This is a genomic window from Lacrimispora indolis DSM 755 (assembly GCF_000526995.1).
Taxonomy (GTDB): domain Bacteria; phylum Bacillota; class Clostridia; order Lachnospirales; family Lachnospiraceae; genus Lacrimispora; species Lacrimispora indolis.
This window is the reverse complement of record NZ_AZUI01000001.1, coordinates 4,291,101-4,348,771: the sequence shown is the minus strand read 5'-3', so window position 1 is coordinate 4,348,771 and position 57,671 is coordinate 4,291,101. Positions and strand designations below refer to the sequence as shown.

The following is a 57,671-nucleotide window of genomic DNA, read 5'->3' as shown; positions in this document are numbered from 1 at the left end:
ATCAAGTGCAATATACCCCTTTTTCTTTCCAGCCGGAAAGACAGCCGTTTCAACCGCTTTTTTTGCATTTTTTAACGCCGCAGTCACCACCTCTTCCAGATCAAATTCTGCTCCTTTGTGGAATTTCAGACCATTGGCCCCAAAGGTATTTGTCTTTATGATGTCTGCCCCCGCTTCCAGATAATCACGATGAAGCTTTGTAATAATATCCGGGTGCTTTACATTCCATGTCTCCGGCAGTTCTCCCGGTTCTAAGCCGCTGGCCTGCAAAAGACTTCCTGTTCCGCCGTCAAAAAATACGATCCGTTTCTTTATCTCTTCTAAAATTCCTGCCATAGGTTCCTCCATCTGCATTTGTATCATTCATTTCTCCGGTATGCACAGTCCGTCTTTACACAGGATTCGCATCCCTTTATCTCACAGCGGTAAGGTTTCCCGCTAACTCCCATGACCGCAGTGACAGACTTGGAAGGCGTCATGAGAAGGCTGTCCGTAAGCATAATCCCGATCCTTTTAGGTGTTTCCAGAACCGCAGTAATATTCCTCTGGCACTCTAAGGGAAAGTCTCCGTAGCCAGGGCTGAATCTGGGCCTTAAATACAGCTTCCTGTCCTCATACTCCTGCTTCAGCTTCCGGTTCTCTTCGTCACAATATTCCTCAATCATGGCAGCTGCAGCAGCCTGCATGATAACAGCTTTGCTCATCTGCAGCTTTGTATATTTATGCAGGAGCACATCAACCCCCGCGCCTAAAGTGGCGGCAAATAAGATCACCTGTTCACAATCGGCTAAGTTCCTGCTTAAATTCCGGCTTCTGGTCTTAAATACGGTGAAATCGATTGTGTCATGGTCAAGCAGTTCCAGGGGATATACCCGGCTTATGCTTTTTGGGGATGCAGCTGCCGTAAGCTCTCTGACGCATTCTTCAATCAAAGCATTTACGGTTTCATCCCCTTCATTTTTCCCGTATCCCAGATACCGCCGGATCTCCTTTCGGCTGATTTCCATTGATATTCCTCCGTTTTTCATTTTAAAACGGGCCCGACTCTTTTAAAAGGAGCCGGACCCAGATTGAAAGGAATCACAGTATCTCAGAAAGGTTCTCCTTGATTTTTAACGCCACATCCGGCTTATTCATGGAATAAACGTGAATGGCATTTACTCCGTTGGCGATAAGGTCAATGATCTGTTCTGTGGCATAGGCGATTCCTGCCTGTTTCATAGCTGCCGGATTCTCTCCGAACCTGTCTACAATAGCCTTAAAACGGGAAGGCAGATAGGTTCCTGACAGCTGGCAGCTTCGGATGATCTGCCTCACATTGGTCACAGGCATGATCCCTGCAACCACCGGAACGGTAACACCCTTTTCCCGGATTCGGTACAGGTAATTGTATAAAATATTATTGTCAAAAAACATCTGGGTGGTAACAAAATCACATCCTGCTTCCACCTTCTGTTTTAAGTAATCCATATCAATGGTCTTGCTGGCGGATTCTACATGGCCTTCCGGATAACAGGCAGCGCCAATGCAAAAATCCCCTGCCTCTTTTATTTCCCTGATCAGCTCAGAGGCGTAATTGTATTCTCTCTTAACAGGAGCATCAGCAGGCATATCTCCCCGGAGAGCCAGCACATTTTCTATTCCGGCCTTTTTCAGTTCACCAAGGACCTGGTGCACCTTATCCTTGGTGGAAGAAACACAGGTCAGATGAGCCAGAGCCGTCACATGGTACTCATGGTGCAAGGCAGAAGCGATATCAACGGTATACCGGCTGGTTCCCCCGCCTGCCCCGTATGTGACACTCATGAAAGCCGGATTCAGCTTTGCGATCTCCGCCGCCGCCCGTTCCACTGATTCATATTTATCCTCGGTTTTAGGAGGAAATACTTCAAAGGACAAGGTAGGCTTCCCCTGGCTCAATATGTCTTTAATTTTCATGCTGTCTGTCTCCTGTCTTTGGTCTCATTATTACTGCCATGCACTTTGGGCACAGCGCACCCCGCTTCATTGGGCGTAAGGGTATACCCACAAAATGTTGCATTTATCTTTTAACACTTTACCACAAAAAACTGAATTCCGCAATATATCCTGTTTACGTTTCCTGGCTTTCCATCACCTGAGGATTGCTGTAAGAAACGTAGATCCTGATCCCATCATTGGTAAGATAAGCGTTGATATCAAACAGCCCTTCCATAATGTATATTCCATCTTCCTGCCATTCCTTTGTCCTGGCCTGTTCCATAATGGCCGGGATGCTGCTTTCTTCCTGGGGGATTCCGGCGCCTGTTTCCGTAAGCCTTAAAAACTCCTCTAAAAAGACAAGGGAAACCTCCCTGTCCTTTAAGGAAGAGATATAGTCATGAAGCTCCCCTGTAGCCGTATCATAATTGATATCAACATACTGGAATACGTATTCTTCATCGCTTGGATCCAGCTGGCTGGTCACCTCATCCTCAAAAGAGAAGCTTTCTACTGTCTCATAATAGGATATAGGACCGTCTTCTTCTTCAAAAATATAATTGTCAGAATAAACCGCTCCATCTTCCACCTGATAGCCATAGTCTGTCTCTTTAAAAAACTGCCCCATGGCTGCCGCGATCTGCCTGCCGTCAGCAGGAAAATGAATATAGCCGGTACAAGGTTCTCCGGAAGCTTTTACTTCCTCTTCTTCAAGCTCTGTAAAACCGGAATCATCGTAGGGAACCGCTGTTTCATAAGTGCTGTAATTGCTTTTATCTTCCATCAACTGGCCTACGGTTCCAATGACCTTTGGAACGGCATTTAAAACAACCATCAGGGTAAGAAACCCTGCCAGAGGCGCCAGAGGCTTCCTCCCCTTTTTTGCCTGCCCTGGCTGGGAAGGTCTGGAAGGATTATGGCCGGCAGCAGGCCTGACAGGCGTTCTCGTCTCCTGAGGTCTGGGGGATACCGGTCTCTGAAGCACACTCTTCTGCCTGGCCGGACTCTGGGTATTCCCTTTTTGCTGATTCCCCTGAGCATTCCCTCTCTGTTGGTTTCCCTGCCTGTCCGTCTTGGGAATATTACGTTCTTCATCATAAGAGGGTCGTCTTTCATTTAAATAATAATCTGTTTTCCACAGAATGGGCCGTCGGACCATCCTCCTGCACCGGGGACAGTAATTCATTTCGTTTACCGGAAGATCACAAACCGGACAAATCTTTTTCATCATCCTTAATCCCTCCTTCTAACCCAGCACCAGATGAGCCACTGCAATCTCGTCATCCTCCCTGAAGCCCTGGGCACAAACCTGTATATCATAAACGTATTTCTCTTGAAAGCCTGTAATGGAAGCAATCTCCGGAATGCTCTTTCCTTCCTGAGCCAAGACCAGCACCTGATGGACATCCCCAATTGTCTTTTTTAACAGTTCATCGTTTTGGCCGGAAGGTTCAAAGCCAGCGGTCTCCTTGTCAGATTCCGTGATAAAATCTTCCAAAGACAGATTCTTTTCATTTTCCTTGCTGTTATAATAATCCTCTGAAATCTCCCAATCCTGTTCTTTCTCTGACATTCTGCCACTCCTTTCCTCGGGTGTTTCAAAAACAGGCAGGTTCATCGGAACCTGCCTGATTATGTAGCTTCATAAGTTTTATCTTTTATTTCTTAAAAAATCCGGAATGTTGATCTGAACTTCCTTGTTCACGGTTGGACGATAGGGCTGTCCGCCTCCCTGAGGAGGAGTACCCTGGGCATTATTCTGTCCCTGATAATTGGGCTTAGTATAGTTTCCGGCTCCGTAGTTCTGGTTTCCATAATTCTGGTTATTATAGTTGCTGTTGTTATTTGGATAATTCTGATTATTATAAGCCGGGTTGGAATAATTGGCATTTCCGTAGTTAGGATTATAGTTCTGGTTATATCCGGGAGTTGCTGCAGTAGCGGCTGCCTCCTGATTCACGGCCTGGTTCTGAGCTGCTGCTTTTGGCTGTTTATAGTTAGGATTGGAAAAATTCGTCATGACCTTGGACACCGGAGTCTCAGACTGGAGGTCCAGACCGGTTGCGATCACGGTAATGCTGGCTTCGTCATGAGCATTCTCATCATACATTGCTCCAAAAATAATGTTTGCTTCATCTCCTGCCATCTCCTGGACATAGCTGGCAGCCTCATTTGCTTCCACCAGGCTGATATCACCGGAAATGTTAATGATGACATGAGAAGCGCCCTCAATGGTAGTCTCAAGCAACGGACTGGATACCGCCTGCTTTACGGCTTCCAATGCCTTTTCATCACCCTTTGCCCTGCCGATACCGATATGGGCAATGCCCTTGTCTGTCATTACTGTCTGAACATCTGCAAAGTCCAGGTTAATGAGTCCCGGCACATTGATTAAATCTGTAATGCCCTGTACGGCCTGCTGAAGGACTTCATCTGCTTTTTTTAAGGCATCCGGCATGGTGGTGCGCCTGTCCACGATTTCCAGAAGACGGTCATTAGGGATTACGATTAATGTATCTACACTCTCTTTTAAACGTTCAATACCGTTATTTGCATTGCTCATACGGGTCCTTGCTTCAAAACGGAAAGGTTTTGTCACAACGCCCACAGTAAGAATTCCCATATCCTTTGCGATCTTGGCCACAACAGGAGCTGCTCCGGTACCAGTACCGCCGCCCATTCCGCAGGTAACGAATACCATATCCGCACCCTTCATGGCCTGGGCCAGATCGTCCGCATTCTCCTCTGCCGCTTTTTCACCGATCTCCGGCTTGGCGCCTGCACCAAGACCTTTTGTCAGTTTCTCTCCGATCTGCATGGCTGTAGGAGCCTTGCAAAACTGCAGAGCCTGCTTGTCCGTATTGATTCCAAGAAATTCAACACCAGCTATATTCTCATCGATCATGCGGTTCACCGCATTGTTACCTGCACCGCCTACTCCGATTACCAGAATTCTTGCCGCATTATCCGCCTCATTTATCTTAATCTCTAACAAGATTATATCCTCCTTTAACCATAAACAGCTTACTCTATAAACCTAATTAATATAATATTTGATTTTCACGAAAATATCAACCATTTTTTAAACAAAATTCCAAGCAAATTATGTAAATTCATTTATTCTTCACAAACCTGTAAGAAGTGACAGTATCCGCCTCATCATATGTATCAAGATAAAGGGTCCCTGATAATCCTCCCAAAACAGGAAGCTGGTTCTTTAACTCGGAGATTTTTCCATTCATCTGGTCATTGCTTCCAAGAAAAACCTTAATATCTCCCATGAAAAGAGTCGCATCTCCCCGGGAATCATACCGGATCTGGTCAACCGGAATTTCCTTGGTTGATAAAAGCTGGGTCAGGTTCAGGATCTCACTGAAGATCTTCCCTTTTTCCACCGGCAGGGGCTGGTGCAGAGCGATATGTCCGAACTGCAGCCCCGTAACCCACGGAATACCGTCAAGCTTTCCGCTGGAGCTTTCCACAACGATGCCATCCTTGTCAAAATACATATAGCTGCCCATATAGGAGACATAACCTACCACGGACTTCTCATAGACGATCACTTCAACCTTTACCGGGCTTTGGAATACGATTTTGTAGTCCTCCACAAAAGGGATCTGTTCATGCTTTCTAAAACGATCCTTATAGAGACAAAAAACCGCATTCCGGTCCCAGCCGTCCTTAAATATAAAATCAACAATCTGCTCCGATGTGTACTTTTTATTGCCGCTCACCGTAATATCCCTGATCTGCAGTGACAAAAAAATGACTGTTCCCAGAAATATCACGGCGGCTGCAATTCCAAATTTAATTCTTCTTCTGCTTTTTCTTAAATCTTTCATTCCATCCCTCTGATCGCTGCACCAAGACTGCTTAAGTCGCTGCAGATGTCTACATATCCCCGTTCAATATGGTGGCACTCATGGATCTCAGTCACGCCTTCACAGGCAAGACCTGCAACCACAAGGGCCGCGCCTCCCCGCAGATCTGTGGCAGTTACCCGGTTTCCCTTTAAAGGATAAAGCCCGCGCACCACAGCCCTTTTTCCTTCTATTATAATATCTGCCCCAAGCTTCTGCAACTCCTTTGCTGTCCCAAAACGTCCTTCAAAAATGGTTTCTTTCAGCCTGCCGGTGCCTTTTGATGAGGCCATGACAGCCATTAACTGCGACTGAAGATCCGTGGGAAATCCCGGATAAGGTTCTGTCATAACATCTATGCAGTCAGGACGCCCTCTCATGGATACCTCCAACTGGTTTTCATACTGTTTTATATCAGCACCCATTTTTTCAGTAAGAGTAAGAACAGAGGTTAAATGCCCGGGTTGGATTCCCTGGAGCACAATATTTCCTTCAGCAGCCATAACAGCCATTAAATAAGTTCCTGCAACAATCCTGTCACCTGCCACAGTAAATTCAGAATCACAAAGCTCTTTTACGCCCGTGACCGCCAGCCTGGAAGTACCGGTCCCATGGATTTTGGCGCCCATATTGTTTAAGAATTCACAAAGAGTAATGATCTCCGGTTCCTTTGCAGCTCCATGGATGACAGTTACCCCCTGGGCATATACAGCAGCCATCAGGGCGTTTTCCGTAGCTCCCACGCTTGGAAAGGGAAAATAAATATCGGCGCCCATCAGCCGATCCGCGGACGCCAGAAGCTTATCACCCTTTTCCTCAATGACCGCCCCAAGTTTCCGAAAGGCAGACAAGTGCAGGCCAATGGGTCGTTCCCCTATGGAACACCCTCCGGGAAAGCTGGTGACCGCATTCCCGGTCCTTCCAAGGAGCGGACCAGACAGCATAATAGAGGAGCGCATGCTCTTTATATACGCTTCCGGTATTTCCGCCTGTGTCAGAGTCGATGCATTAATTGTCAAGGAATGGCCGTCAAAGCCGCATATACAGCCAATATGCTCAAGTATCCCCAGCATACAGAACACATCCTGTATCCTGGGGACATTATGAATCACTGTTGTACCTTTATGGAGAACCGCTGCTGCCATCATGGGCAGAACAGCATTTTTGGAACCCTGAATTTTTATCTCACCTTTTAAGGATCGTAACCCCTGGACCTGTATGACTGACAATCCGGTACCTCCCATGGCTTCTTATATACTATCCTATGTTAAGAGTGAGAGAATGGTTTCACATCCTATTATTTTTCCAGCTTTATCTGGTTGGAAACGCTTAAAACCATGCCCATTTCCATCATTAGAAAAAGGACTGAAGTACCTCCATAGCTGATAAAGGGAAGGGTGATGCCCGTATTTGGTATGGTGTTGGTAACAACCGCAATATTCAAAATAACCTGTATGGCAATATGCCCCATGACGCCTACAACCAGCAAAGCTCCGAACAGATCCGGCGCATTATCCGCAATGAGCATGAAACGGTAAATCATAAAAAGGAATATCAGAATCACGGAAACAGCTCCGAAAAGACCAAGCTCCTCACAGATAATGGAAAAAATCATGTCGTTTTGTGCCTCCGGCACAAACCCCATCTTCTGTATGCTCTCTCCTAAGCCTCTGCCTACCAGACCGCCGGAACCTATGGCATAAAGCCCCTGAAGCACCTGATAGCCTCCTGTGGAGGGATAAGCCTCCGGTTCCAGCCATACCAGGATACGGCCCAGCTGGTAGTCATGAAGGATATTAAGCTTTTCCAGGACAGTGGCCATTGGCCCGGCAAAAGCCAGTAAGCCTACCCCCCCTAAACCGCAGGCAAAAAACGGCCATTTCTTTTTACAGGACACAAACAGCATGACAAAAGCAATCCCGGCAATGATGATTCCGGAGCTTAAGTTATTTGCCGCTACGATCCCTGCAATCGGAAGAGTCGTCACAATTACCAGAATCACGCCGTTTCTTGAGTTAATATTCCTTCCCATCTGAACGATCAGAACCGCCAGCATGACAATTAGTGCAATTTTTACAAATTCTGTAGGCTGGAAAGATAGACTTCCCACTCCCAGCCACCTTCTCTTTCCATTTACTTTACGCCCCACCAGGGATACGGTGATCATAAGAACATATGATAGGACGTAAGCAAATACGGCAAACTTGGCGTACCAGTGGTAATCCATTTTAGATATTACAATCATGATAACAAAGCCTGCCAAAGCGATCTTAGCCTGCCTCATCATGAAATAAGCGGCGTTGTTGAATTTAAGCTGGGCTGCATATGAGCTGGAGCTGTAAATCATGACTAAGCCGAAAACAGACAGAAATATCACAGTAAATAAGAGACTGTAATCATAAAAACGGCGCGGTTTATTCTTTTTCTTCACTGGCCTTTTTTCTGCCATATCATTCCTCCTCGCCAACTGCTATTTTATTCAACCAGGCCGGCGGGCATGAACTGCGGCCTGGTGGGCCGCCACGACACCGCCATGGCATTCATAATTTGACGGGCTCATTGCTTCTACAAAGCCCGGACGCAATCCTTGAAAATTTGGCCACGTTCTTCATAGCATTTAAACATCCCCCAGCTGGCACAGGCCGGGGACAGGAGGACGTGGTCTCCTCTGTTGGCATATGAAGCGCAGACCTTTACCGCCTCCTGCATATCCTCCGCATACATTACATTGGTAAAACCATGTCTGGCTGCACATTCGGCAATTTTTTCCCTGGTCTGACCCAGAAGCACCATGTATTTCACTTTTCCGTCAAAGGATCCGATCCATTCGTCATACTCTGAGTTCTTATCATACCCTCCTGCAATGAGCAGAGTCGGCCCCGGCATGGCCTTTATCGCCTGGATGGCCGCATCCGGATTGGTTCCCTTGGAATCGTTGTAATACTTTACTCCCGCCTTTTCCGCAACAAATTCGATCCGGTGCTCCACCGCCTTAAACTCGCGGATCACCTTCTGAATGATTTCCATGGGCACTCCCATTTGGGCGGATATGGCGGCTGCTGCCATGATGTTTTCATGGTTATGGCGGCCAAGAAGCTGGATCTCATGGATATTTACGATCTCCATCCTCTCTCCGTCATGGTTCCAAATGATCCTGTCGCCGTCCATACAGTAACCTTCTTCCAAAAGCTGGCTGCTGCTGAAATAGACTGCCTTAGGCTTCATGGTTTTACCAAACTCCCGCAATACAGGATCATCATAATTTAAAACGCAAAAATCCTGAGGCCTCTGGTTTGATGTAATCCGTTCTTTTACTTCTATGTAACATTCCATGGTTTTATGACGATCTAAGTGGTCTGGCGTTATGTTTAAAATGGCGCTCACATCCGGACGGAAATCCGTGATGGTCTCCAGCTGGAAGCTGCTGATCTCCGCTATTGTTACCGAATCATGATCAGTCTTTAAGGCTTCCTCCGTATAAGGAACTCCAATATTTCCTACTACAAATACGTGGTCATAATATGCCTTCATGATCTCACCGGTAAGGGCCGTAGTGGTTGTCTTACCATTGGTTCCCGTGATCGCTGCCAGCTTTCCTTTTGCATGGTGGTAAGCCAGCTGGATCTCACTCCAGACCGGAATATCCGCCTCTTTCAGAACAGGGACAAAAGGGGCATCCAAGGAAATGCCGGGGCTTATGACGCATAAGCTCACACCTGCAAGGTCTTCCTTATGAAGCTCCCCCAATAAAACTGAAATCCTTTCTCCTTCTCCAAACTGGAGAAGCAGGTCCTCCTTATGAAGGGCCGCATTGCTGTCATAAAGAATCACTTCACCGCCTGTTTTAAGGATCAGCCTGGATGCGGCAATACCGCTTTTTCCGCTGCCGGCGACTAATATTTTCTGACTCATATGGTTTCTCTCTCCTATAATCCAAGGTATGCAAGCAGGCAAAGAACCGCTGTCACGATTGCAAACACAGCTACCACCCGTGTTTCCGACCAGCCGCTAAGTTCAAAGTGGTGGTGGATGGGAGCCATCTTAAAAATCCTCTTTCCGCCTGTTCTCTTAAAATATGTCACCTGAATGATGACGGATAATACTTCGATCAAATAAATGAAGCCGATAATAGCAATGAAAATAGGGATCTGCATCATAAAGGCACTGGACGCAACAAAGCCTCCAAGCCCAAGGGAACCGGTATCCCCCATGAACACCCTGGCAGGGTACACGTTAAAGAGCAGAAATCCCAAAAGGCTTCCAACCACCGCACCGGTAATGGGACTGATGCCGGTATTCTCTCCGATGGACACCACAGTCAGGAAGGTGGCCACCAGAATGGTCACGCTGGTGCAGAGCCCATCCAGTCCATCGGTGAAATTCACCCCATTGTCAGTCCCTATTACGATAAAAAATACTGCCGGTACAAAGAGTATGCCTAAATTCAGAAACAGCCCTTTTTCAAAGCCTCCGGTAAAGGGAATCAGCATTTCGGTCCCCACATCTTTTGAATGAAGCAGATAATAGGCAAAAATGCCTGTAATGATTAACTGCCCTGCCATCTTTTGAACAGGCGTAAGCCCCTCTGACCGCTTCATCACGATCTTGATGTAATCATCAAGGAACCCAACGATACCAAATCCCACAGTCACAAAAAGCACAGGAATGATCTTCGGGTATTCCCTCACATAGAACAGCGATGTAATAATAATGCTGGTCAATATGATAAGCCCTCCCATGGTGGGAGTACCCTGTTTTTTCATATGGCTTTCAGGCCCTTCCTTGCGGACCTCCTGGCCGAATTTCAGCCTGTGGAGAAATGGGATTACAATGGGACACAGCATGGCGCTGATGGCAAATGCTATGATGATTGCCAGAATCGTTTCGTTAATCATGTCACACCTCAATATTTTATGTATTTGTATTTCAAAAGTACACAGTTAGTAGTATACGTCTTTTTGCCTGAATAATCAACCATAGATTCGAAACGCCGAAGCAGTTTTTTCCTCTGTTGGCTCGATTCCCAGGTATGGAAGAATATTCTTGAAAATGTCTGCAATGACCGGTGCAGCAATGGTTCCGCCGTAATAAATCCCCTCAGGTTCATCGATGGTAATCAGGGCAATCACCTGTGGATTATCAGCCGGGGCAAAGCCCACAAAAGACGAAATGTACTTTTTCAGACTTCTTGGAAGTTTTTCGGAGGTGGCTGTTTTTCCGCCCACCCGATAGCCGTCGACCTGTGCCTTTTTTCCGCTTCCTTCTGCAACAACCTGTTCCAGGATAAAACGCATGGTTTCGCTTGTTTGCGGAGATATAATCCCTTCTTTCACAGGATAGGTAAAGTCATGGACAGATTCTCCATCCGTGCTCACAGACTTCACTCCAAAATGGGGAGTAACACGGTTTCCGCCGTTAATAATTGCGGAAGCTGTGGTGATTAACTGCATGGGAGTGATCTGAAAAGACTGGCCAAAAGAAACGGTTGCCAGCTCCACAAGCCCCATATCATCTTTTTTATGCATGATGGTAGATGCCTCGCCGGGAAGGTCGATCCCGGTTTTTCCCTTTAAACCAAACTGCTCAAAATATTTATAGTAATTATCCACTCCAAGCCTCTGCCCTACGTCGATCAAAACAGGGTTGCAGGAATTCATCATCCCCTGGAGAAAGGTCTCCGAACCGTGGCCTCCCACCTTGTGGCATCTGATTTTTCTGTCCTCCACCACCCGGAAACCGGGGCATGAAAAATGGTCATCAAGCTTTACCACTCCTGATTCCAGCCCTGCGGCCGCAGTGACGATCTTAAAGGTGGAACCTGGTTCATAGGTGTCGTTAATACAGGGATTTCTCCACATCTTGTTTAACAAATCCTGTTTTTCCTTGTCAGTTGCCGGCACTTCTGCATCTACACTTAGTGTAAACGGATCATTTAAATTAAATTCAGGTGCATTTACCATTGCCATAATCTCCCCATTCTGAGGATTCATGACAATGATCGACACTCTTTTTGCGCCCTTTTTCTCCATCACCCGATAAGCCGCCTGCTCACAATACCGCTGGATATTGACATCCAGGCTGATATATAAGTCCTGTCCCGCCACAGGCTCGATCCTGTCTTCTGCCGCATTTTCAATCTCAATTCCGGCCGCATCGGACATGGTCAGGATTTTTCCGTTAAGTCCTTTTAAATATTGTTCGTATTTTACTTCCAGGCCAATGATTCCCTGGTTATCTCCTCCCGTAAAGCCAAGAACCGTAGAAGCAAGGGTATCATAAGGATAATACCGCTTATAATCCTCATCCACCTTCACACCTTCTAAATGATAGCTTCGGATCTGATCTCCCAGAGCCTTGTCTACATTGGTCTTAATAATTTCCCTTGAACTGTACTTTTCTACCTTTTTCCGAACTTCTTCCTCTTGCAGGCCCAGCTCCTTTGAAAGGACCGCCACAACCTCATCTGCCTTTCTGATCTGGTTATGTATGACCGATATGGTGCATACCGTCCGGTTGGTGGCAATGACCACCCCATTGGCATCAACAATGTTTCCTCTGGCCGCTTTTATGGTCCTTTCCCGTTCATGAAGGTCTAATGCCATGGCACCGTAATGTTCAGAACGGAAAATCATTAGAAAAATAAGCCGCCCCATAAGTCCTGTCATGGCAAGAAATAACAGGAAAAACAGGATGGCTATTTTCTCTCTGTGATGTGTCTTATTCGAACTCATGCACTGCTCCATCACCATTATTTCTACAGTATATGAATTTCCGGAGTTTTTATGAGTTCTTTGAAAAAAGTTCCTTATTGTGCTGTAGTCTCTTCGGAGGGCAGCGCTGCCGGGAGATTGGAATCATCATCTCCTTCTTCCCTGTTAACGTATTCTTCAGAAGGATTTAAATACTCATCCGGAACCGGAGTTCCGTCTTCCATGGTAGGAACTTCACTGGTAGTTTCTTCTGTGCCTGATTCTTCTGATGGGGTATCTCCCTGGGAAGCGCTTTCCGTCTCACTGGTTATGCCTTCCTGATCCGGAAGCTTTGCCGCCTCATCCGGCAGCGGTGAGGATTCCGTATCTGTATCCGGAAATACATTTAAATAAGGAAGGATTTCAGTCATGATCTTTTCAAAAATCTCACTGGCATAGGTACTGTGAGGCTGATCCTCCACATGAGGTTCGTCAACTACAACGTAAACCAGAACCTGAGGATTATCCGATGGAGCGTATCCGCAGAAGGATACCACGTAATTGGTCTTATCACGGGGAATCTTCTCTGCAGTGCCAGTTTTCCCGGCAACTTTATATCCCACCACCTTTGCGGCTCCTCCGGTTCCTCCCGGCGCATTGACGGTCTTAAACAGTGCTTCATTGATGAACTTGGTAGTGGATTCGGATACTGTTTCCCTGACCAGGACCGGTTCGACCTTCTTTATGACGGAACCCTGCTCATTAAGGATCTGCTTCACCACATGAGGCTCATAATAGGAGCCTCCGTTAATTACGGAACAATAGGCGGCAGCCATCTGGATCATGGTAGAACTGAAATTTTGTCCAAAGGCGTTGGTCGCAAGATCTGTAGGTCCTGCGGTATTCTGGGTATAGACCAAAGTCTTGTTGTCCGCCTCTCCCGGCAGATCGATCCCGGTCTTGGAACCGAAACCAAAGATCTGCTGATACTTGTAGAATTTTTCTTTTCCCATCTGCTGGGCGATCCGCATCATGACCACGTTGCAGGATTTCATCAGGCCTTCTTCCACAGTGATAAGGCCATGTCCATACCTGCTGACGCAGTTGATCTTATGTCCTCCCACCTCAAGGAATTTGTTGCACTCATAAGTTTCCTTTCCGGTAATAGCCCCCTCTTCCAGGGCAGCTGACACGGTAAATATCTTTTCCGTTGACCCCGGCTCGAATCCGTCGCTGATGCAGAAATTACGCCAGGTCTGGTTCCAGGCCACCTGGGTCCCCAGGGACATGATTTCCTCATTGCTGTAATGCTGGGAAACATTTGCTTCTGTCAAAGGCTGGGCATCTTTATTCTTTCTCTTGTAATCATCCATGGCTTCCTTGATCCCAAGCTGGCGCAGCACCTCATCGGTGTACTCCGGCCTTAATGTCCTGGGATTGTTTAAATCAAAAGCCTTGTCATTTGCCATAGCCAGGACCTCACCGTTATTAGGATCCATAACGATTACACCAACACGTTTGCTTCCTGTCGTCTGCTCCCATTCACTGATGTATTTCTCAACGATCTTCTGAATGTTGGCATCCATGGTAGAAACCACGGTATTGCCGTTGGAAGCAGGCTTTATGACTCTCTCCAAATTGGAGTCGTCATTTAAATAGCCGTATTCTCTTCCGTTGGTTCCCATAAGGGTCGTATTATAGAACTGTTCGATCCCTCCTGTTCCATCCATGCCATCCCCATTGGCAAAGCCAATGACGTTGCAGCCCATGGAGTTATAGGGATACACTCGTTTGTACTCATCCTCAAACCAGATTCCCTTAATGGCCTTCCCGCCTTTTTTCAGTGTTTCTGACTGATCCTTCTTGTACTTTTCATATTTTTCTTTATCGTCATAAGTAAGCTGCTTTGCATAGCGCACATACTGTTTATCTTTCTTTTCCTGAATCAGATTCATGATCTCTGTCCGGTCATAGCCAAAGCAATCGGTTAAGGCTGTTATGGTCGGCTCCAGAAAAGCTTCCTGGTCTGACATGATCTGTTTTGGATCCAGGATCAAGTTATATACCTTTTCACTGGTTGCCAGATAGGTCCCATTCCTGTCCATGATGTCCCCGCGCTTAAAGGGAATGGTACGGCTGTCATATTCCTGCTGAGACAGCACGATCTGGTTGTAATCTTCCTTTTTATTTGTCATCAGATTATACAGGGTCATAACTAATGCAAACAAAGCCAGCGTAATTACCAGAACAGTAATCGCCAGCTTTTCCTGCATATAACGGGGAAATACCTTACTCTTTTTATTTCTGATTTTGTTAGTGTTTCGGGATATCCTCATTCTGTCTTACATACTCACTTTCCGTCTTATCATAGTGAAGGATCTGATCTTTATTCGCATAGACCATACCAAGTTCCTCAGTAGCCACTTTGTACACATGATCTAAATCGACGGAAGTGTTGATGTTCATTTCCAATGCATCATTTTCAGTTTTCAAATGTTCCAGTTTTGCTTCTAAAAGCTCAATGCCATGAATATTGGCTGTAATAGAGGACTGCAAATGCAGATAATTTACGCACAGACAGAGGGTGCAGACCGCAGCAACGGTCAGCATGACCACATAAGGCAAATCCATCTGCAAGGCTTTTTCACGGTTTCTTCTGACCTGATGGTTAACTGATGGACGACGTTTTTCTTCCGGTGTATGGACCGGCAATTCAACCGGCATGGATTTACGAACAGTGTTTCCCTGTACGTAAGTGGAATTCCCATAGGAACGCATATTTTTTCTTGCAGCCACTCTCTCTTCCTCCCTTTGTTTATCGGATATTCGCAATCCGCTTTGCTACTTGCTCACAGTGTGCCCAGCTTCACCGGGCATAATCTCATAGCTGCAATTGCTGCTTGTCAGTTGGGGCTTGCCCCTATTCTGACACAAGTAAGTTCCTGCCCGCCATTTATGCCTTTCCTACTTGGAAATGAGGGTCTTACTTAATGAGGTTAAATCCGTTCAAATACACGAAGCTTTGAACTCTTTGAACGTTTGTTTTCTTCTATCTCTTCTTCTGACGGTATAATAGGCTTTCTTGTAATGACCTTGCCTTTGCTCTTCCTTCCGCAGACACAGACAGGAAAATTCCTTGGGCAAATGCATGGGTCTTCATTGGTCTTAAAGCTCGTCTTCACCATCCTGTCTTCCAGGGAATGAAAGGTGATAATGGACAGCCGTCCTCCCGGATTTAACAAATCAATCATAGTATCAAGGGACTTGCTTAAAACCTCCAGTTCCTTATTCAGCTCGATCCGTATAGCCTGAAATGTCCGTTTGGAGGGGTGTCCCCCCACTGCTCTTATCTTGGCAGGGATCGCTCCCTTGATGATTTCCGTTAATTCTCCTGTTGTCTCAATGGGCTTTACCTGCCTGGCCCTTACAATGTGCTTTGCAATATTCTTTGCAAACTTATCCTCACCATAATCCCGTATGATCCGGTATAAGTCAAATTCACTGTAGGTATTGATGATATCAGCCGCCGTCTGTTCATTCCTCTGATCCATCCGCATGTCCAAAGGCGCATCATCTTCCCTGTAGGTAAATCCTCTTTCCCGCATGTCAAGCTGAAAAGAGGATACCCCAAGGTCTAGGTAAATTCCGTCCACCCTTTCTATTTCCAAATCCTTTAATACCGTTTGTATATTTTCGTAATTGCTTCTTACGACTGTCACCTTATCTTCATAAGCCTTCAACCGTTCTGTGGCTGCTGAAATAGCATCCCCATCCTGATCAATTCCGATTAATCTTCCGTAAGTTCCCAGGCGCTTACACACTTCCAAAGCATGTCCGCCGCCTCCCAGCGTTCCATCTACATAGATTCCGTCTGGCTTTACATTCAGGCTGTCAATGGTCTCATAAAGCAGCACTGACTTGTGTTCAAACATCATATACCAAGTCCTTCCATAGCTTCCGCGATTTCTTCCATATCTTCATAGGTATTGGCTGCTATCCATGCATCCTTGCTCCAGATTTCAATACGGCTTCCCACTCCCACGAGAACTGCATCCTTGTCAATCCCCGCATGCTCTCTTAAGACTGACGGAAGTAGAATCCTTCCCTGCTTGTCCACTTCACAGGTGGTTGCTCCGGCCAGAAAGAACCTGGAAAACTTTCTGGCATTGGTGTTGGTCAGGGGCAGGCTTTTCAGCTTATTTTCCAGGGTGATCCACTCATTGTTATCATACACAAATAAACAGCCATCTAGTCCCTTCGTCACAACGAATTCTTCTCCCAGCTGCTCTCTGAACTTCGACGGGACAATAAGACGTCCCTTTGCATCGACCGTATGATTGTATTCACCCATGAACATACCAATCACCTGCTTGTACATTGGTAGGGTTTTGGACCACTATCCCACCATTTTCTACCACTTTGCACCACTTTCCTCCACTTATGGTTTAATTCTAGTACATTTACGTGGAAATAGCAAGAACAATTTCGTAGAAATTTCAATTTCGTCCAGATATCATGTAACTGCTGACAGACAGCCTTTTATTTCTTCCAGAAAATGGAAAAAAGGCACCTCCTGAGGCAGTATGGGTGGAACACACTGGTCAGGAAATGCCTGTTTTTTTCATATTTTTATACTATAAGATGTCTTTCTTTCAGCCTTAGTTTTCTTTGCTGTATGCGACTCCCAGTTTTGCCGGCACATTAAAATTCCTTCTGGACACGGTCAGCACAATGGTCAGGAGATAAGGCATGGCAATGAATAATTCGTTGGGGAAATAGCTTCCGCCTCCCACGGACTGCATATAAATGGCGATGGCTTCTGTCAGCCCGAATACCACGGTTCCTGCAACAGCTCCTTTTGGATTCCAGTTGCCTAAAAAGCATATGGCAAATGCGATCCAGCCCCTGCCGCCGATAATATTAGTGGTGAACATTCCCAAATATCCCACAGAGTAAAATGCGCCTGCAATTCCTCCCATAACTCCGGCCAAAAGAACGGTAAAGAACCGGACCGCATTCACATTGATACCGGCCACATCCACTGCTTCCGGATTTTCCCCGGTAGAACGGATGGTCAGCCCAAAGGACGTCTTAAATAAAAGGAAATAGGAAGCAGGAATGAGGAGATACACCACATAGGTCAACACATTCTGCCGGAAAAACACCGGTCCCATGACAGGGATCTGACTGAGAAAGGGGATTGCAATCTCAGGCAGAGGGCTGATTTTAAGAGGAGTGGTGGGAACGCCGAACAATACCCTCTGCAAATAGGTGCAGATTCCCGCTGCCAGCACATTAATGGCGGTACCTGTTACAACCTGATGCTGCTTCAAATAAATACATACTACGCCATAAACAGCTGCAGCCACAAGCCCTGAAAGAATCGCAGCAAGGATACCGATAAATGCACTGCCAGTCAAATAGGTTCCCACAAATCCACCCCAGGCTCCCATGAGGAATATCCCTTCAATGGCAGTAACCATCATGCCCGAACGCTCCGCGATCACTTCCGCAATGGAGCCAAACAGCAGGGGTGTACTCATCATCAATGCACGTTTTAATAAGCTTATGATCATAACCTGTCTCACGCTCCTTTCTGAAGCCTGCGCTTCTCTCTCCTGTTTTCCAGATAATGCCGGAAGAAATAGGATATGATAACGAACAGCATGACAAATCCCTGCATCAGATCAACAATGCTTGCAGGAACATTGACCCCTGGCATTCGCCCCATGAGATTTCCCATGACGCCCAGCGCCCCGAATAATACAGAGGCTAAAATGATTCCAATGGGATTGGCATTGGCCAGTATGGCGATCCCTAAGCCGGCGGAACCCACTCCGCTGTTAAAATCCTGGATCAGCATATGCTGAACGCCGTTTACCTCTGTAAATCCGGCAGCTCCTGCCAGGGCGCCGCTGATAAAAAATGCGGTCACAAAGATTTTGTTTGAATCAATTCCTGACATCCTGGCTGCGGAAGCATTGCTTCCCACTGCCCGGATCCGGTATCCAAGAGGAGTCTTATAAAGCAGCACCCAGATTCCGATGGCAGCCAGAACCGCCAATACAAATCCGATATGCAGCCTGGTTCCCTTTACAATGACCGGAAGCCATGCTGCCCTTGATATGGCATCTGTCTGGGGGTATTCCCCCTTGGATTCCTTTAAAAATGTACGCAGCAAATAATTCATCACCGCCAAAGCAACATAAGTGGACATCATGCTGACCAGAAATTCATTGGCTTTATAGCGCGCCTTTAAAAACCCGATCAAAGCTCCCATAAGACCTCCTGCCAGTGCTGTTGTAAGGCATACAAGGATCAAAAGAAGGGCTGTGGGGACCTTGCCGTCAAGCTGCAGGGACAGGGCAATGGCCGCAACAGAACCCATATAAAATTGGCCCTGGGCACCGATGTTAAATAAGTTGGCCTTAAAGGTAAACGCAAAGGCCAATGCAGTAAATATAAGAGGCGTTGCCTTTAAAAACACTTCTCCCATGGTGTACTTATCCGTAAACATGGTCTTAATGGAATATACAAATACTTCTCCCGGATTGATATGCAGCAGCATAAGCATGAGGCCGCTTAAGAGCAGGCCGGCAATGATGGCAGCAGCATTTGTCACGATCATGTCCCTGATTTTTGTATTCATGCTTTACGCCTCCTTCTCCTCTTTGTAGCCGGCCATTAACAGACCGATCCGTTCTGTGCTAAGCTGGTCATGGTCATAGATTCCCATAAATGATCCTTTGTAGATCACGGCAATCCTGTCGCAAAGCTGGAAAATCTCCGACAATTCTGTGGATACCAGAAGAATCCCTTTTCCGTTTTTCCGCTCTGCCAGGATATTATTATGAATGTTATTGATGGCACCTAAATCCAGACCTCTGGTGGGCTGGTCCATGATCAGCACCTTTCCTGCGTTTCTCACTTCCCTGGCAAGGATGACTTTTTGCTGATTGCCTCCTGATAAGCCCTTGATCTGTGCATCAGGTCCCGGTGCCTTGATATCAAATTCGTCGATGGTTTTCTGCGTGTCATTTTGCAGTTTCTTCTTATTTAAAAAGCCATGGACGGTCCATGTTTTATCAAAGCTGGTTTTTAACATCATGTTTTCAGCAAGAGTCATCTCTCCTACCATGGCATCCCGGTAACGGTCTACAGGAACGTATCCGATTCCCAGATCAATCCGGTCCCTTACAGAAGCAGAGGTAATGTCCCGTCCGTTTAAAAGCACTTTTCCGGAAGTGGCTGGTAAGCTTCCGCAGATTACTTCGCAAAGCTCCTCCTGGCCGTTTCCGCTCACCCCCGCCACTCCGAAGATCTCACCTTCCATGATCTGGAATGACAGATCACTTAAAAGAGGGGGTTCCCCTTTGCGCTGTACTGTGACAGAATCCAGTTCCAGGCAGATCTTCCTTTCCTTCTGCCCTTCCTCCAGCTCCCGCTTCGGGGCCACCATTTCCTTTCCCATCATCAGCCTGGTCAGCTCCACCTCATTGGTATCTTTTGCTGAAAGGTCTCCTGTAAGCCTTCCGCCTCTCATAACAATGATCCGGTCCGCCACCTCCATGACCTCCTTCATCTTATGGGTGATGAAGATAACAGAATTTCCTCTGGCAGTATATTCTTTTACAAACTCCATCAGGGTATCGGCTTCCTGGGGTGTCAGCACTGCCGTAGGCTCATCCATGATCAGCAGGCTTGTCTTTAAATAGAGGGCTTTTAAGATCTCCACCTTTTGCTGCACTCCTACTGCAAGCTCCTCCACCTTTGCATCCACAGGAATGCGAAACCCATACTGGGCCGACAATTCTTCAACTTCCTTTTTACATTTTTCATAATCAATGATGCCGTTTACATTGCCTAAAATAATATTTTCCGTAACCGTATGGGCGGATACCAGGGAAAAGTGCTGCTGTATCATGGAAATTCCCAGAGCCATTGCGTCTTTTGGGGAAGTGATCTTCTGTTCTTTTCCATCCATTAAGATCTGCCCCTCATCAGCCCGGTAAAGACCATAGAGGATCTTCATAACCGTGCTTTTTCCTGCCCCGTTTTCTCCTAACAGAGCCAGCACCTCTCCTCTATTTACGGAAAAAGAAATGTCCTTGTTTGCCACAACCCTGGCAAAATATTTTGATACGTTCTTTAATTCAAAAAACGGTGTATTCACGAAGCTCCTCCTTTTTAAACGATGAGGGCGGCCCAGTTTAAACAATCCTGTTTTCTCCTGGGGCAGCCCTCCGGTACTTCCTATTTTTCAAACATCGCCTGTAAATCTACCTTTCCATCCTTAAAATCCTTGATTCCCTGATCAACAGCATCCTTAATGTCCTGGGAAATATTATCGGTATAAACCGGCACAAAGATATCTTCATTAATACCTGCTTCATGAACCATATTTCCGGAAAGCTTGCCATCCATGTAAAGTCCCAGAGCCCAGGTATAGAAATTCTTAAAATCAAAATTAACAGAAGCTACGACAGTATTGGGATCAATGGTGGTCTGGTCGCTGGAAAAACCGATGAATTTCGCGCCTTTCGCTTTTGCTGCCTCAATGCTTCCAAGTCCAACCTCATTGGCGTATACAAACAGGGTGTCAGCTCCGTTGTCGATCATCTGCTCGGCCATCTGTTTGCCAAGGGCTACGTCATTCCAGCTGTTTGCATAGGCTCTTGTAGCCTTTGCGCCGGAAATACCGCGGCTCTCTGCGATCTTAACCGAATTCTTTTCATATACATCCATCAAATGCTCCATAGGCTCGTTGGGGAAGCCTCCGATGGTTGCAAAGTTTCCGTTCTCTGTCACATTTCCCGCAAGGATGGAAGCGATGTAGCTGGCTTCATATTCCTTTGGGAAAATGGGCGCCACATTCTCTCCGTCGCATTTGGAACCGTTTACAGCACAAAAAGTAGTGTTCTTATAATTGGGAGCCACCGCAGCTACCGCTTCATCAAACTGGGAACCTGCTGCCATGATTAAGTCGTAGCCCCGCTCCGCATATTCACGGAAGGTTGACTCATAATCAGATGCCTGCACGTTTTCAACATACTCCATTTTGGTGCCCAGCTTTTCGTTGCAGGCGGTAAGCCCTGCATAGTTGGTTGCATTCCAGCTCTGGTCATTGATCGGCCCTGGGAGGATGAGGACAATTTTATAATCAGCCGCGCTTTTTCCTCCTGCTTTAGCCTTTGTTTCAGCTGCACCCTCTGTTTTTCCGTCCGTACCGCAGCCGCTTAGCACCAGTGCTGCTGCTGTTACCGCTGCCATAAGTAATGCGCCAAATCTTTTCTTCATACGAAGTTCCTCCTTTTTTGCGTCTGACCCGAATAATATCTGACAGCTATTCACCACTGATATCATTCACAGACGTTTGCGAATTGTTTGTGATAATAGATTATCATTTCCTGGTATTTATCACAATTCTATCAGATTACTATTTACTCCAAAATATTATGTTTTTTGTTATTATGACTAAATAAAAGAAAGACAGGAGTTAATTTTTAGTTAATTTCCCGTCTTTTTCTTAAGTTTATCCAGATAATTTAACGCCTGTTCCGGTACTCAAGAGGCGTGATCCCATATGCCTTTTTAAAGGCACTGCTAAAATATTTCGCCTCTTTGTACCCTACCATTTCCGCCACATCTGCCACTTTATATTCTACATGGTTTAAATAGAACTTTGCCTTTTGCATCCGGTATTCGGTCACGTATTCCATGAGATTCTTCCCGGTATGACGCTTAAAAAGCTCACATAAGTAATTAGGAGAGAGATGGAGCTCCCTGGCCATATCCTTCAGCGTGATCTTGCCTCCGTAATGAACCTCAATATACTGGATGGCTTTCACCACAAGTAAATTCCCAATCTCATTTTCCCCATCTGCCGCCTGGCCCTGTCTCCCCTCATATTCTGGGGCTTCCGGCAATAGCTCCCTTTCCACCTCCCTTAACACGGAAAGAAGTTCCCTGGGGTCTGTGGGCTTTAACAAATATCTGGTCACTCCCAGTTCAATGGCTTTCTGGGCATAGGAAAAATTGCTGTACCCGCTTAAGATGATGATGCGGATATTTAAGTTCCTCTCCCGGATCTGGCGGATGAGCTCAAGGCCTGAGACTTCCGGCATTTTTATATCCGTAATGATCACATCAGCTTCCAGTTCATACAGAGCCTTTAAAGCTGAATGGACATCTTCAAATACCCCGGTTACTTTAAAACCTTCCTGGGCTTCCAGCAGCTTAAAAAGTCCTTTTCTGATTTTAGGTTCATCATCCACGATGATCAGCTTCATATCTTGCGTGTTCTCCTTTCCCTTCTCCTGATTCCGTTACAGTCCGGTGATTTTTCGGTATGCGCAGGCTTACAATGGTTCCTTTTCTATAAGTACTTTCTATGGCAATCCCATAAGGTTCCCCATAATGGAGACGGATACGCCGGTCCACATTCCTGACCCCGATTCCCGTATGGCCTTCCTTCTCCATATCAGGCACATCCTCCCTTAAGTGCCGAAGCTGTTCAGGAGTCATACCCATTCCATTGTCCTCCACCGTAATGAGCATCTCATCCCTAAGATTTTTTATGACGATTTTGATATTCCCCTTCTGTTTTCTCGGCTCAATTCCATGGGTGATTGCATTTTCCACAATGGGCTGTAAAATCAGTTTGGGAACTTGAACCTCTGCTAAGTTTTCTTCTGATTCCACAGAATATTCCAGCCGTTCTTCCAAACGGTTTTTTTGGATTTTTAAATAACAAAGCACATATCCGATTTCCTTTTCAAGAGGTACAAAGGCATTTTCATCCTCTATGCTGTAACGCATAAGACCGGCCAGGGAAAGGATGATGTCGCTGATATCATATTCTTCCCGGTCAATCAGCATCCAGTTGACAGAATCCAGGGTATTATAAAGAAAATGGGGATTAATCTGTGCCTGGAGAGCCTGGACCTCCGCATTTTTCTGGGCGATCTTTTCCTGATACACCTGCCTGATTAAGGTATTGATCTCTTCCAGCATGTAATTGAAGGATTCCGTCAGTTCCCCGATTTCATCCTTTCTCTTATTGGGGACACGGACGGCAAAATCTCCCTTCTGCACCTGCCCCATTGCCTTTGAAAGCCGCTTGATAGGCCCTGCCATGGCATAAACCAAAAGGATGATGACAATGGCAATGCCAAAGGTGCTTACCATTCCCACCAGCCATATGGCTTTGTTTAAATCTCCTGCCTGGGGAAACAGCCCTTCAAAGGGTATGGCTGAATAAGATTTCCAGCCTGTTATGCCGTTATATTGTCCGCAGACATAATACTTCTTGCCGTTCCATATCAATTCAAAGCGACGGATCCCCCGTTCGAACCGGTCATTGATTTCTTCCTGCCATCCGTTATTTATCTTGGGATTGCTGCAGATTATCTGACCCTTCTGGTCTAAAATAAACAGGTACTGGTACTGAAACAACCCCTGGTTTCCCAAAAGCAGATTACTGAACATATCCGGATCCAGTTCGATCACCATGACACCTAAGTTTCTTTCCTCCTCCTTGTCCTGGATAGCCCTGACAACGGTAACTGCCTGTTGTTCTTCCCCTGACGGTGAAAAAAGCTTTGGCATGATTCCTGTCCATACAGGCTTATTGTTTCTGCCGCTTAAAGCCTCATCGTAGCTTTCTAGTGCTTTCTTTGAAATAAATTTGGATCCTACGGTATCAGCTGTTGTATACATCACCCGGGAGGTATTAATGATGGAAATATCCATCTCTTCACCAACCGATTTAATAAGGCTTCTGCAGTAATCATCAAGATACGTACGGCTGACCTGCTGATCTCCCTCATCCCAGCCAGGAGCGCATGCATCCCGCACAAGCTGGCTGGCCACCGCATTGTCAAGAATCTCCATAATATAGCGGACCTTAACATTGATATTGATATCAATGCGGTTAATTGTATCTGACATTTCCTGCTTTTTATTCTTTTCAACAATGGCTTTGCTATGGGAAAAGGAGAGACTCCCTATAATAGCCCCTTCGATCATGGCTGTGACAATAAACACCAGAGTCAATTTCATTCGGAACGACAAGTGCTTCATTTTCCCACCTCCGGACATATTTCACCGTCTGATTATCAGTTTTCGACAATACTTAGATAAATATTACATCCCTCTGCGAATTGTGTCAAATTGCTTTTGGTTCAATCGCAATTTCTGCTACCCTTTTTTTCGTGAATAAAGGAACTGTCTGTCATGATATGGCATTGATGCAAAAGCATTTATCATTGGCTGTCAGCTATAAATATGTTACACTTCTTTTATATCCACCGTGTATGAAATGATTGAATCCTCGGTAAAAAGAATGAAGAACAAATAAACGTTGTTGATGTGGGGAAAGGAGTGCTGTTTTATGTGGTTAGGAGCAATTGTTTTGGATTCCGGCAACTCGGAGGAATTATCAGATTTTTATCAGAAATTATTGGGTTGGACAAAGGAACGGCAATTTTTTGAAGATGAAACATGGATTATTGTAAAAAGCTCTGAGGGACAAGGTACGCCACTGGTATTTCAGGAGGTCAGCGATTACGCACCACCAAAATGGCCGGCTGTTAAAGGTGTCCAGCAGCAAATGCTTCACTTGGATTTTTATGTGAAAGAAGCAGATTTGGATAAAGAGGTAAGCCGCGCGATCTCCTGCGGGGCAGTTTTGTCAGAAATACAATTATCAGAAAGCTGGAAAGTGATGCTTGATCCTGCCTGTCATCCCTTCTGCATCATACCGCTTCCGCCAAAATAAACAAAAAAACAACATAAGAGGACGGGCCGTACCCTTGTCTGCCTGCTTCCCAGCCAGGCCATTGCGTCCCGCCCTGAAACGACAACGGCTCCCATATGCTGTCGTTTAAAATTCTATAAACCTACTGTTATCGCCAGCAAATGCGCTGGCAAAAAAAGCTTCCCCCAATCGGCTGCCGGTCCGGAAAGCGAAAAAAGCACGGAAAGAGCTGGAACTCTTTCCGTGCTTTTATAAATTTGCACATAACGCATCACAGGCTTTTGGTATCAATAGCCTGCGGCAATATATTGTTCAATTAATTTATCCAGTTCCACACTTCTGTGATAAATAATATCTTCATCATCATGCTCAATGCTTTTATTTAATCTTTCCCTTGCTTCTTCAATATCACGTATTAACTCTTCTTTTGACATCATCATATCATTACTTCTCCTTTGCTCTTTTTTCGTATCTGTCTGTGTTTGCAGAAGAGCACAAGAGTAGATATCACTACCAGAATTAATGACAGTGCCTGAGACACCGGAATGCCAGTACTAAAGAATATTAGCTGGTCCGTGCGGAGTCCTTCGATCCACACTCGCCCCAAACCATAGCCAAGCAGGTAAATAAAAAGCATCTCCCCATCGAACCTCTTGCGTTTCCTGTACCAAAGCATAAATGCCAGCACGCAGAGATTCCAGACCGATTCATATAAGAAAGTGGGATGAACCTGTATATACTCTACCCCATCTCTTACGATCATATGGTTCAAAAGCTCTCTTGATATCATATTCTCATTAACCAGCGCTCTTCTGATTCTCATAGCAAACAGGCTGTCGGTATATCCGCCAAACGCCTCGCAATTAAAGAAGTTTCCCCATCTTCCTATAATCTGCCCGGTTATCAATCCTAGGCATCCAGTGTCAGCCAAGGAAAAGAAGGAAAGTTTCTTCACCCTGGCATAAACAATTAGAGTTATGACGGCCGCTATGACACCTCCATAAATGGCCAGCCCTCCTGCCCTGAGATTTAAAATTTGAAGCAGATCATCCTTATAATTGTCCCAATCAAATAAAACATAATAGATTCGGGCTCCCATAATAGAGATAATGATTGCATAAAGAGTATAATCCAGATAAAGATCCGGATCCTGCCCCCTGCGTTTTGCATCGCTTGTTGCAATCCAAAGACCTGCTAATATTCCAACCCCTATGATAATCCCGTAAAATGCAATGCGGAATCCAAATATTGAGATACTGTTTCGTAAATGGTCGATTGTAATCCCCAAATGAACAAAACTAATATCTGCCGTATTTGCCATTCGTCTTCTCCTTTCGATGTTTTCTTTATTTTACCCCGTGAAAACACAAAAATCAAACATATTCGCCCGACATATTCGACTATAATTCGACAAAGAATTGATTCTTGCGTTTTTCTCTTTTAATTTTATGGATAATATGATATTCTATATTAGTTGCAGATAAAAATCAACCATAAATATAAACAATATTAGGAAGGTAATTGCTATGAAACTAGGTATTGTCGGGCTGCCCAACGTGGGTAAAAGCACCTTGTTCAATTCTCTTACAAAGGCCGGTGCAGAGTCTGCTAACTATCCATTTTGTACCATTGATCCCAATGTGGGAGTTGTTCCAGTTCCGGATGTTCGCTTAGGCCAGCTGGCCGCTTTATATGATTCCGCAAAAATCACCCCTGCTGTGATCGAATTTGTCGATATTGCAGGACTTGTAAAAGGAGCTTCCAAGGGGGAAGGTCTGGGCAACCAGTTTCTTTCCAACATCAGGGAGGTGGATGCCATTGTCCATGTGGTTCGCTGCTTTGAGGATGGCAATGTAATTCATGTGGATGGAAGTGTGGATCCCCTGCGTGATATTGAAACCATAAATCTGGAACTGATCTTTTCCGATTTAGAAATATTAGACCGCCGCATCGCCAAATCTACAAAAGGCGCCATGAACGATAAGTCTCTTGCAAAGGAACTGGAAATTTTAAAGAGAATCAAGTCCCACTTAGAGGATGGGAATCTGGCAAGAGGGATGGAGATCGAGGATGGGGATGAACGAGAATTTATTTCCACCCTTAATCTTCTCACCTTCAAGCCTGTGATTTTTGCTGCCAATGTCTGTGAGGATGACCTGGCTGATGACGGGGTTTCCAATGAATACGTTGGAAGGGTCCGCAAATTTGCAAAAGAAAACGACTGTGAAGTTTTCGTCATCTGTGCCCAAATCGAACAGGAAATTGCTGAACTGGAAGAAGATGAAAAAAAGATGTTCTTAGAGGATCTGGGGCTTACAGAATCAGGCCTAGAAAAGTTGATTGCAGCCAGCTACCATTTGCTTGGACTCATCAGCTACTTAACTGCCGGCCCTACGGAAACAAGGGCATGGACCATTAAGGAAGGAACCAAGGCTCCTCAGGCCGCCGGCAAGATCCACTCCGATTTTGAACGGGGCTTTATCCGTGCCGAGGTGGTGAATTACCAGGATCTTCTGGATTGCAAAACCTACAGTGCAGCAAAGGAAAAAGGTCTGGTCCGCCTGGAGGGTAAGGAATATGTAGTTAAGGATGGGGATGTTGTTCTGTTTCGATTTAATGTATAGAAAGTATTTAATCGAGATCACTTATTGAAAGGCCGGAACATACTGGTCAGCGCCAGAAGGTGCTGGCCTTCTTTTATGTCTTTTCTTCTTATCGCTTAATCCACGGTCATTGTGACTGATAAATTGTGTCAATAAGGAGATTAACCTTGTAAACCTATTTTCTTGTGCTATAATATGACGTGGCCATACAAAAATCCTTTTTGCAGCCGAGTTAAAAAGAATAGGGAGCATTCACCGATGAAAACATTTATTAACGCGATTATAGCCGGAATTGCCATCAGTATAGGCGGAGTAATCTATTTAACACTTGAGAATCATATAGCAGGTTCTTTTTTATTTTCAATCGGATTATTTACCATATATACCTTTGGATTTAATCTGTTTACAGGAAAGGTTTGTTATATTGTTAACGAAAAACCCTCCTATTTAGTAACAATACTTATTGTATACATAGGTAATTTTACAGGAACAGTTGGAGCCGGGATTATATACAGACATACAAAACTGGTAAAGCTGGTGGATCACACAAGCGAACTTGTGAATGTGAAACTGTCAGATACTCTGTTCAGCACTTTTATCATGGCTGTTATGTGCGGTATTATGATGTGTATCGCAGTTATCGGCTATCAAACCATCAAAGACGGTATTGGAAAGTATTTAACTTTGATCATGCCGATCATGGTATTTATCCTTTCCGGTTATGAACACAGCATAGCAGATATGTTTTATTTTACCATGGGAAATGCCTGGAATGCAAAAGCATTTCTGTATATCCTGGTCATTTCTGCGGGAAATTTAGCAGGGGGAAGCCTTATTCCTTTAGCAAAAAAATATCTTAATGAAGAAGCTTCCCTCCTTCACTAGAAAATCCCCGCAAATATCCTGCTCACTGATTCAATCAACAAGCTTTTATAACGCACATTTTAATAATTTGGCGTTCCTGATTCAAAGCAATCTGGCTATAATATATACGATAAGAACCGATATAAAAAGAGCTGTTTTGATTCCAAAGCTTGTAATGTAATTCCGGTAACACCTTTCAAAAAGTTTTTTACTCATATTTTCCTCATTTCCTCCCAATTTTCAGTAGAAAACATTTGATAGCTCCTACCAATACTATAATAAGGAACGCTATTTTTTTATAGGTTGTAATTATTGTTAATGCTACACCATATTTTCGTTACATAAAATCTAAATGCTACTTTTTCTGATCGAAAATTCTGATCCATGAAGAAATGATTATTGACCAATGTCACTCCAGCAGTTTGATTTGCAGATGATTCTGCTTAACGAGGCAGCTTTTAAGTCTTTGTAAACAACAAAAACTGATATAAGATATATAATTTATTTTCATGGGGGAGATCACATTTCGGTCGTCACCCCTTATTTACATTATGCGACAGATTCTGGTATGTCAAAAAGAGCTGCCTTTCGACAGCCCAGAAAGCTTAATATCATAACAATTTATTCGATAATAAATTCTTAAATTTTATTTGCGATTTCATCGGAATAAAAAATCTACCGCCCCATGATTTGAATTTTTTTATTAAAAATGATATAGTCCTGTGTTCTCATATGATTTTCCATCACGCGATAGGGATAATCAATTTCTCAACCTCAGGCTTTTCCAATGCATCAATTGGCGTGATTCCTGCTAAATCAGAGGGTATATCCAACAATGTGGAAATGCTACCGCCAAGCTGCTTGATATACCATTTGCCCTTGTATTGTACTGCATCAAAACAGAAACAAAACTTATTCCCTTCAACTTCAAAGATGGCAACGCAGCTTTCCACTCTGTCTGCACCGCAAACCTTTGTCCGCTGTGCTCTGATATCCAGTCTGCCATCGGAACCATATTCCTCTGAGAGTTCCTCAGGAGGGACATACCCCAGGATTTTCATGGAACTCAAATCCAATTGATTCAACAGTTCTATTAGTTTTGAAGAAATATTTTCATCAGAAATGTCTACATCTTCCAATAAAGTGGAATCTTTGAAATATCCTTCATTTATAATATAAACAGAAGCATATTGTTTTACCGTATCCCGTATAATTTCTTCTTTTCTCCTTTGAATATTGAAGCCTCTTGAAAAGTCATTTACAGCGGGCAGATCGAATTCCTGATGCATAAAGACATATGCATGGACATTTTCTAAGCTTGCCTGTAAATCATAATGATCTACATAGCTTTCTATGGAGAACGCACTTATCATCTGATCTAATTCATGAGCCTTAAAGCCTTCCAGATAGGCTTTTGCAGCCAATTGAGGGGAATCAAATCCTTCTGATTCAAAAATAATTTCTGTGAGTTTCTCTGCAACAGGTGCTTTTGTTCCTGACTCGAACAGATCCTTTGAAAAATCGGTTATCATTTGCATAAATGCCTGCCCACCTTCTTCATCCAGCAGTACAGTTCCAGCCGAATCCCTATCTATATCTGCCATATTGGCTAAAAGCCCACCCAGTTCCAGAATAAACCATTGGCTATCGAATTCTATTACATCAAAGAAAAGGGCGTACTTATTCTCTCCCATTTCAATAAGGGCTGCACAGCTTTCTATATTGTCACCGCCAAAATTTACCGCCCGCTTGACCATATTTTTTTTATGTGTCTCCGAACTATATATTTCTGGGTACATTTCCGAAGGCATAAATCCCAGCAATTTCATACTTTCTAAATCCACTGCCTTTATCTGCCCCGTCAGCTTCTTCATAAACTGTTTTGCGTCCCCATCTTCTTTTAATTGTATGTAGCTATCCGGGTTCAGCTCCAACTGGCAGAGGACTATGTATTGGTGCAGAATATCATCTAAATACATTTCTTCCGCAAAGGTATCTGCCATGCGTTTAAAATCACTGGACTTAAGCCCCTTCAGGTAAGCTTGTACTGCGCTTTGCGGCGAATTAAACCCCTGCTCCGCTGTCTGACCTTCCTTTTGAGATTCTGGCGTCTCAGACAATTCTGTCTGTATTTCAGATACTTCCTGATGTTCTGTCTGAGGTTCAGATGTTTCCTGGGAAGAGCAGGCAGAAATACATGCCAACATTATAAGGGCTGCTATTATTACCAAAATGTGTTTACATTTTTGTGTCTTTTTCATTTGTTCACTCGGCCTCTCCTAAATATTTTATATTCATTCTTATACAACTACTTAAAAATATTGCTTGTTGCCAATCATATCTACTTCTCCATAGACCATCACATATTAATGTATGTATTTACTGCCCTAGGTCTCGTTGGAGTGCCTGGATATTACATTGGTTCTTTACAACCTTACTTGTCTTAGAAGAAAGTTGTCTGTATCAGTCTGGATTCATGTATAAATTGTTACATTTGAGACACCATACTCGCGACTGAGGTAGTGGACAGAACTAACTGCATGATACAAATCTACTATTTTCGTGATAGCCGTGTTTTAATATACAATAACCTTTACAGTTCAAATATTTCTTGAATCTCTTCTTCATTCCACTTTTGCTGAATTTGCTGTTTGATTTTATCCGATAATGGCATAACTTCTTTCCATGTTTCTGCATTTCTGAAAGATGAGACATTCCACTGATTTGAGCCATCTAATTTTAGAGTATGCTTTCTAAGTTCTTCACTATCAGAGTATATCTTCTCATCAATTAGACTATTATCTAATAACTCATTTAAACTATTATTGGATAAAAATGATGTTAGCCCCACAATAAATTCTTCAAAAATATTCTATTCTATCATTTCATCGACAGATGTCTTGTACTTTCACCACATTCACCGTAAGCGCCTATTTGACGCTTACGATAAACCAATTTGCTTTGGAAGAAAAACTTCTTTACCAAAATGGGGTCGCCGACAGACTAATACTAATAAAATTCATTTACCAATTATAAAAAACAGATGTAATATGAGATCACTAAATTCATCTTATATCTCCTTTTTAGTCATATAGCAAATTGAACGCCATTGAGTTATATTAAATCAGACCAAAATGGAACATGAGGTATCTTTGAATAATCTATATCATTATAGTCTTTTAAACCAAATTCTATTTGTAAGTAAGAAAGTAAATCATTACCATAATATATAACATCCGTTCCGTGTATTGAAAATACTGGATTTGATTTATTATCTGGATAAGATGGCAAATATCTATGTGTAAATATGGGTATAAGTTTAGGAGCCGTTTTTAGAAAATTATTTATTACCTCCGCCTTTTCATTTTCATCTAATGGCTCTTCTCCCCAATCATCACACCAATAAACTTCATCTACTAGCTCAATTAAATCATTTTCAGGTCTTTTTAGTGCTGACTTTATATGCTCTATATTACTAAGACTAAAATCTTTCCAATTATAAAAACCCTTTGAAATCGGCAATGCCAGTGAATAAAATTCAATAAGTTCTTTTGGTAACATAATCTCATAAATCTGATGTATTTTACTTAAATCTGTTTCATTTATTCCTGAACTAAATATTACATTTTTTTCTTTCATTATATTTATAATTTCTTCATACATATAAACCTACTCCTTTATTGTATTTTTGTAAAAGAAGAGTAATGGTCATTAGTATACCATACAGAACTATCATCGCCAATAACTATTCTTTCAGCACCTCTATTTTTGCCTTTCACGTATGGATTGACGTCATATTCCCTATAACTTATTCCCTCTGGAAGTTTCTGTGCACCTTCTTCTAAAGGTATATTCTTATATGTTCGTCCACCTTTATATCCAGCCAGTGGTGTCCCATTATTATTCTTTACCTGATTCGCTATATCATAAGCTTTATCTGGAATTATAGAGCTATTCTGAATTACCTCACCAGACCCCTTAGCACCAATTCCCACCTCGCCAGAACCTTTGTTATTAATCTTATCACCTTTTATTCCAGCAGCATTATCTTGTCTCTTAGCCACTCCAATATTAGATTCCTCTTCTGTAGATTTCCCCTTTCTATTCCTCACTTCGCTCGTACCTGAATAATAAAGGAGTATTGAATACGCCATGGCATTTGTACTTTCTGCAAACCAGCTGCCAAACATTTTATGTTTCTCAATGGCTCTGCTTATAGGGTCTGTCTCCATCTTCTTTGCGGTCTCTTTACAATCCTTCTTAAATAGTTCCAGCATTGTTGCATTCAGATAATTTTGATTCCACTCTGCCTTGTTACCCATTTTGTTCTGACACGCTGTATCAGTCAAATCCTCCATAAATACTTCAAATGCTTTTGTATTACAGTCCACCAGCAGCCTTTCCATGGACGCCAGCATTAAATGCCCCTCCAGATTTCCATCGGCATACATGCTATTGATTTCTACCTCTCCTCCATGGGCTTTCATCCTATCCTCTAAAAACCGGAGTCCCTCTTCGTACATCCCTTCTTGCAGATACAGGCTACCATATGAATCCTGAAGGATTTCCAACAAGCCCGGATATCTATTTTGCATCTCACGGATTAACAATATCTGCTTCGCATATATCCCATCCTGGCCTGATTTAATAATTTCAAATTCCTCGGCAGATTCCCTGCATTTCAGAATCGATTTTGTTGTGATAATTTCCTTTCCATTGACCATGGTTTTTTGCGGTTCTGGATTCTCCCATTTCCCTTCTATTTCCATCTTAAACTCACACAGATGTCCTACATGGCAATTTCCAAAAGATAAAATGTTCTCCAACGCAATGCAATCATCTACACATGCTCCCGGCAGAGTATTGATATCAATACTCTCTTTCTCCAGATGTAAAAAACTGTCATGAGATCCATATCTACAGCGTAACCTCGCTCCTAACACCAGTGGTTCCGGCGGCTTCGGTGGTTCCTCCGCTTTTTTCCTATTCAGCCAGGAAAACCAACCCATACGCTTCCTCCTCTCATTCTACCATAAATTCCTCGATCCTCATACCCGTTACTTCCCTCCGATAAACGCTTTCCACGAATTTCAGATCACCCACTATGTATCGTCCCTTTACCTCTCCCAGCCTGAAAATCGGGCACATCTGTATCTTTTCTTCCTTCAGGATTCCGGTTATGATCTCACTTTTGTCTCTGCTCAGCTTACTTCTCACATCCAGACAGTCCAATACCGGTAAATCAGGAATCTGGTAGTAAGCTGTCCGCTTGTTATCCTTATCGGATAAGGCAGCATATTTAAACCGGACTTCCGGGCTATACAGGCGGATAAGGGCTGCAAATTCCTTGGAAACCATAAAGCAGGGATGACAAATAATATCCATGAACGGGATTTCCCCATTCAGTTCCACCTGGAAATGATTCTTCCTGAACAACTCCTCATACACCTGTCGGTCCGGTATCCCTGGCCTTATCTTGGTATACCAGTTCAAGAAACGGGGTTGGGGATTCCTGTCGTCTGCATATATCCTAAAATATCTCATCTGCTGTTTCCTCCTCTCCCAGGGTATAGAGCACATCCGCCTCTCCCATGTACTCTCCAAACAGAATCTTTACACGACTTTCCAACCTGGCTCGCTCTGGCAGGAAGCCTTTTTCCGGCAGTGCCTCTTCAAGTATTTCATATATGAACGCTTTAGCCAGCCGATGGTAATAGATTGCATAGGCATATCGGATATAATCTGTCTCATATTCACGGATTCTAGGAATATGCCTCTCTAATTCTTTCCTGATGGCTTCCACCTCCTCCTCAAACAGATGATATATGCTTCCGGCATCCCAGTAAGACACCGACTGGGCGGTATCACTGTAAAACCCACGATCCATCAGGTCTATGCGGATAAGATGCCGTTTTAAAAACATACTGTTGTATAGATGAGAAAAAAGGATGTAGCTCACTTTTCCTTTTTCCTTCCTACCTGAAGGATCACGGCCTGCTTCGCCGCCTCTCTGAACGCTTCCAGGAATGCATGTACCGTTCCTTTGCTGTTTTCTTCACAGAACAGGACTATACGCCTGCTGCTTTTCGAAAACTGTTCCGGTATGATCTGGTTCATTGCTTTCATAAATTCATTTTTTCGGTTTTTCATTGTATCCTGAACTTTCCGCCGGTGAAGGTAATATCCTTATCCATATGAAGCCCGGCCCCGCTCTGTCTGATATCCACCTGTTCCGACCCGGCTATGACAAGTGAGGCATCGCTGGAAAGAGTCATATTCCCCCCTGAGGTGATGGATATGTCCTTATTACTTATGATCTGTATCCCCTCCCCATCCTTTATTCTGATGGACATCCCCTGGTTGTTCGTCAGTTCCAGGCTGTCTGGAGTAAACAGCAGTTCCTTCCCATACTTTGTCTTAATGGATTTATGATCCGGGTTCTTCCTGTCATTCCCGGTCCCCATATGTACGGAACTGATAACATATCCATGCTCCTCTGTCTGATCCGGAATCTGCAGGCGGACCTGGTCATCGGGTTCCGGCATGCAGTACCAGCCCGATCCATCAGGTGAGGAATATCCGGTGGAATAAGGGAACCATCTGGTAATCTCCTGACCGGAATTTTCATCCCCTGTCAGTTCTATTCTTACCATATCACGCATCACTTCCCTCACAGTTGCCAGGAAGGAGCAGCCTGATTGGAATTCATTGGACGTCTGCATTACCCCCATCCCATCCAGCGGCCGAAGAGTATAGGTGTTCATCAACTCACCATGCTGGTATTCACTTTGTATCCTGAAGACATATCCGCCTTCGTTCCCTAGCATAAGCCTGTCCCACAGGTCATAGATATCCCTTGACGGGATATGGTATTCCAGATAATCCTGTTCCATGAGCGAGCCCAGACCATTTGCCCCTTGTGTCATAAAACTGTCCACATGCTTTCTGACGCCGCAGCTTGTGGATGGAGGCATCTGGTAGGTGTCATAATGAACGCTTCCTATATAATAAAAGACTCCCTCCCTGGTAATTGCGGGTGTGACAGCCTTGCCGAAGCGGCTTGCAATCCGACTGATGAACTCCCAGTCAGTTTCTTTATACTGCAATAAGAAGTCTATCGGCGTCGTCTCCAGTCCTCCCTCCTCCTTTACTCCAGCTTTACCATAGGACTGATTTATACCCTTCAGCACATCCAGATAGGTCATGCCGGTATTCTGAAAGGATCGGAAATGGACTGCGGCCTCCATAAGGTAGGTCCCACTCTTCAGTATCAGGGTAAGATGGGTGGCATGAGGCCGGGTTTCTAAAGAAAAACCGGCAATTATCCCTGTCATCAGGTTCCTTGTCTCCCCGTCTTCATCCTCGGCGGTTATTGTCACCCATATATGTTCCAATACCTTCCATCTGTAATCTTTTGCATCCCCATCACGGATATAACCGCTGACAGAAGCTGTTGCGTGTTCCCCGACTGCCCGGTCTATCTCCAGGCTTTCCAACGTCAGAAAATCAAAATGAGAAATATGTATCTTATCAGCCTTCATTTGTTTGCTCCGCCTTTCCTCCGATTTCTATATATTCCAGCGAATGTAGTACCGGCACCTTCCATTCATCATAAAAGCGCATCCTGCAATTGAATGTCCCAGCCAGCAAATATATGTCTGAACCAATCAGGAACTGCAGGTTATATGTCTCATCATCCAGTGTAAAATTCTTGTACTCAAACCACATACCTTCCGCCCCTTTCGGACAGATGTACCCCTTATCATAAAATACAGTCTCAGATGCATGGAGCCGGACCGTATTCTGCATCTGACATATAAGTCCGTCCAGGTTATCATACTCCCGAATCTCCTCCCGCTTTAGCAGGTGAAATCCAAAATTCTCATCGTATCCCGCACTGGTCAGCAGTACCGGCGGGCGGTAAGTGCTTATGTATCTGACCTTTACAATCCTCTCCGGCATTTCCATAAAATCCTCTGGAATCAAAGCATTTACCTTTCCTTCAAATAATAGAAACGGGACAAACCGCACCATTTTTCCACGGATGGGAACTTCATCTGCCAGCAGATCATAGGAACTTGTCCTTCTCTGGTAAAAATCTTGTAAGCGGATAAGCTTTTCATCCACATAGTTCCCTTTTTTCATACGATTCCTCCTTATTAGTTTCCGGACCTGTAAAGCGTTCCATGATTAATTTTCCCATAGACAGGCACCTTTAGGGGAACCTCCAGTGACTCCATGATCTGTAACAGTTGTCTCTTACCTTCTTCATCCTCTATAAAACACCCCATGGTGCCAAACATCATACATCCATCTACCGGAAAGACATACATGAAGTTCTGCAGCTTCCCTTCCCCACCAGATGTCTGGAAGGAAAACCAGCCACAGGTCCCATCCTCTCTCACTGCAAGCTGTGGCTCGCTTAACAGGCAGGAGGGATAAAGACTGACTATCGCCTCAGTGATGGATCGAATCACGTACTCCACCTGTATCCCGGCCAGCTTCTGTTCTTTCAACAGAGAAAAAGTACAAAATCTGCGAGTATCCTCATCCTCCAAAATAATCTGTGGCCTGTCCTCATAAGGATACATCAATTCCGCCCTGCCGTTTTCCATCGCCCGGAAGAAATTCGGAATGCCCACCGCCAGCCGTCCGCCAAACAGGAGTTTTTTTTCTTTAACGTTTCCCATCTGTCCCCTCCGTTTTCTGCTTTAATTCACCAAGCTGTTTCTTTATTTCCTCCCTGCACCTGTCAAACGAAAGCTTGACAGGCTTATAGATCATTTCACTATGTCCCAATACCAGCTGTTCCATCTGCTCCGGCACTCTGCTTTTAATCTGGCAAACTGGCAACTGGTTCACCTTATCAATCAGCGGGCTTTTTCCCACTGCTCCATTTATGACGGAATATGACATGTTCATTCCCCTTCCATTCTTCCTGCAATAGGACGGAATCCCACAGCAATCTGAGACAGCCTGTCCTGCTCTATGCTTTGCGGTATGGACGAAATGATATTGACAATCGACGGACCAAACTCATAGGTACCTTTTTCATCCTCCTCTGACAGTTCCTTTAACTTTAGCTGCAGTTTTTCTTTTTCTTTCTTCCTTCTCTCCTCTTCCAGATTATCTCCTTTTGCCTGATTTTCCTTACGGAAACCGGGTCCTCTGGCTGGAATGCCGGTTTTTAACTCATTTAGGTTTTTAAATGTGCTGTACTCCCCCATGAAATCCAGGTTATGGCAGATATTCACCACAGCCGGATTACCCAACTGCCTTTTAATAGCAGTAATCTCAGTGGGTGCTCTCAGCTCAATCCTGGCTCCATGCAGAGCTACCTTTCCTTTTGCCTGGACCAGAACCTCCCCGCTGCTGCGGATGATGTCTCCCACACCATCTTGTATGGAAATCCCTGATTGTCCGCCACTAGTGGACAATTCAATATCTGACGGTTTGAGTGCTATTTTTTTCTCCGAATCTGTTGTAAACCAGCGGTTGTCTGGATTCTGCGTCTCTTCACACACCTGTCCGTTCTGCCACATGCAGTGGATTCCTACCGCTTCCTGTTCATCCTCCCCCGGCATAAGAAGGTGGACTCTGCTTCCGGTTTCCGGCATGCAGTATACCATGTTTCCATTCTCCGGGAACCAAGGGTAAAAGTATGCCATGCCAGCATCCTGTTTTTCATCAATATCCAGGTGGATTCTGATTGCCTCTTCTTTCCGCTCCAGTACCGTACCGGTCAGCGAGATGCCTTTCATACGAGGATTATAGATAGTGGGGAACATATTATGGTTCTTCCCTGCCAGCTTACAGGTACAACGTAGAATCCCATTCTGCAAATTCAATCTTACATGATACGGCCACAAAATCTCATCCCTGTAACTGACACATTGCCCCAAATGAAGGATTTGGATTGTGTCCACTTCATAATAGGCGGCTTCCCTGGTCCTCCAGTTTGCCGATTTTTTATATTCCGCATCCATACACCATCTTTCACACGATACATTTAATTCCAGGGGGACTCTGCTCTCCGGGAATCCCAGGTATATTCCCTTGCCTTCATAATCACCTGCTGCAATGACAGGAGCATGCAGGTGAGTTGACAACCTAAGAAGGAATTCCCAGTCTGTTTCCTCATACTGGATAAAAGGCTTCGTGACAGCTTTATCTTCCGCAGAACATAGTAAATTGAAAGAATTCTCCCGGATAATTTTTTGGATCAATCCTAAAACTGTTTCATTACAGTTCTGGAACGATCTGCTTTTCCTTTCCAGATCCATAATCCAGGATAAGGAATAGGCCGATAGGTACAATCGATCAGATGATGATTCCTTTTCTATGCGGATCTTACCAATTACTCCGGAAAAAAGCAGGAGCTCCTTCTGATCCTTTACAGAATAGATCATGAGAGGTTGACTGTTATGCTCCTCGCAGGATAGATCCAGGCTCCCAGGCTCTATTTCTGCCGCGAACTCGGCCATGGCATGGGTACCAATGCCTTCTCTGATAGAAAGATGCCGTAACTGACTTATCTTGATATTGCATTTGATTTTTAATTCACTATCTGTAATATACTCCGCCAAACCTTCACTCCTCACCTTCCCTTATCCAAAAGGGACCGCCTTTTCGGCAGCCCCTGCATGTTTACACGCTGTATCCGCCTTCCACAGCGATCTGCGCCATCTTGTCCTTTTTCTGTTTGATGATGAGCCGGAATGTTCCTACACCTTCCGTATCTCCGTAGTTTTCTTTATAATCCACTACAAATGCATTGGGATATGTATATTTTCTCACTACCTGAGAAGCTGCAATCACCTCAACGGTCACCTTCCGGTAACAGTCAGACTTTTCTGCTGGTACTAAGGACCAGAGTCCCAACTGTCTTGTAGAATCAAAAGGATCTCCATCTACTGCAGTTAATATCTTTCCTGAAATTTCCACAGTGCTCCCCAGATCGGTGGAACGCGCGTTGGAATCAAGGGGAATATCTGTCTTAAACTTTACTCCTGTAATACTGATGGTCCCTAAGTCAATGGTAGACGGGCCTTCTACTTTTAATGTAAATCCCATAATCTGTTCCTTCCTTTCTTTTATTCTTCCTGATTATTCTCCGCTGAATCCGCCTTCAAATTTAAGAGAAGCCATTTTATCCTTCTTCTGCTTAATAAGAAGCTTAAATACTCCGGTTCCCGTTTCATCGGTAAAATCTTCCCTGTAATCAACCACAAATGCATTGGGTACCGTTATCTGACGAACCACCTGGGATGCATTTACCACGTCGATCTGAACATTCCGGTAGCAGTCTGAATTTTCTGCGGGAACTAAAGACCATCTGGCCAGCTTGCTGGTATCATCGGCGGCCTCCCCGCCTACTGCCGCCAGTATCCTCCCTTCAATCAACACCGTTGAACCAAGATCTGTTGATCTGGCATTGGAATCATGGGGAATGTCTGCTCCAAATACTACATTGGTAATGCTTGTCTCGCGCAGTTCTAAGGTTTCACTGCCTGTGATTTTCATTCTAAGTCCCATATTATGTCCTCCATTCTTAAAATAAGTAAATTTATAATCCATAAAGCCTTTCTGTTGACAGCCTTTGGATACATATTTTTTAAATATAAGTTTTAATTACTAACCATTATTTGAAATAGTGGCGGGATATTAGCCCTAAAAGAGCTGTATACCTGCATGCCTAAAAAACTTGTAGCTGCACAGCCTGAGGGTTAGGTCTTTCATTTAAAAATAAAAAATTCCTTTGCTCTACTTATTTTCTTTCAATATACTACACTTATCGAATGTTTTCCCCACCATGTAATTTTTAACGGTTTATATGTAATTTTGCGAAGACGGCCTTTTCAAAAACGGTTGATGATATAATACGTAATTGCTTCCTTTGGAACATTTGCGTATAAAAAAAAGAGGCTTTCACCCCATAGCTGATCCCTCAACTACTAGCAAAAGCCTCATTCTTCATTTCAAGCTATACCTTCCAGCTATGCCAGGTTTGAATACCCCATTAAACTGATATCCACTTCCTTAGCCACTTCCCTGCCTTCTCTGATCGCCCAGACCACCAGGGATTGCCCACGGCGCATGTCTCCGGCCGCAAACACCTTATCCACATTCGTCTTATATTTCCCGTTTTCAGTCTCCACGTTGCTTCTGCCGTTTAATTTCACACCAAAAGCATCAGCCACGTAATTCTGCGCTCCAAGAAAACCTGCTGCGATCAAAACAATGTCAGCCGGAACTTCCTTTTCGCTGCCGGCCACCGGTTCCATGTTCATGCGGCCGGTCTTTTCATCCTTTTTAGATTCCAGACTCATGAGCACCGCTTTTACCACCTTGCCGGACTTATCCTTTATAAACTCCTTTACTGTGGTCTGATATACCCTGGGATCCTTGCCGAATACGACTATGGATTCTTCCTGGCCGTAATCGGTTTTCAACACCTTCGGCCATTCGGGCCAGCTGTTGTCCGGGGTCCGCTTTTCCGGGAGCTTTGGCATCATCTCAAGCTGGGTGACAGAGGCACAGCCATGACGGATAACCGTTCCAACACAGTCATTTCCCGTATCTCCGCCGCCAATGACAATAACATGCTTGCCTTTTGCGGAAATATAGCTGTTATCCTGCAAGTTGGAATTTAACAGGCTCTTTGTGGTGGACTTTAAGAAATCCACTGCAAAATAGATACCCTCACCATCTCTTCCAGGGACTTTTAAATCCCTTGGGTTTGACGCTCCGCAAGCCAGGATGATCCGGTCATAATCCTTTAATAAGTCTTTGGTCTTATGATTCTTTCCTACATCAGCACCTGTTAAGAACGTCACGCCCTCCTGCTTCATGATCTCTGCCTTCCGTTCAATGATATGCTTTTCCAGCTTCATATTGGGGATTCCATACATAAGGAGGCCGCCTATGCGGTCTTCTCTTTCCAGTACGGTGACGCTGTGCCCTCTTTTGTTTAACTGGTCCGCCGCCGCCAGCCCTGCCGGGCCGGAACCGATGACAGCCACCCTTTTGCCTGTGCGGATCTTGGGCGGAACAGGACCTGCCAAGCCGCTTTCATAAGCCCGTTCAATGATTGCATACTCATTTTCCTTGATGCTAACCGGGTCCCCGTTTAATCCGCAGGTACACGCAGCCTCACAGGGGGCCGGGCATACCCTGGCGGTGAATTCCGGAAAGCTGTTGGTCTTTTTCAGCCTGTTGTAGGCCTGCCGCCATGTTCCTGTATACACAAGCTCATTCCATTCCGGGATCAGATTATTAAGGGGACAGCCGGAAACCATTCCCTTTAAAATCACACCGGACTGGCAGAATGGGACGCCGCAGTCCATGCAGCGGGCACCCTGGCATTTTTGTTCTTTTTCGGAAAGAGGCAGATGGAACTCGTTATAATTTTTTATACGAGCCTTGGGATCTACCGTTTTTCCCGTTTTTCTGCTGTATTCTAAAAATCCTGTTGGCTTTCCCATTTCCGCTCCTCCTTACTTTTTTGTGTTGGCATAAAATGCCTCAATCTGTGCCTGTTCACTGCTCAATCCCTTTTCCTCCATCAGGACGATGGTGTTCATCATACGCCTGTAATCGTGGGGCATGACTTTTTTAAACCTGGGCAGATATTCTCCAAAGTTATCAAGGATCTCTTTTCCCTTTGCGGAATTGGTGTAAGCCACATGTTCCTTGATCATTTCCTTAAGTTCAAGGACATCATATTTATTGGTGACCTCTTCAAAGGATACCATTTCCTTATTGAGTCTCTTATAAAAATCCCTCTTTTCATCCAGCACATAGGCGATGCCGCCGCTCATTCCTGCAGCAAAATTCTTACCGGTAGATCCCAGCACCACCACGCGCCCGCCTGTCATATATTCACAGCCATGGTCTCCCACGCCTTCTACTACAGCGGTTGCGCCCGAGTTCCGGACACAGAAGCGTTCCCCTGCGATTCCGCAGATAAAAGCCTTTCCGCTGGTTGCGCCGTATAAGGCTACATTTCCGATTACAATGTTGTCCTCAGCCTTAAACTTGACGCCTTGAGGCGGATAAACCACCAGCTTGCCGCCGGAAAGCCCCTTTCCAAAGTAATCATTGCTGTCTCCCACCAGCTCTAAGGTAAGGCCCCTTGGAATAAATGCTCCAAAGCTCTGGCCGCCGCTGCCTGTACAGTTGATGGTAAAGGTATCCTCGGCAAGACCTTCAGGATAAAGCCTGGTGATTTCCGAACCAAATATGGTACCCAATGCGCGGTCCGTATTGGAAACATCAATATGAAGGCTCTTTTTCTGGCCTGCCAGCAGAGCATCTTTTAATTTTTTAAGTATAATCTTTTCATCCATGGTTTTAGCCAGTTCAAAATCATAGACCTGTTTCTTGCCGTATCCCAGAAGCTTCTGTCCTGCATAGGCATTTCCCAGAATAGCGGAAAAATCTACCTTTTTGGCTCTTTCAGAAGGAATATTGTCTTTCTTCCTTAATAAATCAGTCCTTCCTACAAGCTCATCTACAGTATGGATGCCAAGCTTTGCCATATATTCCCGAAGCTCTTTGGCAATGAAATGCATGAAATTGATCACATACTCCGGCTTTCCCTTAAAACGCTTCCGAAGCTCCGGGTTCTGAGTTGCAATTCCCACCGGACAGGTGTCTAAATTACAGACTCTCATCATGACGCAGCCCATGGTCACAAGGGGAGCCGTGGCAAAGCCAAACTCCTCTGCACCCAGCATACAGGCAATGGCAACATCCCTCCCCGTCATCAATTTCCCGTCAGTCTCCAGAATCACCTTATCCCGCAGCCCGTTCATGATCAGGGTCTGATGGGCCTCGGCCACGCCAAGCTCCCATGGAAGCCCTGCATTATAAATGGAGTTTCTCGGAGCCGCACCTGTCCCTCCGTCAAAGGAGGAAATCAGGATCACCTGGGCGCCTGCCTTTGCAACGCCTGCCGCAACCGTACCCACACCTGCCTCAGAAACCAGCTTAACGGAGATCCTGGCATTGGTATTGGAATTTTTCAGGTCATAAATCAGCTGGGCCAGATCCTCAATGGAGTAAATATCATGGTGAGGCGGAGGAGAAATGAGACCTACGCCTGTGGTTGAATGCCTGGTCTTAGCCACCCATGGATATACCTTTCCTCCTGGAAGCTGGCCTCCTTCTCCGGGCTTTGCCCCCTGGGCCATCTTGATCTGAATCTCCTTGGCGCTGACCAAGTACCTGGAAGTCACACCAAAGCGCCCGGAAGCCACCTGCTTGATGGCGGAACAGCGGTTTATACCATCGGTTCCAGGTATCAGACGTTCTAAGCTTTCACCGCCCTCACCGCTGTTGGATTTGCCGTGAATCCGATTCATGGCGATGGCCAGAGTTTCGTGTGCTTCCTGGGAAATGGAACCGTAGGACATTGCTCCCGTTTTAAACCGTTTCACAATGGATTCTTCGCTTTCCACTTCTTCCACCGGAATTTCTTTAGACTTGGAATAATCAAAGTCCAGAAGGCTCCTTAAATTAACCGTCTGTCCCTCCCCGGTTAAGGCATGAGAATATTCTTTAAATACCTCGTAGCTTCCGGTTCTGGCCGCTTCCTGAAGGAGATGGATGGTAACAGGATTGTATAAGTGCTCCTCCTGCCCCGCCCGTTCCTTATGGCTTCCAACGCTGTCCAGAGTTAAATCCACGTCAAGGCCAAGGGGATCAAAGGCTGCCGAGTGCAGAACATCCACGTCATTTGCAATATCTTCCAGGGCAACACCTTCCACCCTGCTTACCGTATCCGTAAAATATTTGTCCACAACCTTCTTTGAAATGCCGATGGCTTCAAAAATCTGAGCCCCCTGATAGGACTGTATGGTTGATATCCCCATTTTGGAAGCGATCTTCACGATGCCATGAAGAACTGCTGCATTGTAATCTTCCACGGCAGCATAATAATCCTTATCCAGCATGCCGTTTTCAATGAGCGTACGGATGGACTCCTGGGCAAGGTAAGGATTGATGGCACAGGCTCCGTATCCCAAAAGGGTTGCAAAGTGATGCACTTCCCTTGGTTCCCCGCTTTCCAGTATAAGGGCCACGGAAGTCCTTTTCTTCGTCTTCACCAGATGCTGCTGAAGAGCCGATACAGCAAGGAGGGATGGAATGGGCACATGGTTTTCGTCAATATCCCGGTCAGACAGGATAATGATATTTGCCCCATCCCGGTGAACCCGGTCTGCCTCCAAAAACAGCCTGTCAATGGCTTTTTCCAGGGAAGTGTTTTTATAGTAGGTAATGGGGATCACCTCTACCTTAAAGCCAGACCTTTTCATATTTTTAATCTTTAATATGTCCGTACAGGTAAGAATAGGGTTATTCACCTTCAATATTTTGCAGTTTTCCGCTTCTTCTTCCAGGATATTTCCTTCCTCGCCTACATAAACAGTGGTAGAAGTGACGATCTCCTCACGGATGGAGTCAATGGGCGGATTGGTAACCTGTGCAAAGAGCTGTTTAAAATAGTTAAACAGAGGCTGGTGCTTTTTGCTTAAAACTGCCAGAGGACTGTCAACTCCCATGGCGGAAACCGCTTCCGCCCCGTTCAAAGCCATGGGGAGGATCATTGTCTTGTATTCCTCATAGGTATAACCATATGTCTTCTGCAGCTTCGCCCTTTCCTCCTTGCTCATGGCAGGAACCCCCTTATTGGGGATCGGCAGCTCCTTCAGCTCAATTAAATTGGAATCCAGCCATTCTCCGTAAGGCTGGCGTGCCGCATAATATTCTTTTAATTCCTCATCGCTGATCAGGCAGCCCTTCACCGTATCAATGAGAAGCATCTTGCCTGGACGAAGGCGCTCTTTTCTCACCACATGACTCTGTTCAATGTCAATGGCTCCTACTTCGGAAGCCAGGATCATCTGGTCATCATCAGTAATGTAATATCTGGAAGGACGAAGGCCGTTACGGTCTAAAACAGCGCCAACCAGGTCACCGTCGCTGAACACGATAGAGGCCGGGCCATCCCAGGGCTCCATCATGGTCGCATAGTAACGGTAAAAGTCCTTGATCTCCTGGGACATGGATTTGTCATGTTCCCATGGTGCCGGAATGGTCACCATGACAGACAGAGGAAGATCCATTCCGCTCATCATCATAAATTCCAGCGCATTGTCAAGCATGGCGGAGTCCGAACCTTCCTGATTGATGATAGGAAGGACCTTGTGCATGTCATACCGGAAGTACTCGGATTCCATGTTCTCTTCTCTTGCCATCATCTTGTCTACATTCCCGCGAATGGTATTGATCTCGCCGTTATGTACGATGAGGCGGTTGGGATGGGCTCTCATCCAGCTGGGGTTGGTGTTGGTGCTGAACCGGGAATGGACCACTGCAATGGCTGATTCATAGTCCTTATCCTGTAGATCCGTAAAAAACTTTCTAAGCTCCTTCACCAGGAACATGCCCTTATAAACAATGGTTCTGCTGCTTAAGGAAACCACATAGGTATTGTCGTTGCTCTGTTCAAAGATCCGCCTTGAAACATAAAGCTTCCTGTCAAACTCCAGTCCCCTGGCTGTATCTGCCGGCTTCTTTACAAAGCCCTGGGCAATGCAGGGCATACAGTCCACCGCCTTTGCGCCGATCAGCTCCGGATGAATGGGCACATCTCTCCAGCCCGAAAATTCAAGGCCTTCCTTCTTTACAATGATCTCAAACATCTTTTTGGCCTGGTTTCTGGCAAGCTCATCCTGAGGGAAGAAAAACATTCCCACACCGTATTCCCGCTCCTCTCCAAGCTCAATGCCTAAGGGCTTTGTTACCTTTTTAAAAAATTTATGAGAGATCTGAAGCATGATTCCCACTCCGTCTCCTGTCTTTCCTTCCGCATCCTTTCCGGCACGGTGTTCCAGATTTTCTACGATATGAAGAGCCTGCTCCACTGTCTTGTGAGTCTTTATGCCTTTTATATTGGCAACCGCTCCAATGCCGCAGTTATCATGTTCAAAGCGGGGATCATACAGCCCCGGCAACGCTGTCTTATTGGGGGATTTTAAACTCATATCCATAATCTCTTCCTTTCCTTTGCTTTTGAGTACTAACGCATAGCAGTAAATTTTAGTTGATAATACTACATTTTTTCCCTCTTGTAAATAAATTTTATTTGGCAATTGTCAGATAATTCGACTATAATGTATTTCAAATAATATATTCTCAAAATTATAACTGTAAACAGCTTTTTATCTCATGATATCACACAATTAAGCCGGCAATTAAAAAACCTGGAACAAACTTCTAATTTTTTGAAGTTCTAGCCTTTAATAGTTAAGTCTTCGATTCATTTTCAAAACTTTTCTGCTGCCAGCGCCCTATATTACGCTTTTTTTCCATAGAAAAAGCCCTGGGAATCATCTTCCCAGGGCTTATACAATTTTCTTTCATAAATAAAAAACGAAATTACATCTCTCCAAGACCGCTTTCAATTGCTTCTGTCATGGTCTTCATTGCAGCTGCCTCATCTTCGCCGTCACAGATCAATTTGATCTCTGTTCCGCACTTAATTCCGGCTGCCATAACGTTTAACACGCTTTTAGCCACGATCCTCTTCTCTCCGTGCTCGATGATTACATCGGATTTAAATTTCATAGCTGTTTGTGACAGCACCCCTGCTGGTCTTAAATGAAGTCCGGATGGATTTACTACGGTCAGTGTTTTTGATAACATAAGATTTTCTCCTTTATCCTCAATTTTTTTATACTCCTTGCAGTTAATTCTATTACAATATCCAATTTGTGTCAAGACAAACCATATGTCTTTTGCATATTTTCCAAAGGAAATATCCTGCCTAGGAGGTCTTGGAAAGAGCCTGTCTTTCCTTCTGGGAATAGACACAGCCGCAGTAATCCTGCCGGTAAAGGCCGTACTCTCCAGAAAGCTCTACAGACCGCTTATATCCGTTCTTTTTCTTAAAATCAGAAGGCAGATAAGCAACCCGGTACTCCCTGGCCAGCTTCTCTCCGATCTCATTGAGCTTGCCTGCATTCTTTAAAGGGCTTATGGAGAGAGTGGTAGTAAAGTAGTCAAAACGTCCGGCCTGAGCAACCTTTGCCGCCTCCTGAAGGCGAAGCTCATAGCATTTAAAGCACCTGTTTCCGCCTTCCGGTTCATGTTCCAGGCCTCTTGCCATCCGGTAAAATTCATCCGGCTCATAGGCCCCTGTTTCCATGGTAACGGGATGGATAAAATGCATGGACGAAATGAGCCTTTCCTGCTCTTTTACCCGCCTTTTGTATTCCTCCGGCGGGTATATATTGGGATTATAGAAATACACGGTTATTTCAAAATAGCGGGACAAATATTCCAGCACATAGCTGCTGCACGGCGCACAGCAACTGTGCAAAAGCAGTCTGGGGACCTTTCCCTCTTCCTCCAATCCTGCAATGACCTGATCCAATTCCTTCTGATAATTCCTCTGGTTCATGGTAGCTCCTTCCCTGCTATTGCAAAGCGGACATTGGCAATGACCAAGGGTCAGCCCCTCCGTTCTGCTGCCTGCTCACAGCGTCCCCGACAGTGCCGGGGAGGCCTTGCCCCGCTTCACCGGGCATGAATGCAGCCTGCTGCGTTCCAATCACAAAAAGGCGTCTGCAGTAGCCTGCCACGCCTCCTGTTTCCTATAGGAAATCCCTGATCCGTTTGCTGCGGACAGGATTTCTAAGCTTTCTAAGGGCTTTTGCTTCTATCTGCCTGATACGCTCACGGGTAACATTGAACTCTTTTCCCACTTCTTCCAGTGTTCGGGGATGGCCATCCTCCAGTCCGAACCTGAGCACGATCACCTGACGCTCCCTCTCTTTTAAATCTCCAAGCAGAGCATCAATATGTTCTCTCAGCATAACGGACTCCACATTGCCTTCCGGAGTCACCACATTGTTATCGGCCACAAAGTCTCCCAAATTGGAATCATCCTCTTCACCAATGGGCGTTTCAAGGGATGCAGGTTCTCTGGCTATCTGCATGATTTCCATGACCTTGTCCTCAGACATGTCAAGGGCTTCTGCCAGCTCAATCACAGACGGCTCGTATCCAAGCTCAAGGGTCAGTTTTCTCTGCATCTTGGACATTTTATTAATCGTTTCAACCATATGCACAGGCACACGGATTGTTCTGGCCTGATCTGCAAGAGCTCTGGTTACAGACTGCCGTATCCACCAAGTAGCATATGTACTTAATTTATACCCTTTTGTATAATCAAATTTTTCAACACCTTTAATAAGGCCTAAATTCCCTTCCTGAACCAGATCAAGGAAACTCATGCCGCGGCCTGTGTAGCGCTTTGCAATGCTGACTACAAGGCGCAGATTTGCTTCGATCAAGCGCTCTTTGGCATCATCATCACCATCCGCTTTTCTCTTAGCAAGGCGCAGTTCTTCCTCTGCGTTCAAAAGTGGTACCGTGCCAATTTCCTTTAAGTACATGCGGACAGGATCTTCCGTTCCAATGCCCTCCAATAAGTCAATGGCGTCAAGATCTATATCTTCCTCATCTACATCCTTTATAAAGCTGTCATCAAGATCATCATCTAAAAGCAGGTCGTCTGACATGAGCGCATCATCAGTTAAAACGGAATCATCAATGACCGGAATCACGTCTACGCCGCGATTCTCCAGGTACGTATAAATCTGATCCATTTGCTCGGTTGTCAGTTCTTCCCCCATAAAGAAGTTATTAATCTCCGTTACATCCAAAGCATTGTGCTTCGTTTTTGCAAGTTCGACAAGTTTTCCCAGCTTATCTAAAAAATTATCCTTTTCCACTTAATAACGTCCTTTCGCTAAGAGGTATACATAAAGCTCACACAACTTTTCATTATATACTACCGGAATACATATTTCAACATATTTCTTCCAAAAAAACAGCTTTATTGTTTTTTCGTCACTTTTCTCATAATCCGGATTTGTTTCTTTAAATTTATGATATTAACTTCCCTCCTGGTCCCGCCGAATTCTCCATCTAATACCCAGTCAATAGGCTCTTCCGAGAGAACTCTCAAAGACCTTGTCCGAAATTTATGGACGTATTCGTTAGGTTCTTCCTTCAGAAACATGTAGTTAATGATGTTGGTCAGATCCAGTGGCGTCTTGGGCGTTCGGATTAACAGCACTTCAAACTCACCGTCGTCAAGAGCTACATCCTGTGCCACAAGCCCTTTAAAACCTCCCACGCTTATGGTGTTGGTTATCATGCCGAAAATAAACTCACCTTCCAGAGTCAGTTCCTCACACTCAACCCGCATCACGTAGGACTTTATGGAAGCCAGGCTCTTCATGCCTTCCAGCATATAGGCCTGATGCCCCAGAACATTCTTCTTATCCTGAGGAGTTAAATAGGATACCTCTGTAAAAGCTCCGAAAGCTGCAATATATACAAAATGCCTGTCCTCGCAGAAACAGCCGATATCAATGGGAAAGGGTTCGCCGTAAACCGCCGATTCAGCTGCCCTTACCATATTTTTGGAAATTTTTAAGCTGGAAGCAAAATCATTGGTGGAACCGGCGGGAATATACCCTAAATCCGGGAAATGGTCCAATTTCATAAGACCGCTTATGGTTTCATTTAAGGTCCCGTCTCCACCGCTGCACACCACCAGATCAGCGCTGCCTCCATACGCCGCAGCAGCTTCCATTGCATCGCCGCACCGCTGGGTTACATGGACCGACAGTTCATAACCTGCCTTTGTAAAAATATCCAGGATATCCATCAGCTTATTCCTGATCTGAGCTTTCCCTGAACGGGGATTAAATATAAAAAGAATCTTTTTCATTATATCACCTGATCAATTTTGTATACGCTTTAAATGCACCTGGCAGGGAATAATTTTTCTTTAAGTCCTCTACAGTGACCCACAAAAAGTCTCCGGCCGGCCGTTCTTCAAGTTCAACGCGAAATCCTATCATATGCCATTCCACATGGCTGAACACATGCTTTGCGGCAGGAAGGGATGTTATTACAGCTGTCTTCACTCCCAGCCGGGTGAGCAGCGCCGCCTCTTCCAAGTGTCCCTCCATATTGGGGAACTCGTAAAGAGAAGCCAAAAGCCCGGTGTCTTCCCGCTTACGAATGGCGATCCGCCCATTCTGCCACAGAAGCATCACCGTCTTATCCTCTGCCCTGCGGGCCTTTTTAGGTGTTTTCACCGGAATCTCACCGGTAAGCCCCTTTTTCCTGGCAACGCAGATGGAAGCCAGGGGACATTGTCCGCACAGGGGCTGCCCATTGGGCACACAGACAATCGCTCCGATCTCAATAAGCCCCTGGTTATAAGCACTGGCTGCTCCTTCCGGCATGACGGCCCTTAAGTCTTCTTCCATACGGCGTTTGACCTGCTGCTTTAAAATATCTTCCCTGCTGCCCGTCACCCTGGAAACCACCCGTAACACATTGCCATCCACTGCAGGAACAGGGATTCCAAAGGCTATGGAGCAAATAGCCCCTGCGGTATAGGACCCGATCCCCGGAAGCTTTTTAAGCTCCTCGTAGGACGCCGGAAGCTCTCCGCCGTACTGCTCTACAAGAAGCTCTGCTGTTCTCTTTAAATTTTTTGCCCTGCTGTAATAGCCCAGGCCTTCCCAGAGTTTGAGCAACCGGTCTTCCGATACTGCTGCCAGATCCCGGATTCCGGGCAAGGCCTCCATAAAATGCTCAAAATAAGGCTTTACAGCCTCCACTCTTGTCTGCTGGAGCATGATCTCCGATATCCACACCCGGTATGGTTCCGGACGGTCCCGCCAGGGTAACGCCCTGGCGTGCTCTCCGTACCAGGATAAAAGAGGGCGCTCCATGGCTCTTAAGCGCTCACTTATATCCAGTTCTTTTTCCTTTGGCTCTAAAGCCTGTAACTTATCGTAAAGCGAATGGTTCTTCATCACACATATCCATAGATTCCCCGGACAGATACCTCTCCAGAAATCACATGTCTTACCTCTCCCGGTTCCACTTCCACAAGAAGCTCTCCTTTTTCATTAATTCCCAGAGCCTTGCCAATATAATCACCTGACTTATCCAGGACTTTCACTTCTTTTCCTGCATTGGCCATATGTTTATTATAGACACTTATCAGCCCGGATAAATCACCCTGGCTGATAAATTCTTCATAATATTGTTCAAAAGCCTCCATAATAGCGGCAATCAGCCTGCTTCTTCCCACTTTTCCCCCTGTTTCCAGGAGCAGGGAGGTAGCCGTCCGATTGACCTCATCAGGAAATTCCTCCATATTGACATTGATACCGATCCCTACTACCACATAGTGGATCCCTTCCAGTTCAGCGCTCATTTCCGTCAAAATACCGCACAGTTTTTTCCCGTTTGCCACAATGTCGTTAGGCCACTTGATGCCTGCAGCAAGACCTGTCACGTTCTTTATCCCGTCATAAACCGCCAGGGCCGCCACCAGCGTTATCATGGAAGCCGAGGAAGGAAGAATGTCCGGCCTTAAGATCAGGCTCATAAATATATTCTTTCCGGAAGGGGATACCCAGGTACGCCCTCTTCTGCCCCTGCCTGCATTCTGGCAGTCCGACACAACTAACGTTCCACTGGATGCTCCTTCCTCTGCCAGACGCCTGGCTCTTACATTGGTGGAATCAATGGCCTCGTGGTATTCCACCTTCCTGCCGAATGTTCCTTTAATGCAGCTTTCTATCTCTGTTTTCGTCATTATATCACAAGAACCGATGAAATGGTACCCTTTATTTCTAACCGCCTCAATTTCATACCCTTCTTCTTCAAGCTGACGAATGGCTTTCCAGATTGCAGTCCTGGAAACGCCGAAGCGTTGGCACAGCTCCTGCCCGGATAAGTAGCCGTCGCTTTCTTTAAGCAGCTTCAGGATCTCTGTTTTCAACGACATCACCCCCACCAGACGCTCACCGCACTGATCACGGTAAGGACGGTTAAAAGGATCCCGAACAGAAGGACCGCCATACCCGCTGCCTTCTTCTTTTTTTCCCTTCCGCTGAGCCTGATTTTATAGACTCCGTTGACCAGGTTAAGCGCGCCGGCCAGGAAAAATATTGCCGGAAACAAAAGCATATGGTCTTCCGGACTTAAAAATGATATGACTGCCAGCACTACGATCAGGATTCCCACCACAATATGGAGGATATCCACCACCATGGAAGCATTTCTCAAACTTCTTCCTCGTTCCTGTATATACATGTTCTACTCTCCTAACGTTGCCACCATTACCGCCTTAATGGTATGCATTCTGTTTTCTGCTTCGTCAAATACCACAGATGCACCGGATTCAAAAACCTCCTCTGTCACTTCATTCCCTTTGACAGCCGGCAGGCAGTGCATGAATATGGTAGTGTCTTTACCTGTTTTTTCCATCAGCTCCTTATTTACCTGATAAGGCTTTAAAAGAGCAATTCGCTGGGCAGCCTTGTCCTCTTCTCCCATGGAACACCACACGTCGGTGTAAATGGTATCAGCAGCCTTAACCGCATCCGTATCCTCTGTGAGCGTGATGGTACTTCCGCTTTCCTTTGCATAACCCTGGCATAATTCCACCAGGTCCTCCCTGGGCCACAGGCTCTTAGGTGCCAGGATGGTAAAATGAACGCCCATTTTGCTCATTCCGATCATCAGGCTGTTGGCCATGTTATTGCGTCCATCCCCTGCATATACGAAACGAAGTCCTTTCAGATAACCGAAATGTTCTTTCATGGTGAGAAGATCTGCCAGGATCTGTGTCGGATGATAATCATCGGTCAGTCCGTTCCATACCGGAACACCTGCATATTTTGCCAAGTCTTCCACGGTCTTATGCTTGAATCCGCGGAATTCGATCCCGTCAAATACCCTTCCCAAAACTCTTGCCGTATCTTCCACGCTTTCCTTGTGTCCCAGCTGGATATCATCTTTACCCAGATACTCCGGGTGGGCGCCCTCATCCACTGCAGCAACCACAAAGGAACATCTGGTGCGGGTGGATGGCTTTTCAAAAATAAGGGCAATATTTTTTCCTTTCAGGGAAGTTCCTGTGATCCCCTGTTTTTTCTTGGCTTTTAAGCTGGCAGCTAAGTCCAGCAAGTATCCGATTTCTTCCGGTGAGTAATCCTTTAATGTGATAAAATTTCTTCCTTTTAAGTTCATATTGCATCCTCCGCTTTTCTGGTTGTATTTTTATACATTATTATAGTATATTACGTATAGTTATGCAATACTTTTTTTATTTCTTATCATCCTGCTGTAACGGCTTTCCCTTGTCAAGGGACCGGAACTTCTTTCTGATCTCTCCCATCAGCTCATCCACCGTGTATATTTGAAAGCGTTTGACCTTTAGGCGCTTTGCCATATCCTCCAAAAGTCCCAGGTACATATCCTTGTAATCCCAGTCCTCCTTCAGCTTAAACTCCCCTGCCAGCCTGGGAAACAGCCTTTCCGTAAATGCCCGGTATCCCGTCAGAGCCGCCATCCCCTCCTCATTTAATGTGTCCTGCATATATATTTTAAAAAACTCAAGTTCCGACATCATTTTATCGAAGTAATAAGGTTCCGTATTAGGTGCATCAATATAATAAATACGCCCGCAAAGGCCATATAAGAACCTTTTTGCATCAAAATATCCCAAGGTCATGTTTTTTCTGGCCTGTTTTTTATCAAACTCCAGGATTCCCCCAAGATCCTGCCTTGGAGCGATGTGGTAAACCCGGATCCCTTCCGGGATCTCCGTGACCCGCTCTTTATCAAGACCAAGGCCGTAGATGCGGAGCACAATAATATCTTCATATCCGTGATCCAGGAGCACGTTAATGGGAACATTGTTGACTCCTCCTCCATCCATATACCGCTTTCCTCCCAGCTTCTCATTTTTAAAAGCCAGAAAATAGGCACTGGCAAGTAGCATATCCTTGATGGTTCCTGCTTCGCTGTTTCTGATGTCCTCAGCCAGTTCTTTCCTGTCAGAAACCGAATAGGTTACGGTATAAAGCTCTCTGTCCGAGTTTCTGATCTTTTCCTCATCTCCCACCACTTCTTCAATGAGATTTCTTAAAGGAGTGATGTCAAACCCTCCATCCTTTAAGATCTGGAATCCGCTGCTTATCAGCTCCTGAAGATTTAAGGACTTAAAATCCCTTTCCCTTAACGCCTTTATGGTCTCATCGTTTACCGCCATGACCCGGGAATACTCAATGTTCTTCCATATCTTTTCCGCCCGTTCCAGATCATCCATGCAAATGAGAGCCCCGTTTAAAGATCCAACGGAAACACCTGCAACTCCCTTGATCTTTACCCCAGCCTCTCTTAGAGCCTTCCATGCGCCGATCTGATAAGCCCCCTTGGCACCTCCGCCTTCCAGCACCAGTCCATACTCCCTGTTTAAATCCAGTTTCAGTTCCATAAGCCCCTCCTAAGCCTGATTCATGGGGAGTAAAGCGGACATTCGCAATCCGCTTTGCTACTTGCTCATTAACGCAGGCTACCTCGCAGCCTGCGTTTAAATTATGCCAAAAACGCAGCAAGAGGGCATCTGCCCCCTGCTGCGGTATATTGATAGCTTAAGGAAATTATTCCTCCGGATTCTTGGAGATCTCCGTAATGGAAGAAACCAGCCCGGCCATACTCTGAATCTCGGAAGGAATAATAATCTTGGTCGCCTTGCCGTCAGCAACCGCCTTAAATGCCTCCAGGCTCTTAATAACTAAAACCGAATGGTCCGCACCGGCTTCCTTGATCATACGGATTCCATCCGCATTGGCCTGCTGAATCTTTAAGATTGCTTCCGCCTGGCCTTCTGCCTCACGGATCCGTTTTTCTTTCTCTGCCTCTGCGCGAAGGATTGCCGCCTGCTTTTCAGCTTCCGCGTCAAGAATGGCGGATTCTTTCTTTCCTTCTGCCACAAGAACGGTGGATTTCTTCTCTCCTTCCGCCCTTAAGATGGCTTCACGGCGCTCACGCTCTGCCTTCATCTGCTTCTCCATGGCATCCTGAATCGCTGCCGGAGGCATGATGTTCTTAAGCTCTACACGGTTTACCTTGATTCCCCACGGGTCAGTGGCAATATCAAGGGTCTCTCTCATCTTCGCGTTGATCGTCTCTCTTGAGGTCAGTGTCTGATCCAGCTCTAAATCACCGATGATATTACGCAGGGTCGTAGCCGTCAGATTCTCAATAGCCATGATGGGATTTTCCACACCGTAAGCATAAAGCTTCGGGTCTGTAATCTGGAAAAATACGACCGTATCGATTCTCATGGTAACGTTATCCTTGGTGATAACCGGCTGAGGCGGGAAATCCGCCACCTGCTCTTTTAAATTGACTCTTTTAGCCACCCGGTCAAGGAGAGGCATCTTAATATGAACACCCACGGACCATGTTTCCAAAAACGCTCCCAAACGCTCTACAACCAGGGCCTGTGCCTGGGGAACGATCCTGATACAAGATGACAATAATGCCAGAATAACAATTAATATAATAATGACCGCTGAAAATCCAATTGCTCCCATACTATGCTTCCTCCTGATTCTCACTCACAATTAATTTTACGCCTCTGATTTCTTTCACTTCAACCATAGTGCCCACCGGATATATCCTGTCATCTTCCAGTGCTCTGGCCGTCCATTCCTGGCCGTTTAAGACCGCAGCACCTTTTCCCTCTGTGTTGTTGATCGTGGCCGTGACTCTGGCACTTTTTCCGATCAGACTATCCATATTGGTTTTTACCGTGTTCCGGTTTACATACTTTAAGGCAAAAGGCCTGGTAAAAAACAAAAGAACAAAGGATACAATTACAAATACCGCCAGCTGCACCTGGATATTGATTCCAAACAGTGCCAGCACAAATGCAACCAGTGCTCCTCCCGCAAACCATATGGTCGTCAGAGCCATGGTCATAGCTTCAATTCCCAGAAGCACTACAAATGCAATAAGCCAATAGACTGCTGCCATCTCATCATTCCCCTTCCCTGCCATTATAGGCAAAGCTGCCCGGCAAATCTATCCGTTGACATACGTTACAGTTCCTCCATGCCGTTTATAATCCGGCAAATAGAACATATTTCAAAAAAGCGCATGGCTTCACTACTACTATCATACTATATGTTCCAGTATTTCTCAACATTTCAGCCTGTAAAAAGCCTTACAATTTTCTGACGATTATATCCGCCGCTGTCTGGCAGCTTCAAACATCAGCACAGAAGCCGCCACTGCCGCGTTTAAAGACTCCACCTTTCCTTTCATGGGGATCTTCACATAGGCATCCGCCAGGACTGCCGTCCCCTCTGTCAGACCGTTTGCTTCGTTTCCCACTAAAAACCCTGTATCAACAGTATAATCCTCTTTTTCATAATTATTCCTGCCATTTAAATGTGCCGCATACAGTCTGATCCCACCGGCTTTTAAAGCCTTTAAAGAGGCGGGAAGATCTTCCGTATATGCAAAGGGAACGCGGAAGATGGAGCCCATGGTGGACCTGATAACCTTCGGGTTATAAATGTCTGCCGTGGCATCGCTCATGAGCACGCCGGTGACCCCGGCTCCTTCTCCTGCCCTTAAAATCGTTCCAAGATTGCCCGGATCCTGGATGTTTTCCAGAACCATCAAAAAGGCAGGGCCGGGAGCTGCCAGCAAATCCTCTGCCCTGTAGTCATACTGTCTGACAAGGGCTAAAATCCCCTGAGGCGTCTGGGTATCTGACATGATCTTAAACACATCTTCCGAAACAACTTCGTATTTCATTCCGGACAAAAGCTTTTTATGGGCTTCATCCCTTAAAAACCCTTCCGATACAAAGAGGCTGTCAATCCTGTCCGCCGGAATTTCCTTAAACATGCGAAGGCCTTCCGCCACAAAGAGGCCGCTTGTCTTTCTGGCTTTGGCCTTCTTTGATAAGTTCATTACATGCTTTACCCTTGCATTGGCGCTGCTGGTTATCATAACGTACCTCTCT

Annotated in this window: 55 protein-coding genes (1 of these 55 only partly in view); 3 read left to right on the top strand and 52 right to left on the bottom strand. The window is 45.2% G+C overall.

Features of this window, described 5'->3' with window-relative positions; translation table 11 throughout:
• The 22 genes from K401_RS0120915 to K401_RS0120810 form a co-directional block, all read right to left on the bottom strand.
• Positions 1-336 carry the start of a homocysteine S-methyltransferase family protein gene (locus tag K401_RS0120915; protein WP_024294791.1) on the bottom strand. 2,103 nt of this gene lie to the left of the window's left edge, so 336 of the gene's 2,439 nt are visible here — the first part of the coding sequence; it begins with the start codon at positions 334-336; the stop codon falls past the left edge of the window.
• Between the two features lie 23 nt (positions 337-359).
• Positions 360-1,007, bottom strand: coding sequence for a vitamin B12 dependent-methionine synthase activation domain-containing protein (locus K401_RS0120910; RefSeq protein WP_024294790.1), 648 nt, complete (start codon positions 1,005-1,007; stop codon positions 360-362).
• Between the two features lie 73 nt (positions 1,008-1,080).
• The gene (gene metF / locus K401_RS0120905; RefSeq protein ID WP_024294789.1) at positions 1,081-1,938 is read right to left on the bottom strand and encodes a methylenetetrahydrofolate reductase [NAD(P)H]; all 858 of its coding nucleotides are present in this window, start codon (positions 1,936-1,938) and stop codon (positions 1,081-1,083) included.
• A gap of 154 nt (positions 1,939-2,092) precedes the next feature.
• Positions 2,093-3,190, bottom strand: a complete 1,098-nt coding sequence (locus K401_RS0120900) for a hypothetical protein (RefSeq protein WP_024294788.1) — start codon at positions 3,188-3,190, stop codon at positions 2,093-2,095.
• Between the two features lie 15 nt (positions 3,191-3,205).
• Positions 3,206-3,532, bottom strand: coding sequence for a helix-turn-helix domain-containing protein (locus K401_RS0120895; RefSeq protein WP_024294787.1), 327 nt, complete (start codon positions 3,530-3,532; stop codon positions 3,206-3,208).
• Between the two features lie 78 nt (positions 3,533-3,610).
• Complete coding sequence (gene ftsZ / locus K401_RS0120890; RefSeq protein WP_024294786.1) at positions 3,611-4,954, bottom strand: cell division protein FtsZ; 1,344 nt, start codon at positions 4,952-4,954, stop codon at positions 3,611-3,613.
• Between the two features lie 118 nt (positions 4,955-5,072).
• The gene (locus tag K401_RS0120885) at positions 5,073-5,801 is read right to left on the bottom strand and encodes a cell division protein FtsQ/DivIB (protein WP_024294785.1); all 729 of its coding nucleotides are present in this window, start codon (positions 5,799-5,801) and stop codon (positions 5,073-5,075) included.
• Complete coding sequence (murA, locus tag K401_RS0120880; protein ID WP_024294784.1) at positions 5,798-7,048, bottom strand: UDP-N-acetylglucosamine 1-carboxyvinyltransferase; 1,251 nt, start codon at positions 7,046-7,048, stop codon at positions 5,798-5,800. Before murA ends, K401_RS0120885 begins: the two co-directional genes overlap by 4 nt.
• A gap of 68 nt (positions 7,049-7,116) precedes the next feature.
• Positions 7,117-8,268 (bottom strand): FtsW/RodA/SpoVE family cell cycle protein, encoded by a 1,152-nt coding sequence (locus tag K401_RS0120875; protein ID WP_024294783.1) that lies wholly within the window; start codon positions 8,266-8,268, stop codon positions 7,117-7,119.
• Between the two features lie 116 nt (positions 8,269-8,384).
• On the bottom strand, positions 8,385-9,731 hold the full coding sequence (murD, locus tag K401_RS0120870; RefSeq protein WP_024294782.1) for a UDP-N-acetylmuramoyl-L-alanine--D-glutamate ligase: 1,347 nt from the start codon (positions 9,729-9,731) through the stop codon (positions 8,385-8,387).
• 14 nt (positions 9,732-9,745) lie between these two features.
• Positions 9,746-10,714, bottom strand: a complete 969-nt coding sequence (gene mraY / locus K401_RS0120865; RefSeq protein ID WP_024294781.1) for a phospho-N-acetylmuramoyl-pentapeptide-transferase — start codon at positions 10,712-10,714, stop codon at positions 9,746-9,748.
• 75 nt (positions 10,715-10,789) lie between these two features.
• Entirely contained in the window at positions 10,790-12,550 is a 1,761-nt protein-coding gene (locus tag K401_RS0120860; protein ID WP_024294780.1) for a peptidoglycan D,D-transpeptidase FtsI family protein, read from the bottom strand.
• Between the two features lie 74 nt (positions 12,551-12,624).
• Complete coding sequence (locus K401_RS0120855; RefSeq protein ID WP_034620591.1) at positions 12,625-14,781, bottom strand: peptidoglycan D,D-transpeptidase FtsI family protein; 2,157 nt, start codon at positions 14,779-14,781, stop codon at positions 12,625-12,627.
• A 40-nt stretch (positions 14,782-14,821) separates the two neighbouring features.
• Positions 14,822-15,304: a cell division protein FtsL gene (locus K401_RS0120850; protein ID WP_024294778.1), complete on the bottom strand. Its 483-nt coding sequence runs from the start codon at positions 15,302-15,304 to the stop codon at positions 14,822-14,824.
• A gap of 200 nt (positions 15,305-15,504) precedes the next feature.
• Positions 15,505-16,443, bottom strand: coding sequence for a 16S rRNA (cytosine(1402)-N(4))-methyltransferase RsmH (gene rsmH, locus K401_RS0120845; RefSeq protein ID WP_024294777.1), 939 nt, complete (start codon positions 16,441-16,443; stop codon positions 15,505-15,507).
• Complete coding sequence (gene mraZ, locus K401_RS0120840) at positions 16,440-16,865, bottom strand: division/cell wall cluster transcriptional repressor MraZ (protein ID WP_024294776.1); 426 nt, start codon at positions 16,863-16,865, stop codon at positions 16,440-16,442. Before mraZ ends, rsmH begins: the two co-directional genes overlap by 4 nt.
• 301 nt (positions 16,866-17,166) lie before the next feature.
• Positions 17,167-18,084 (bottom strand): ABC transporter permease, encoded by a 918-nt coding sequence (locus K401_RS0120835; protein ID WP_027352367.1) that lies wholly within the window; start codon positions 18,082-18,084, stop codon positions 17,167-17,169.
• A gap of 8 nt (positions 18,085-18,092) precedes the next feature.
• The gene (locus K401_RS0120830; RefSeq protein WP_024294774.1) at positions 18,093-19,157 is read right to left on the bottom strand and encodes an ABC transporter permease; all 1,065 of its coding nucleotides are present in this window, start codon (positions 19,155-19,157) and stop codon (positions 18,093-18,095) included.
• 3 nt (positions 19,158-19,160) lie between these two features.
• On the bottom strand, positions 19,161-20,681 hold the full coding sequence (locus K401_RS0120825) for an ABC transporter ATP-binding protein (protein ID WP_024294773.1): 1,521 nt from the start codon (positions 20,679-20,681) through the stop codon (positions 19,161-19,163).
• Between the two features lie 80 nt (positions 20,682-20,761).
• On the bottom strand, positions 20,762-21,805 hold the full coding sequence (locus tag K401_RS0120820) for a BMP family protein (protein ID WP_024294772.1): 1,044 nt from the start codon (positions 21,803-21,805) through the stop codon (positions 20,762-20,764).
• Positions 21,806-22,053: 248 nt separating this feature from the next.
• Positions 22,054-22,797: a response regulator transcription factor gene (locus K401_RS0120815; RefSeq protein ID WP_024294771.1), complete on the bottom strand. Its 744-nt coding sequence runs from the start codon at positions 22,795-22,797 to the stop codon at positions 22,054-22,056.
• Entirely contained in the window at positions 22,775-24,589 is a 1,815-nt protein-coding gene (locus tag K401_RS0120810) for a cache domain-containing sensor histidine kinase (protein ID WP_027352368.1), read from the bottom strand. Before K401_RS0120810 ends, K401_RS0120815 begins: the two co-directional genes overlap by 23 nt.
• 310 nt (positions 24,590-24,899) lie before the next feature.
• On the opposite strand from K401_RS0120810, the gene K401_RS0120805 reads away from it, so the two are divergent.
• Positions 24,900-25,286, top strand: coding sequence for a VOC family protein (locus tag K401_RS0120805; RefSeq protein WP_024294769.1), 387 nt, complete (start codon positions 24,900-24,902; stop codon positions 25,284-25,286).
• A 266-nt stretch (positions 25,287-25,552) separates the two neighbouring features.
• Here the strand turns inward: K401_RS0120805 and K401_RS32545 are convergent, their stop codons facing one another.
• Both K401_RS32545 and lgt read right to left on the bottom strand, forming a co-directional pair.
• A complete protein-coding gene (locus K401_RS32545; protein ID WP_198018262.1) occupies positions 25,553-25,705 on the bottom strand; it encodes an aspartyl-phosphate phosphatase Spo0E family protein in 153 nt (50 codons plus the stop codon).
• A complete protein-coding gene (lgt, locus tag K401_RS0120795) occupies positions 25,702-26,586 on the bottom strand; it encodes a prolipoprotein diacylglyceryl transferase (protein ID WP_024294768.1) in 885 nt (294 codons plus the stop codon). Before lgt ends, K401_RS32545 begins: the two co-directional genes overlap by 4 nt.
• A gap of 205 nt (positions 26,587-26,791) precedes the next feature.
• Between lgt and ychF the strand changes: the two genes are divergently transcribed.
• Together ychF and K401_RS0120785 are read left to right on the top strand one after the other, a co-directional pair.
• On the top strand, positions 26,792-27,889 hold the full coding sequence (gene ychF / locus K401_RS0120790) for a redox-regulated ATPase YchF (protein ID WP_024294767.1): 1,098 nt from the start codon (positions 26,792-26,794) through the stop codon (positions 27,887-27,889).
• A gap of 174 nt (positions 27,890-28,063) precedes the next feature.
• Positions 28,064-28,753 (top strand): formate/nitrite transporter family protein, encoded by a 690-nt coding sequence (locus K401_RS0120785; protein ID WP_084492949.1) that lies wholly within the window; start codon positions 28,064-28,066, stop codon positions 28,751-28,753.
• Between the two features lie 722 nt (positions 28,754-29,475).
• Here the strand turns inward: K401_RS0120785 and K401_RS0120775 are convergent.
• The 28 genes from K401_RS0120775 to K401_RS0120630 form a co-directional block, all read right to left on the bottom strand.
• The gene (locus K401_RS0120775) at positions 29,476-30,576 is read right to left on the bottom strand and encodes a hypothetical protein (RefSeq protein WP_156945296.1); all 1,101 of its coding nucleotides are present in this window, start codon (positions 30,574-30,576) and stop codon (positions 29,476-29,478) included.
• Positions 30,577-31,325: 749 nt separating this feature from the next.
• Positions 31,326-31,583, bottom strand: a complete 258-nt coding sequence (locus K401_RS31395) for a hypothetical protein (protein WP_051153007.1) — start codon at positions 31,581-31,583, stop codon at positions 31,326-31,328.
• A gap of 263 nt (positions 31,584-31,846) precedes the next feature.
• Positions 31,847-32,395, bottom strand: a complete 549-nt coding sequence (locus K401_RS0120765; RefSeq protein WP_024294764.1) for a hypothetical protein — start codon at positions 32,393-32,395, stop codon at positions 31,847-31,849.
• A 14-nt stretch (positions 32,396-32,409) separates the two neighbouring features.
• Entirely contained in the window at positions 32,410-33,741 is a 1,332-nt protein-coding gene (locus K401_RS31990) for a ribonuclease domain-containing protein (protein WP_024294763.1), read from the bottom strand.
• A 13-nt stretch (positions 33,742-33,754) separates the two neighbouring features.
• Positions 33,755-34,276 (bottom strand): hypothetical protein, encoded by a 522-nt coding sequence (locus K401_RS0120755; RefSeq protein WP_024294762.1) that lies wholly within the window; start codon positions 34,274-34,276, stop codon positions 33,755-33,757.
• On the bottom strand, positions 34,263-34,691 hold the full coding sequence (locus K401_RS0120750) for a hypothetical protein (RefSeq protein ID WP_024294761.1): 429 nt from the start codon (positions 34,689-34,691) through the stop codon (positions 34,263-34,265). Before K401_RS0120750 ends, K401_RS0120755 begins: the two co-directional genes overlap by 14 nt.
• The gene (locus K401_RS0120745) at positions 34,688-34,882 is read right to left on the bottom strand and encodes a hypothetical protein (protein WP_024294760.1); all 195 of its coding nucleotides are present in this window, start codon (positions 34,880-34,882) and stop codon (positions 34,688-34,690) included. The genes K401_RS0120750 and K401_RS0120745 overlap by 4 nt, the downstream gene beginning before the upstream one ends.
• Positions 34,879-36,273 carry a contractile injection system protein, VgrG/Pvc8 family gene (locus tag K401_RS0120740; RefSeq protein ID WP_024294759.1) on the bottom strand — a complete coding sequence of 465 codons (1,395 nt, stop codon included), beginning with the start codon at positions 36,271-36,273 and terminating at the stop codon, positions 34,879-34,881. Before K401_RS0120740 ends, K401_RS0120745 begins: the two co-directional genes overlap by 4 nt.
• Complete coding sequence (locus K401_RS0120735) at positions 36,263-36,877, bottom strand: hypothetical protein (RefSeq protein ID WP_024294758.1); 615 nt, start codon at positions 36,875-36,877, stop codon at positions 36,263-36,265. The genes K401_RS0120740 and K401_RS0120735 overlap by 11 nt, the downstream gene beginning before the upstream one ends.
• Positions 36,878-36,891: 14 nt before the next feature.
• Positions 36,892-37,422 (bottom strand): hypothetical protein, encoded by a 531-nt coding sequence (locus K401_RS0120730; protein WP_024294757.1) that lies wholly within the window; start codon positions 37,420-37,422, stop codon positions 36,892-36,894.
• Positions 37,409-37,654 carry a hypothetical protein gene (locus K401_RS0120725; RefSeq protein ID WP_024294756.1) on the bottom strand — a complete coding sequence of 82 codons (246 nt, stop codon included), beginning with the start codon at positions 37,652-37,654 and terminating at the stop codon, positions 37,409-37,411. Before K401_RS0120725 ends, K401_RS0120730 begins: the two co-directional genes overlap by 14 nt.
• On the bottom strand, positions 37,651-39,318 hold the full coding sequence (locus K401_RS0120720; protein WP_024294755.1) for a contractile injection system protein, VgrG/Pvc8 family: 1,668 nt from the start codon (positions 39,316-39,318) through the stop codon (positions 37,651-37,653). Before K401_RS0120720 ends, K401_RS0120725 begins: the two co-directional genes overlap by 4 nt.
• Positions 39,319-39,379: 61 nt before the next feature.
• Positions 39,380-39,805 (bottom strand): hypothetical protein, encoded by a 426-nt coding sequence (locus tag K401_RS0120715; RefSeq protein WP_024291088.1) that lies wholly within the window; start codon positions 39,803-39,805, stop codon positions 39,380-39,382.
• A 33-nt stretch (positions 39,806-39,838) separates the two neighbouring features.
• Complete coding sequence (locus tag K401_RS0120710; RefSeq protein WP_024294754.1) at positions 39,839-40,267, bottom strand: hypothetical protein; 429 nt, start codon at positions 40,265-40,267, stop codon at positions 39,839-39,841.
• Between the two features lie 461 nt (positions 40,268-40,728).
• Entirely contained in the window at positions 40,729-42,216 is a 1,488-nt protein-coding gene (locus K401_RS0120705; RefSeq protein WP_024294753.1) for a glutamate synthase subunit beta, read from the bottom strand.
• Positions 42,217-42,228: 12 nt separating this feature from the next.
• On the bottom strand, positions 42,229-46,788 hold the full coding sequence (gene gltB / locus K401_RS0120700) for a glutamate synthase large subunit (RefSeq protein WP_024294752.1): 4,560 nt from the start codon (positions 46,786-46,788) through the stop codon (positions 42,229-42,231).
• Positions 46,789-47,176: 388 nt separating this feature from the next.
• A complete protein-coding gene (locus K401_RS0120690) occupies positions 47,177-47,443 on the bottom strand; it encodes an HPr family phosphocarrier protein (protein ID WP_024294751.1) in 267 nt (88 codons plus the stop codon).
• A 121-nt stretch (positions 47,444-47,564) separates the two neighbouring features.
• Positions 47,565-48,200, bottom strand: a complete 636-nt coding sequence (locus K401_RS0120685) for an epoxyqueuosine reductase QueH (RefSeq protein ID WP_024294750.1) — start codon at positions 48,198-48,200, stop codon at positions 47,565-47,567.
• Positions 48,201-48,393: 193 nt separating this feature from the next.
• Positions 48,394-49,536, bottom strand: coding sequence for an RNA polymerase sigma factor RpoD (rpoD, locus tag K401_RS0120675; RefSeq protein ID WP_024294749.1), 1,143 nt, complete (start codon positions 49,534-49,536; stop codon positions 48,394-48,396).
• A 104-nt stretch (positions 49,537-49,640) separates the two neighbouring features.
• On the bottom strand, positions 49,641-50,543 hold the full coding sequence (locus K401_RS0120670) for a diacylglycerol/lipid kinase family protein (RefSeq protein WP_024294748.1): 903 nt from the start codon (positions 50,541-50,543) through the stop codon (positions 49,641-49,643).
• 4 nt (positions 50,544-50,547) lie between these two features.
• Positions 50,548-51,645: an A/G-specific adenine glycosylase gene (gene mutY, locus K401_RS0120665; protein ID WP_024294747.1), complete on the bottom strand. Its 1,098-nt coding sequence runs from the start codon at positions 51,643-51,645 to the stop codon at positions 50,548-50,550.
• Complete coding sequence (locus tag K401_RS0120660) at positions 51,645-52,622, bottom strand: biotin--[acetyl-CoA-carboxylase] ligase (RefSeq protein ID WP_024294746.1); 978 nt, start codon at positions 52,620-52,622, stop codon at positions 51,645-51,647. Before K401_RS0120660 ends, mutY begins: the two co-directional genes overlap by 1 nt.
• Before the next feature lie 5 nt (positions 52,623-52,627).
• Positions 52,628-52,936 carry a DUF6637 family protein gene (locus K401_RS0120655; protein ID WP_029695145.1) on the bottom strand — a complete coding sequence of 103 codons (309 nt, stop codon included), beginning with the start codon at positions 52,934-52,936 and terminating at the stop codon, positions 52,628-52,630.
• Between the two features lie 3 nt (positions 52,937-52,939).
• Positions 52,940-53,875: an ornithine carbamoyltransferase gene (argF, locus tag K401_RS0120650; RefSeq protein ID WP_024294744.1), complete on the bottom strand. Its 936-nt coding sequence runs from the start codon at positions 53,873-53,875 to the stop codon at positions 52,940-52,942.
• A 76-nt stretch (positions 53,876-53,951) separates the two neighbouring features.
• On the bottom strand, positions 53,952-55,124 hold the full coding sequence (locus K401_RS0120645; RefSeq protein WP_024294743.1) for a patatin-like phospholipase family protein: 1,173 nt from the start codon (positions 55,122-55,124) through the stop codon (positions 53,952-53,954).
• A 166-nt stretch (positions 55,125-55,290) separates the two neighbouring features.
• The gene (locus tag K401_RS0120640) at positions 55,291-56,229 is read right to left on the bottom strand and encodes an SPFH domain-containing protein (protein WP_024294742.1); all 939 of its coding nucleotides are present in this window, start codon (positions 56,227-56,229) and stop codon (positions 55,291-55,293) included.
• 1 nt (position 56,230) lies between these two features.
• Positions 56,231-56,671, bottom strand: a complete 441-nt coding sequence (locus K401_RS0120635; RefSeq protein WP_024294741.1) for an NfeD family protein — start codon at positions 56,669-56,671, stop codon at positions 56,231-56,233.
• 207 nt (positions 56,672-56,878) lie between these two features.
• Complete coding sequence (locus K401_RS0120630) at positions 56,879-57,658, bottom strand: TrmH family RNA methyltransferase (RefSeq protein ID WP_024294740.1); 780 nt, start codon at positions 57,656-57,658, stop codon at positions 56,879-56,881.
• Between the last annotated feature and the right edge of the window lie 13 nt (positions 57,659-57,671).

Excerpts from the sequence above, each read along its gene's own strand:
- K401_RS0120805 (WP_024294769.1), top strand. The coding sequence starts at position 24,900 with ATGTGGTTAGGAGCAATTGTTTTGGATTCCGGCAACTCGGAGGAATTA.
- K401_RS0120810 (WP_027352368.1), bottom strand. The coding sequence starts at position 24,589 with ATGAAGCACTTGTCGTTCCGAATGAAATTGACTCTGGTGTTTATTGTC.
- murD (WP_024294782.1), bottom strand. The coding sequence starts at position 9,731 with ATGAGTCAGAAAATATTAGTCGCCGGCAGCGGAAAAAGCGGTATTGCC.
- K401_RS0120745 (WP_024294760.1), bottom strand. The coding sequence starts at position 34,882 with ATGAAAAACCGAAAAAATGAATTTATGAAAGCAATGAACCAGATCATA.
- ychF (WP_024294767.1), top strand. The coding sequence starts at position 26,792 with ATGAAACTAGGTATTGTCGGGCTGCCCAACGTGGGTAAAAGCACCTTG.
- lgt (WP_024294768.1), bottom strand. The coding sequence starts at position 26,586 with ATGGCAAATACGGCAGATATTAGTTTTGTTCATTTGGGGATTACAATC.
- K401_RS0120705 (WP_024294753.1), bottom strand. The coding sequence starts at position 42,216 with ATGGGAAAGCCAACAGGATTTTTAGAATACAGCAGAAAAACGGGAAAA.
- K401_RS0120860 (WP_024294780.1), bottom strand. The coding sequence starts at position 12,550 with ATGAGTTCGAATAAGACACATCACAGAGAGAAAATAGCCATCCTGTTT.
- K401_RS0120640 (WP_024294742.1), bottom strand. The coding sequence starts at position 56,229 with ATGGGAGCAATTGGATTTTCAGCGGTCATTATTATATTAATTGTTATT.
- K401_RS0120710 (WP_024294754.1), bottom strand. The coding sequence starts at position 40,267 with ATGGGACTTAGAATGAAAATCACAGGCAGTGAAACCTTAGAACTGCGC.
- K401_RS0120875 (WP_024294783.1), bottom strand. The coding sequence starts at position 8,268 with ATGGCAGAAAAAAGGCCAGTGAAGAAAAAGAATAAACCGCGCCGTTTT.
- mraY (WP_024294781.1), bottom strand. The coding sequence starts at position 10,714 with ATGATTAACGAAACGATTCTGGCAATCATCATAGCATTTGCCATCAGC.
- K401_RS0120735 (WP_024294758.1), bottom strand. The coding sequence starts at position 36,877 with ATGAAAAAAGGGAACTATGTGGATGAAAAGCTTATCCGCTTACAAGAT.
- K401_RS0120685 (WP_024294750.1), bottom strand. The coding sequence starts at position 48,200 with ATGAACCAGAGGAATTATCAGAAGGAATTGGATCAGGTCATTGCAGGA.
- K401_RS0120835 (WP_027352367.1), bottom strand. The coding sequence starts at position 18,084 with ATGATCATAAGCTTATTAAAACGTGCATTGATGATGAGTACACCCCTG.
- K401_RS0120645 (WP_024294743.1), bottom strand. The coding sequence starts at position 55,124 with ATGGAACTGAAACTGGATTTAAACAGGGAGTATGGACTGGTGCTGGAA.
- K401_RS0120785 (WP_084492949.1), top strand. The coding sequence starts at position 28,064 with ATGACGTGGCCATACAAAAATCCTTTTTGCAGCCGAGTTAAAAAGAAT.
- mutY (WP_024294747.1), bottom strand. The coding sequence starts at position 51,645 with ATGAAGAACCATTCGCTTTACGATAAGTTACAGGCTTTAGAGCCAAAG.
- K401_RS0120815 (WP_024294771.1), bottom strand. The coding sequence starts at position 22,797 with ATGAAGCTGATCATCGTGGATGATGAACCTAAAATCAGAAAAGGACTT.
- argF (WP_024294744.1), bottom strand. The coding sequence starts at position 53,875 with ATGAACTTAAAAGGAAGAAATTTTATCACATTAAAGGATTACTCACCG.
- K401_RS0120830 (WP_024294774.1), bottom strand. The coding sequence starts at position 19,157 with ATGAATACAAAAATCAGGGACATGATCGTGACAAATGCTGCTGCCATC.
- mraZ (WP_024294776.1), bottom strand. The coding sequence starts at position 16,865 with ATGTTCATGGGTGAATACAATCATACGGTCGATGCAAAGGGACGTCTT.
- K401_RS0120630 (WP_024294740.1), bottom strand. The coding sequence starts at position 57,658 with ATGATAACCAGCAGCGCCAATGCAAGGGTAAAGCATGTAATGAACTTA.
- K401_RS0120885 (WP_024294785.1), bottom strand. The coding sequence starts at position 5,801 with ATGAAAGATTTAAGAAAAAGCAGAAGAAGAATTAAATTTGGAATTGCA.
- K401_RS31990 (WP_024294763.1), bottom strand. The coding sequence starts at position 33,741 with ATGGGTTGGTTTTCCTGGCTGAATAGGAAAAAAGCGGAGGAACCACCG.
- metF (WP_024294789.1), bottom strand. The coding sequence starts at position 1,938 with ATGAAAATTAAAGACATATTGAGCCAGGGGAAGCCTACCTTGTCCTTT.
- K401_RS0120755 (WP_024294762.1), bottom strand. The coding sequence starts at position 34,276 with ATGAGATATTTTAGGATATATGCAGACGACAGGAATCCCCAACCCCGT.
- K401_RS0120690 (WP_024294751.1), bottom strand. The coding sequence starts at position 47,443 with ATGTTATCAAAAACACTGACCGTAGTAAATCCATCCGGACTTCATTTA.
- K401_RS0120910 (WP_024294790.1), bottom strand. The coding sequence starts at position 1,007 with ATGGAAATCAGCCGAAAGGAGATCCGGCGGTATCTGGGATACGGGAAA.
- K401_RS0120670 (WP_024294748.1), bottom strand. The coding sequence starts at position 50,543 with ATGAAAAAGATTCTTTTTATATTTAATCCCCGTTCAGGGAAAGCTCAG.
- K401_RS0120855 (WP_034620591.1), bottom strand. The coding sequence starts at position 14,781 with ATGCAGGAAAAGCTGGCGATTACTGTTCTGGTAATTACGCTGGCTTTG.
- K401_RS0120715 (WP_024291088.1), bottom strand. The coding sequence starts at position 39,805 with ATGGGATTTACATTAAAAGTAGAAGGCCCGTCTACCATTGACTTAGGG.
- K401_RS0120730 (WP_024294757.1), bottom strand. The coding sequence starts at position 37,422 with ATGGGAAACGTTAAAGAAAAAAAACTCCTGTTTGGCGGACGGCTGGCG.
- K401_RS0120900 (WP_024294788.1), bottom strand. The coding sequence starts at position 3,190 with ATGATGAAAAAGATTTGTCCGGTTTGTGATCTTCCGGTAAACGAAATG.
- K401_RS0120725 (WP_024294756.1), bottom strand. The coding sequence starts at position 37,654 with ATGAACATGTCATATTCCGTCATAAATGGAGCAGTGGGAAAAAGCCCG.
- rsmH (WP_024294777.1), bottom strand. The coding sequence starts at position 16,443 with ATGATGTTTGAACACAAGTCAGTGCTGCTTTATGAGACCATTGACAGC.
- K401_RS0120740 (WP_024294759.1), bottom strand. The coding sequence starts at position 36,273 with ATGAAGGCTGATAAGATACATATTTCTCATTTTGATTTTCTGACGTTG.
- K401_RS0120895 (WP_024294787.1), bottom strand. The coding sequence starts at position 3,532 with ATGTCAGAGAAAGAACAGGATTGGGAGATTTCAGAGGATTATTATAAC.
- K401_RS0120765 (WP_024294764.1), bottom strand. The coding sequence starts at position 32,395 with ATGTATGAAGAAATTATAAATATAATGAAAGAAAAAAATGTAATATTT.
- K401_RS0120635 (WP_024294741.1), bottom strand. The coding sequence starts at position 56,671 with ATGGCAGCAGTCTATTGGCTTATTGCATTTGTAGTGCTTCTGGGAATT.
- K401_RS0120820 (WP_024294772.1), bottom strand. The coding sequence starts at position 21,805 with ATGAAGAAAAGATTTGGCGCATTACTTATGGCAGCGGTAACAGCAGCA.
- K401_RS32545 (WP_198018262.1), bottom strand. The coding sequence starts at position 25,705 with ATGATGATGTCAAAAGAAGAGTTAATACGTGATATTGAAGAAGCAAGG.
- gltB (WP_024294752.1), bottom strand. The coding sequence starts at position 46,788 with ATGGATATGAGTTTAAAATCCCCCAATAAGACAGCGTTGCCGGGGCTG.
- K401_RS0120655 (WP_029695145.1), bottom strand. The coding sequence starts at position 52,936 with ATGTATATACAGGAACGAGGAAGAAGTTTGAGAAATGCTTCCATGGTG.